Source organism: Achromobacter sp. Bel (assembly GCF_012928505.1).
Taxonomy (GTDB): domain Bacteria; phylum Pseudomonadota; class Gammaproteobacteria; order Burkholderiales; family Burkholderiaceae_B; genus Achromobacter.
The window spans coordinates 1-55812 of sequence record NZ_JABBJN010000022.1 but is presented as its reverse complement, the minus strand read 5'-3'; the positions used below and the strand labels follow the sequence as shown (position 1 = coordinate 55812).

General features: G+C 64.9%; 57 protein-coding genes, 1 tRNA gene and 1 pseudogene (1 of these 59 only partly in view). 36 read left to right on the top strand and 23 right to left on the bottom strand.

What is annotated here, in order from left to right; genetic code table 11:
- From HG262_RS15505 to yjgA, 6 genes are all read right to left on the bottom strand, one after another.
- A protein-coding gene (locus tag HG262_RS15505) for an isochorismatase family cysteine hydrolase (RefSeq protein ID WP_169271854.1) crosses the window boundary here: on the bottom strand, nucleotides 1-85 show its start. Its footprint begins 608 nt before the window's first position; the window shows 85 of its 693 coding nt (coding positions 1-85); the start codon lies at nucleotides 83-85; its stop codon lies beyond the left edge, outside the window.
- Nucleotides 86-94: 9 nt separating this feature from the next.
- Nucleotides 95-931 (bottom strand): ABC transporter permease, encoded by an 837-nt coding sequence (locus HG262_RS15500; protein WP_169271853.1) that lies wholly within the window; start codon nucleotides 929-931, stop codon nucleotides 95-97.
- 3 nt (nucleotides 932-934) lie between these two features.
- Nucleotides 935-1747: an ABC transporter ATP-binding protein gene (locus HG262_RS15495; protein WP_105559318.1), complete on the bottom strand. Its 813-nt coding sequence runs from the start codon at nucleotides 1745-1747 to the stop codon at nucleotides 935-937.
- The gene (locus HG262_RS15490; RefSeq protein ID WP_169271852.1) at nucleotides 1747-2751 is read right to left on the bottom strand and encodes an ABC transporter substrate-binding protein; all 1005 of its coding nucleotides are present in this window, start codon (nucleotides 2749-2751) and stop codon (nucleotides 1747-1749) included. Before HG262_RS15490 ends, HG262_RS15495 begins: the two co-directional genes overlap by 1 nt.
- 285 nt (nucleotides 2752-3036) lie before the next feature.
- Entirely contained in the window at nucleotides 3037-3714 is a 678-nt protein-coding gene (locus HG262_RS15485; RefSeq protein ID WP_169271851.1) for an alpha/beta hydrolase, read from the bottom strand.
- 33 nt (nucleotides 3715-3747) lie between these two features.
- Nucleotides 3748-4299 carry a ribosome biogenesis factor YjgA gene (gene yjgA / locus HG262_RS15480; RefSeq protein ID WP_169271850.1) on the bottom strand — a complete coding sequence of 184 codons (552 nt, stop codon included), beginning with the start codon at nucleotides 4297-4299 and terminating at the stop codon, nucleotides 3748-3750.
- Between the two features lie 58 nt (nucleotides 4300-4357).
- Here yjgA and pmbA point away from each other — a divergent pair, with 58 nt between their 5' ends.
- From pmbA to erpA, 12 genes are all read left to right on the top strand, one after another.
- Nucleotides 4358-5722, top strand: coding sequence for a metalloprotease PmbA (gene pmbA, locus HG262_RS15475; RefSeq protein ID WP_169271849.1), 1365 nt, complete (start codon nucleotides 4358-4360; stop codon nucleotides 5720-5722).
- A 170-nt stretch (nucleotides 5723-5892) separates the two neighbouring features.
- Entirely contained in the window at nucleotides 5893-6987 is a 1095-nt protein-coding gene (locus HG262_RS15470; protein ID WP_169271848.1) for a twin-arginine translocation signal domain-containing protein, read from the top strand.
- Between the two features lie 261 nt (nucleotides 6988-7248).
- Entirely contained in the window at nucleotides 7249-8403 is a 1155-nt protein-coding gene (locus tag HG262_RS15465) for an ABC transporter substrate-binding protein (protein ID WP_169271847.1), read from the top strand.
- 165 nt (nucleotides 8404-8568) lie between these two features.
- Entirely contained in the window at nucleotides 8569-9450 is an 882-nt protein-coding gene (locus HG262_RS15460; protein WP_169271846.1) for a branched-chain amino acid ABC transporter permease, read from the top strand.
- Nucleotides 9451-9453: 3 nt separating this feature from the next.
- Entirely contained in the window at nucleotides 9454-10335 is an 882-nt protein-coding gene (locus tag HG262_RS15455) for a branched-chain amino acid ABC transporter permease (RefSeq protein ID WP_169271845.1), read from the top strand.
- Nucleotides 10328-11116 (top strand): ABC transporter ATP-binding protein, encoded by a 789-nt coding sequence (locus tag HG262_RS15450; protein WP_169271844.1) that lies wholly within the window; start codon nucleotides 10328-10330, stop codon nucleotides 11114-11116. Before HG262_RS15455 ends, HG262_RS15450 begins: the two co-directional genes overlap by 8 nt.
- Complete coding sequence (locus tag HG262_RS15445; protein WP_169271843.1) at nucleotides 11113-11823, top strand: ABC transporter ATP-binding protein; 711 nt, start codon at nucleotides 11113-11115, stop codon at nucleotides 11821-11823. Before HG262_RS15450 ends, HG262_RS15445 begins: the two co-directional genes overlap by 4 nt.
- Nucleotides 11824-12146: 323 nt before the next feature.
- The gene (gene rplM, locus HG262_RS15440) at nucleotides 12147-12575 is read left to right on the top strand and encodes a 50S ribosomal protein L13 (RefSeq protein WP_169271842.1); all 429 of its coding nucleotides are present in this window, start codon (nucleotides 12147-12149) and stop codon (nucleotides 12573-12575) included.
- Nucleotides 12576-12584: 9 nt separating this feature from the next.
- Nucleotides 12585-12977, top strand: a complete 393-nt coding sequence (gene rpsI, locus HG262_RS15435) for a 30S ribosomal protein S9 (RefSeq protein ID WP_006217310.1) — start codon at nucleotides 12585-12587, stop codon at nucleotides 12975-12977.
- 199 nt (nucleotides 12978-13176) lie between these two features.
- Nucleotides 13177-14241 (top strand): N-acetyl-gamma-glutamyl-phosphate reductase, encoded by a 1065-nt coding sequence (argC, locus tag HG262_RS15430; RefSeq protein ID WP_169271841.1) that lies wholly within the window; start codon nucleotides 13177-13179, stop codon nucleotides 14239-14241.
- A gap of 48 nt (nucleotides 14242-14289) precedes the next feature.
- On the top strand, nucleotides 14290-15036 hold the full coding sequence (locus HG262_RS15425; RefSeq protein WP_169271840.1) for a DUF6776 family protein: 747 nt from the start codon (nucleotides 14290-14292) through the stop codon (nucleotides 15034-15036).
- A gap of 86 nt (nucleotides 15037-15122) precedes the next feature.
- The gene (gene erpA / locus HG262_RS15420) at nucleotides 15123-15494 is read left to right on the top strand and encodes an iron-sulfur cluster insertion protein ErpA (protein WP_006226695.1); all 372 of its coding nucleotides are present in this window, start codon (nucleotides 15123-15125) and stop codon (nucleotides 15492-15494) included.
- Between the two features lie 106 nt (nucleotides 15495-15600).
- Here erpA and HG262_RS15415 read toward each other — a convergent pair whose 3' ends face one another.
- Both HG262_RS15415 and HG262_RS15410 read right to left on the bottom strand, forming a co-directional pair.
- Nucleotides 15601-16734 carry an anhydro-N-acetylmuramic acid kinase gene (locus tag HG262_RS15415; protein ID WP_169271839.1) on the bottom strand — a complete coding sequence of 378 codons (1134 nt, stop codon included), beginning with the start codon at nucleotides 16732-16734 and terminating at the stop codon, nucleotides 15601-15603.
- Nucleotides 16735-16814: 80 nt separating this feature from the next.
- Nucleotides 16815-18224: a M23 family metallopeptidase gene (locus HG262_RS15410; protein WP_169271838.1), complete on the bottom strand. Its 1410-nt coding sequence runs from the start codon at nucleotides 18222-18224 to the stop codon at nucleotides 16815-16817.
- Nucleotides 18225-18490: 266 nt separating this feature from the next.
- On the opposite strand from HG262_RS15410, the gene tyrS reads away from it, so the two are divergent.
- The 6 genes from tyrS (at nucleotide 18491) to nrdR (ending at nucleotide 23676) form a co-directional block, all read left to right on the top strand.
- Nucleotides 18491-19720, top strand: coding sequence for a tyrosine--tRNA ligase (gene tyrS / locus HG262_RS15405; RefSeq protein WP_169271837.1), 1230 nt, complete (start codon nucleotides 18491-18493; stop codon nucleotides 19718-19720).
- 71 nt (nucleotides 19721-19791) lie between these two features.
- A complete protein-coding gene (locus HG262_RS15400; protein ID WP_169271836.1) occupies nucleotides 19792-20445 on the top strand; it encodes a YbhB/YbcL family Raf kinase inhibitor-like protein in 654 nt (217 codons plus the stop codon).
- Nucleotides 20446-20694: 249 nt separating this feature from the next.
- Nucleotides 20695-21039: a type II toxin-antitoxin system RelE/ParE family toxin gene (locus tag HG262_RS15395; protein WP_169271885.1), complete on the top strand. Its 345-nt coding sequence runs from the start codon at nucleotides 20695-20697 to the stop codon at nucleotides 21037-21039.
- Complete coding sequence (locus tag HG262_RS15390; protein ID WP_169271835.1) at nucleotides 21036-21380, top strand: XRE family transcriptional regulator; 345 nt, start codon at nucleotides 21036-21038, stop codon at nucleotides 21378-21380. Before HG262_RS15395 ends, HG262_RS15390 begins: the two co-directional genes overlap by 4 nt.
- Before the next feature lie 348 nt (nucleotides 21381-21728).
- Complete coding sequence (gene glyA, locus HG262_RS15385) at nucleotides 21729-22979, top strand: serine hydroxymethyltransferase (protein WP_169271834.1); 1251 nt, start codon at nucleotides 21729-21731, stop codon at nucleotides 22977-22979.
- 217 nt (nucleotides 22980-23196) lie between these two features.
- Nucleotides 23197-23676 carry a transcriptional regulator NrdR gene (nrdR, locus tag HG262_RS15380; protein WP_105559298.1) on the top strand — a complete coding sequence of 160 codons (480 nt, stop codon included), beginning with the start codon at nucleotides 23197-23199 and terminating at the stop codon, nucleotides 23674-23676.
- A gap of 49 nt (nucleotides 23677-23725) precedes the next feature.
- Here the strand turns inward: nrdR and HG262_RS15375 are convergent, their stop codons facing one another.
- Together HG262_RS15375 and HG262_RS15370 are read right to left on the bottom strand one after the other, a co-directional pair.
- Nucleotides 23726-24688 carry a helix-turn-helix domain-containing protein gene (locus tag HG262_RS15375; RefSeq protein WP_169271833.1) on the bottom strand — a complete coding sequence of 321 codons (963 nt, stop codon included), beginning with the start codon at nucleotides 24686-24688 and terminating at the stop codon, nucleotides 23726-23728.
- Nucleotides 24689-24707: 19 nt separating this feature from the next.
- Entirely contained in the window at nucleotides 24708-25271 is a 564-nt protein-coding gene (locus HG262_RS15370) for an isochorismatase family protein (protein ID WP_169271832.1), read from the bottom strand.
- A gap of 215 nt (nucleotides 25272-25486) precedes the next feature.
- Between HG262_RS15370 and ribD the strand changes: the two genes are divergently transcribed.
- Nucleotides 25487-26602 (top strand): bifunctional diaminohydroxyphosphoribosylaminopyrimidine deaminase/5-amino-6-(5-phosphoribosylamino)uracil reductase RibD, encoded by a 1116-nt coding sequence (gene ribD / locus HG262_RS15365; protein ID WP_169271884.1) that lies wholly within the window; start codon nucleotides 25487-25489, stop codon nucleotides 26600-26602.
- Nucleotides 26603-26629: 27 nt separating this feature from the next.
- Here the strand turns inward: ribD and HG262_RS15360 are convergent, their stop codons facing one another.
- Together HG262_RS15360 and HG262_RS15355 are read right to left on the bottom strand one after the other, a co-directional pair.
- Nucleotides 26630-29194 (bottom strand): hypothetical protein, encoded by a 2565-nt coding sequence (locus tag HG262_RS15360; protein WP_169271831.1) that lies wholly within the window; start codon nucleotides 29192-29194, stop codon nucleotides 26630-26632.
- The gene (locus HG262_RS15355; RefSeq protein ID WP_248293369.1) at nucleotides 29181-30302 is read right to left on the bottom strand and encodes a DUF3142 domain-containing protein; all 1122 of its coding nucleotides are present in this window, start codon (nucleotides 30300-30302) and stop codon (nucleotides 29181-29183) included. The genes HG262_RS15360 and HG262_RS15355 overlap by 14 nt, the downstream gene beginning before the upstream one ends.
- Nucleotides 30303-31308: 1006 nt before the next feature.
- Here HG262_RS15355 and HG262_RS15350 point away from each other — a divergent pair.
- From HG262_RS15350 to HG262_RS15335, 4 genes are all read left to right on the top strand, one after another.
- Complete coding sequence (locus tag HG262_RS15350; protein ID WP_006226709.1) at nucleotides 31309-33234, top strand: PrkA family serine protein kinase; 1926 nt, start codon at nucleotides 31309-31311, stop codon at nucleotides 33232-33234.
- 12 nt (nucleotides 33235-33246) lie between these two features.
- Nucleotides 33247-34506 carry a YeaH/YhbH family protein gene (locus HG262_RS15345; protein WP_169271830.1) on the top strand — a complete coding sequence of 420 codons (1260 nt, stop codon included), beginning with the start codon at nucleotides 33247-33249 and terminating at the stop codon, nucleotides 34504-34506.
- Nucleotides 34503-36056: a SpoVR family protein gene (locus tag HG262_RS15340; protein ID WP_169271829.1), complete on the top strand. Its 1554-nt coding sequence runs from the start codon at nucleotides 34503-34505 to the stop codon at nucleotides 36054-36056. The genes HG262_RS15345 and HG262_RS15340 overlap by 4 nt, the downstream gene beginning before the upstream one ends.
- 138 nt (nucleotides 36057-36194) lie before the next feature.
- A tRNA-Ser gene (locus HG262_RS15335) sits at nucleotides 36195-36285 on the top strand.
- Between the two features lie 97 nt (nucleotides 36286-36382).
- On the opposite strand, the gene HG262_RS15330 is transcribed toward HG262_RS15335, so the two are convergent.
- A complete protein-coding gene (locus HG262_RS15330; RefSeq protein WP_169271828.1) occupies nucleotides 36383-36715 on the bottom strand; it encodes a hypothetical protein in 333 nt (110 codons plus the stop codon).
- Between the two features lie 230 nt (nucleotides 36716-36945).
- On the opposite strand from HG262_RS15330, the gene HG262_RS15325 reads away from it, so the two are divergent.
- Nucleotides 36946-38808: a PhoX family phosphatase gene (locus tag HG262_RS15325; protein ID WP_169271827.1), complete on the top strand. Its 1863-nt coding sequence runs from the start codon at nucleotides 36946-36948 to the stop codon at nucleotides 38806-38808.
- 93 nt (nucleotides 38809-38901) lie between these two features.
- Here HG262_RS15325 and HG262_RS15320 read toward each other — a convergent pair whose 3' ends face one another.
- Entirely contained in the window at nucleotides 38902-39870 is a 969-nt protein-coding gene (locus tag HG262_RS15320; protein WP_169271826.1) for a tripartite tricarboxylate transporter substrate-binding protein, read from the bottom strand.
- Nucleotides 39871-39920: 50 nt separating this feature from the next.
- A complete protein-coding gene (locus tag HG262_RS15315) occupies nucleotides 39921-41252 on the bottom strand; it encodes an arylsulfatase (RefSeq protein WP_169271825.1) in 1332 nt (443 codons plus the stop codon).
- 98 nt (nucleotides 41253-41350) lie between these two features.
- Between HG262_RS15315 and HG262_RS15310 the strand changes: the two genes are divergently transcribed.
- The 3 genes from HG262_RS15310 (at nucleotide 41351) to HG262_RS15300 (ending at nucleotide 44343) form a co-directional block, all read left to right on the top strand.
- A complete protein-coding gene (locus HG262_RS15310) occupies nucleotides 41351-42244 on the top strand; it encodes a LysR family transcriptional regulator (protein ID WP_169271824.1) in 894 nt (297 codons plus the stop codon).
- Nucleotides 42245-42276: 32 nt separating this feature from the next.
- On the top strand, nucleotides 42277-43770 hold the full coding sequence (locus HG262_RS15305) for a glutamate-cysteine ligase family protein (RefSeq protein WP_169271823.1): 1494 nt from the start codon (nucleotides 42277-42279) through the stop codon (nucleotides 43768-43770).
- A gap of 129 nt (nucleotides 43771-43899) precedes the next feature.
- A complete protein-coding gene (locus tag HG262_RS15300) occupies nucleotides 43900-44343 on the top strand; it encodes a type III secretion system chaperone (protein ID WP_348984395.1) in 444 nt (147 codons plus the stop codon).
- Nucleotides 44344-44363: 20 nt separating this feature from the next.
- Here HG262_RS15300 and HG262_RS15295 read toward each other — a convergent pair whose 3' ends face one another.
- From HG262_RS15295 to sctW, 8 genes are read right to left on the bottom strand one after another with little or no spacing between them, the layout of a single operon-like run.
- Nucleotides 44364-44630, bottom strand: a complete 267-nt coding sequence (locus HG262_RS15295) for an EscF/YscF/HrpA family type III secretion system needle major subunit (protein WP_169271821.1) — start codon at nucleotides 44628-44630, stop codon at nucleotides 44364-44366.
- 11 nt (nucleotides 44631-44641) lie between these two features.
- Nucleotides 44642-44914, bottom strand: a complete 273-nt coding sequence (locus HG262_RS15290) for an EscE/YscE/SsaE family type III secretion system needle protein co-chaperone (protein WP_169271820.1) — start codon at nucleotides 44912-44914, stop codon at nucleotides 44642-44644.
- 58 nt (nucleotides 44915-44972) lie between these two features.
- A complete protein-coding gene (gene sctD, locus HG262_RS15285; protein ID WP_169271819.1) occupies nucleotides 44973-46316 on the bottom strand; it encodes a type III secretion system inner membrane ring subunit SctD in 1344 nt (447 codons plus the stop codon).
- 25 nt (nucleotides 46317-46341) lie between these two features.
- Nucleotides 46342-48435 carry a type III secretion system export apparatus subunit SctV gene (gene sctV / locus HG262_RS15280; protein ID WP_169271818.1) on the bottom strand — a complete coding sequence of 698 codons (2094 nt, stop codon included), beginning with the start codon at nucleotides 48433-48435 and terminating at the stop codon, nucleotides 46342-46344.
- Nucleotides 48436-48443: 8 nt separating this feature from the next.
- Nucleotides 48444-48803: a hypothetical protein gene (locus HG262_RS15275; RefSeq protein WP_211187354.1), complete on the bottom strand. Its 360-nt coding sequence runs from the start codon at nucleotides 48801-48803 to the stop codon at nucleotides 48444-48446.
- 2 nt (nucleotides 48804-48805) lie between these two features.
- Complete coding sequence (locus HG262_RS15270; protein ID WP_169271817.1) at nucleotides 48806-49213, bottom strand: hypothetical protein; 408 nt, start codon at nucleotides 49211-49213, stop codon at nucleotides 48806-48808.
- A gap of 22 nt (nucleotides 49214-49235) precedes the next feature.
- Nucleotides 49236-49616, bottom strand: coding sequence for a hypothetical protein (locus HG262_RS15265; protein WP_169271816.1), 381 nt, complete (start codon nucleotides 49614-49616; stop codon nucleotides 49236-49238).
- The gene (sctW, locus tag HG262_RS15260) at nucleotides 49613-50713 is read right to left on the bottom strand and encodes a type III secretion system gatekeeper subunit SctW (RefSeq protein ID WP_169271815.1); all 1101 of its coding nucleotides are present in this window, start codon (nucleotides 50711-50713) and stop codon (nucleotides 49613-49615) included. The genes HG262_RS15265 and sctW overlap by 4 nt, the downstream gene beginning before the upstream one ends.
- A gap of 272 nt (nucleotides 50714-50985) precedes the next feature.
- Here sctW and HG262_RS15255 point away from each other — a divergent pair, with 272 nt between their 5' ends.
- The 9 genes and pseudogenes from HG262_RS15255 to HG262_RS15215 all read left to right on the top strand — a co-directional run.
- On the top strand, nucleotides 50986-51465 hold the full coding sequence (locus tag HG262_RS15255; RefSeq protein ID WP_169271814.1) for a hypothetical protein: 480 nt from the start codon (nucleotides 50986-50988) through the stop codon (nucleotides 51463-51465).
- Nucleotides 51466-51632: 167 nt separating this feature from the next.
- The gene (locus HG262_RS15250; protein ID WP_169271807.1) at nucleotides 51633-52211 is read left to right on the top strand and encodes a hypothetical protein; all 579 of its coding nucleotides are present in this window, start codon (nucleotides 51633-51635) and stop codon (nucleotides 52209-52211) included.
- Between the two features lie 52 nt (nucleotides 52212-52263).
- The gene (locus tag HG262_RS15245; RefSeq protein ID WP_169271813.1) at nucleotides 52264-52575 is read left to right on the top strand and encodes a hypothetical protein; all 312 of its coding nucleotides are present in this window, start codon (nucleotides 52264-52266) and stop codon (nucleotides 52573-52575) included.
- 34 nt (nucleotides 52576-52609) lie between these two features.
- Nucleotides 52610-53332 carry a hypothetical protein gene (locus HG262_RS15240; protein ID WP_169271812.1) on the top strand — a complete coding sequence of 241 codons (723 nt, stop codon included), beginning with the start codon at nucleotides 52610-52612 and terminating at the stop codon, nucleotides 53330-53332.
- A gap of 20 nt (nucleotides 53333-53352) precedes the next feature.
- Entirely contained in the window at nucleotides 53353-53826 is a 474-nt protein-coding gene (locus HG262_RS15235) for a SycD/LcrH family type III secretion system chaperone (protein WP_169271811.1), read from the top strand.
- 12 nt (nucleotides 53827-53838) lie between these two features.
- Nucleotides 53839-54270: a hypothetical protein gene (locus HG262_RS15230; RefSeq protein ID WP_169271810.1), complete on the top strand. Its 432-nt coding sequence runs from the start codon at nucleotides 53839-53841 to the stop codon at nucleotides 54268-54270.
- A 45-nt stretch (nucleotides 54271-54315) separates the two neighbouring features.
- Nucleotides 54316-54729, top strand: a complete 414-nt coding sequence (gene sctI, locus HG262_RS15225) for a type III secretion system inner rod subunit SctI (protein ID WP_169271809.1) — start codon at nucleotides 54316-54318, stop codon at nucleotides 54727-54729.
- The gene (gene sctJ, locus HG262_RS15220; RefSeq protein WP_169271808.1) at nucleotides 54729-55565 is read left to right on the top strand and encodes a type III secretion inner membrane ring lipoprotein SctJ; all 837 of its coding nucleotides are present in this window, start codon (nucleotides 54729-54731) and stop codon (nucleotides 55563-55565) included. The genes sctI and sctJ overlap by 1 nt, the downstream gene beginning before the upstream one ends.
- A 2-nt stretch (nucleotides 55566-55567) precedes the next feature.
- Nucleotides 55568-55812, top strand: a pseudogene (locus HG262_RS15215) (hypothetical protein); the annotation flags it as partial.

Here is a 55812-nt window from a genome sequence, read left to right as displayed (position 1 = left end):
TGCGGGCGGCGGGCAGTTCGTCGTACGGATGCAGGCAGCCCTGCCGGGCCACGACGCGGTCCTGTACCCATTGCGGGAATTCCATGGTCGTTCCTTATCCGTAGCGCCGCGCCACGGCGGCTTCGACGCGGTAGATGATCAGATACATCACGCTGGAGATCAGCGCCAACATGGCGATGGCGGTCATGACGATGTTCAGCTTGAACACCTGGCTGCCGTTCATGATGAGGAAGCCCAGGCCGGAATCCGCTGACTGGAATTCGCCCACGATGACGCCCACCAGCGCCAGGCCGATGTTCATCTTCACCGCCGCGATCAGGGTGGGCACGCTGCCGGGCAGCACCACCTTGGTCAGCACCTGCCAGCGGCTGGCGCCGAACGTGTGGGCCAGCTTGACCTTGTTCAGGTCGATGCCGCGAAAGCCCGCATACACCACCATGATGGTGACGAACACCGCAATGGCCACGGCCATGCCGTACACGGCGTAATCCGACCCCAGCCACAGGTAGAAGATCGGCACGAAGGCGATCTTGGGCATGGCGTTGGCCACCACCAGGAACGGGTCGAGTACCTTGTACAGGAACTCCGACCACCACAGCGCGGCGGCCACCACGATGCCGATCGCCATGCTCAGGGTGAAGCCGACCAGCGTGGCCGATAGCGTGGTCATGATGTGTTTGCCCAGGTGGCCGTTGTTCCACAGTTCGATGAAGGTGGGCCACAGCGCGCTGGGGTAGCTGGTCAGCAGCGGATTCAGGACGTGCATGCGCGGCAGGATCTCCCACGCGCACAGGAAGACCACCAGCAGCAGCGCCTGCGTCAGGCGAATGTTACGTTTGCGGGCGCGGTCGCGGCGCAGGTAGTCCAGGTATCTGGCGCTGGGCGCGGGCACGGCGCGCAGCGGGACGGTATTGGTGATGGGTGCATTCATGGGTCAACCCTCCACGTGGACGTCCAGCTCATCCCAGAGCTGTTTGAAGTAAGTGTTGAATTCCGGCCGCGAGCGCGCCTGGAAGGGCGTGGGACGCGCGCCGTCACCGTAGTGGATGCGGTATTGGCTTTTCAGGCGACCGGGCCGGCGCGACAGCACGATCACGCGGTCCGTCATCGCGATGGCCTCGCCGATGTCGTGCGTGACCAGCACCACGGTCTTGCCTTCGCGCCGCAGGATGTCCACGACTTCGTCCGAGATTGCCAGCCGCGTCTGCGAATCCAGCGCCGAGAACGGCTCGTCCAGCAGGATCACGTCCGGCTCGGTCACCAGCGTGCGCGCCAACGCGGCGCGCTGCCGCATGCCGCCCGACAATTGCCGAGGCGTGTGCGACAGGAAGGCGCCCAGCCCGCACTTTTCCAGCAGATGCACGGCGCGCGCCTCGCTGCGCGCGTCGCGCCGGCCCTGGATCTCGGCGCCCAGCATCACGTTGTCCAGGATGGTGCGCCATTCGAACAGGTAGTCCTGCTGCAGCATGTAGCCGATGCGCGGATTGGGCTTGGTCACGCCCTGGCCATCGATCATCACGGCGCCCGAAGTCGGCGGAATCAGCCCGGCGATCAGAGACAGCAGGGTGCTTTTGCCGCACCCGCTTTGCCCGATCAGGCTGACGAATTCGCCCGGCGCCAGCGTGAACGACACGTTAGATAGCGCCTCGGTTTCGCCCTCGGTCGTGAAGTACGACAGGCAGACGTCGCGCAGCTCGATCTTCGCCGTGGCGGCGGCGGGCTTCAGGTTATGGACGGCGGCTCCCATCACGGCGCCTTTTTGGCGAAGTCGGCCACCACCACGTCTTCATACTTCACGCGGGCGGTGTCCTTCATGACGGCGCTGGCGATCAGCATGTCCTGCAGTTTCGCCATGGCCTCGGCCGTCACCAGCGGCGACGTCTTCCAGATCTGGTATTGCTTGTAGCGTTCGATCGCTTCGGTCACCGCGCCCGGGTCCATGCCGGGGAAAAACGTCATGATCTGCGGGGTCAGTGTGGCGGCGGGCGTGTCCTTCACGTACTTCTCGGCGCGCGCGACGACGTCGGTCCAGGCCTGGATGACCTTGGGGTTGTCACGAATGTACTTGTCGGTGGCGGTGAAGACGGTGTAGTCCACCTGGCCCACTTCATGGCCGACGGAAGCCACGATATAACCCTTGCCGTTACGCACGAGTTCCCCGGCCTCGGGCTCCAGGAAGATGCCGTATTCGCCCTGGCCCGCCATCCACGCCCCGGCGCGCGCCGGGATGCCGATGTTGTTCAGCAGTTTCACGTCTTTCTGAGGGTCCAGGCCGTGCTTGCGCAACGCGGTTTCCAGAAACACGATGGGGTTGGACCCGGGGCGAAAGCCGATGATGTCCTTGCCCTTGAGCATCGACCAGTCGAACTTGTCGATGGGTTTGCGCGCCAGCAGGAAAAAGCCGTCGGTGGCCGTCAATCCGGCGAAGATCTTCGGCTTGACGGGCGATTCGCTGTTTTGCACATAGATGGACGCCTCGGGTCCGATCAGCACGATGTCGGCGCTGCCCGACAACAGGGCCGTCATGCCCTTGTCCGTGCCCTGGGAGGTTTTCATGGACACGTCCAGCCCGGCGTCCTTGAAGTAGCCCTGCGACAGGGCCACGTACTTGGGCACGTAGAGGATGGAGCGCACCACCTCTTCGTAGCGGACCTTCACGGGGGGATTCAGGGCTTCGGCCTGGGCGGCCAGCGGGGCAAGCAGCGCAAGCAGCGCCGCGCCCGTCAGGCGGGGCAATGGCAAGGATTTCACGGGACTTTCTCCTGCGTCTTGTATGGCACGCCGCAACCCGGCGCAACACGGCCAATGGGATGGAATCGACAACAACAACAGGGAAGCCCGAACGATCGCTGCCCGGGCCGTAAGGCATGGATCGGATACTATATTCAATACAAGTGGGCGACAAGTATTTTGGGATTGGCGTTTTTCTCTATGGACGAGCGCCAGCCCAGCCCGGAAAATTCAGGGCTGGAATACCGCTTGGTATACAAGATTGGATTTTTCGGGGCGGGCAGGGCGCGCCGCCCGAAACCCGCTTCAGGCCAGGACGTCGTTTAGGAAGCGCGAGATGTCGGCCACTTCTTCGGCGCAGACAGAATGCGGCATCGGGTACGTGTGCCAGCGCACGTCGTAGCCCAGCCGTTTCAGTTCGGCCAGCGACGCCTCGGCGCGCGCCAGCGACACGACCGGGTCGTACTGGCCGTGGGCCATGAAGATGGGCGTGGCGTTGTTGGCGCTGTTGCGTTCGGTTTGCGCCGTGTCCACCAGCGGCAGGTAACCCGACAACGCCATCATGCCCGCGAGCTTTTCAGGCAGGCGCAGGCCCGTGTGCAGCGTCATGGCGCTGCCTTGCGAAAACCCGGCCAGCACGATGTTCGACGTGGGGATGCCTCTGGCGTTTTCCCGCGCGATCAGCTTGTGGATGGCGGCTTCGGACGCCCGAATGCCCTTGGCGTCTTCCACGCGCACCAGGTCCATCACAAGGATGTCGTACCACGACCGCATCGCCATGCCGTTGTTGATCGTTACGCGCTGCACCGGCGCGTTGGGGAACACGAAGCGCACCCCCAGGCCCGCGGGCAGGTCCAGTTCCGGGACGATGGGCGCGAAGTCATTGCCGTCGGCGCCCAAGCCGTGCAGCCAGATCACGGCGTGCGTGGGATGGGGGGCGGTTTCGATCTCGATGCAATCGAGCAGGTCAGTAGATGCGTTCATGGACGGCCGGCGGCAAAAAAACAGGGAAGGGGATCAGAGCGTCAGGGTCTTTAACGCCTGGAACAGCGCGCGATAGTGCTTCTTCTGCGGCTCCTGCCCCTGCAGCAGCGCGGCGTTGCCCAGCTTTTCCTTGCGCGCGGCGCGGATCAGCGTGCGCAATTGCTGCGCATCGGCCTGGGGGTTGTTCGCCAGCAGCTTGGTCAGCAGGTCGTCGTCGTCCAGCAGGCGGTCGCGCAGCGTTTCCAGCCGGTGCATCGCGGCGGTTTCTTCACGCGAGCCGTTTTCCCAGACGTCAAGCTGGGCGCGGATCTCGTCCGCGGGGGCGTCGCGCATCAGCTTGCCCACGAAATGGACTTGCCGGCGGCGGCCTTCGCGGCCGGTCGTGCGCTGCGCCATGCGGATCGCTTCATAGAGGCGTTCGGCCAGCGGCAGTTGCTTGAGGCGTTCGGGGGACAGTTCGATCAGCTGTTTGCCCAGGTCCAGCAAGGCGTGCATTTCACGCTTGACCTGGGACTTGCTGGGACGGTCGTAGCCGTTTTCATCGTAACCGTCGTCGACGGATTCTTCTTCAGTATGGGAATTCATGGAAAACTGCGCGTTGACAGACTTGGCTATGATAACCGTCTCTGCAAATTGGACAGCAATGGTTAAATCCTCCTCATCCTTGCCGCTGGCGGCGAATCACGCGCGTTTTTCCGAACTCGTCGAACAAACCCTCGCCTACGCGCGCCAGATCGGCGCCTCGGACGCCGCGGCGGAAGTCTCGGAAAGCCTGGGCCTGTCGGTCTCGGTCCGAAAGAACGACATCGAAACCGTTGAGCAGACGCGCGACCGCTCGCTGGACCTGACGGTCTACGCCGGGCAGAGCCGCGGGTCCGCCTCGACCTCCGACTTCTCCGAAGCGGCCTTGCGCCAGACGGTCGAAGCCGCGTGGCACATCGCGCGCCATACCGCCGCCGATCCGGCCGCCGGCCTGCCTGACGCCGACCAGCTGGCCACCGAATTCCCCGATCTGGATCTGCACCGCGCCTGGAGCGTGTCCACCGAAGAGGCCGCCGAACTCGCCTTGCGCGCCGAGCGCGCCGCGCGCGACGTCGATCCGCGCATCACCAATACCGATGGCGCCACCGTGGGCACCTACGAAGGCCAGTTCGTGATGGGCAACACCCGGGGCTTCCTGGGCGGCTACCCATATTCGCGCCACAGCCTGTCCGTGGCCCCCATCGCGGGCCGCGGCAACGGCATGCAGCGCGACTACTGGTACACCTCCGAACGCGATCCGGCCAAACTGGCGTCGCCCGAGGCCATCGGACGCTACGCCGCCGAGCGCACGCTGAGCCGCTTGTCGGCCCGCCGCATCCGCACCGGCAAGTTCCCCGTCTTGTTCGAAGCGCCGCTGGCGCTGGGGCTGGTCGGCGCGCTGACCCAGGCCGTCAATGGCGGTGCGCTCTACCGCAAGGCCAGCTTCCTGGTGGACTCGCTGGGCAAGCCGATCTTCCCCAAGCACATCAACCTGACCGAAGACCCCCACATCCCGGGCGGCATGGGCAGCTCGCCGTTTGACGACGAAGGCGTGCGCACGCGCCGCCGCAACGTGGTGTCGGCTGGCGTGCTGGAAGGCTATTTCCTGTCTTCCTACACGGCCCGCAAACTGGGCATGGCCACCACCGGCAACGCCGGCGGCTCGCACAACCTGGTGTTCAGCTCCACGCTGACCAAGCGCGGCGACAACTTCGAAGCCATGCTGAAGAAGCTGGGCACGGGATTCCTCGTCACCGAACTGATCGGGCAGGGCGTCAACTACGTTACCGGCGATTATTCGCGCGGCGCGTTCGGCTACTGGGTGGAAAACGGCAAGATCCAGCATGCCGTCCAGGAAATCACCATCGCCGGCAACCTTGCCGACATGTTCCAGCAGATCGTCGCCGTGGGCGCTGACACCATTTCGCGCGGCACCAAGACCACGGGTTCGATCCTGATCGAGCAAATGGCTATCGCGGGGACTTGATCCCGCCCGACGCGCGGGCGGCCGCCGCCGCCGCGCGTCTTCGCATTTCCCCGTCTTTGCATTCCCTTACCGGCTCGGGAATTCCTCTAGCGATCCCAACCCCCGCCAGCGTGTAATATCCGGCGGGTATTGCTCGAAGTCCCAGGAGTTGCTGTAAGGAGCAAAGAGAGATGCAACGACGTTCATTCTTGAAGCACGCCGGACTCGGCGCCGTCGCCACGGGAGCCGCCGTCAGCACGCCTGCGTTCGCGCAGGACATGCCGTCCGTGAGCTGGCGCCTGTCGTCTGCCTTTCCTGCCGCCCTGGACTTGCGCATTGGCGCCGGCGAGCATTTCTGCAAATTCGTCTCGGAAGCCACGGGCGGCAAGTTCAACATCCGCCATTTCCCCGAAGGCGAGATCGCGCCGGCATCCGACCTGCTTGAAACCGTCTCCACCGGCAAGGTGGAATGCGGCCATGGCTCGTCCCGTTTCCTCTTCGCCAAGAATCCCGCCTTTTGCTTCGACGCCGCCGTGCCCTTCGGCTTGAACGCGCGCCAGATGAATGCCTGGATGAGCGAAGGCGACGGCTTGCGCCTGACCCGCGAACTCTTCAAGCCGGAAAAGATCATCAACTTCCCGCTGGGCAACACCGGCGCGCAGATGGGCGGCTGGTACACCCGGGAAATCAAGCGGCTGGCTGACTTGAAAGACCTGAAGATGCGGGTGAGCGGGCTGGCCGCCGACGTGCTTGGACGCATGGGCGTGTCCCCGCAGGCCGATCCGGCCAAGCCGCTGGCCGAGGCTTTCGAGAAAGACGGCCTGCAAGCGGTCGCCGGCGCAGGCGCCTATGACGACGAGAAGCTGGGCCTGAATAAGGTAGCTAAGTATTACTACGCACCCGGCTGGTGGGCAGGCGGCGAACAGTTGTCGCTCTATATCAATGATGAGGCCTGGAACAAGCTGCCCAAGCATTACCAGGCGGTGGTTCAGGCCGCTTCGCTGGCCGCGCATGTGTCCTTGACCGCGCGCTACGACGCCCGCAACCCGGCCGCGCTGGCGCAATTGACGGCAAGCGGCGCGCAAGTGCGCACCTTTCCGCGCGCGATCCTGGACGTGGCGTTCGAAACGACGCAGCAGGCGTATCAGGACTTGGCCGCCAAAGACCCGAAGTTCAAGGTCATACACGACAGTTACATGGGCTTTCGCGACAGCGAGATGCCGTGGTTCCGCCTGACCGAAAGCGCTTACGGCCAGTACCTGGGCGTGGCGCTGTCGGGCAGGTAGCAGGGAGGTTCGCTGCAGGCTGAACGGCATTCAGCCCAGCGTAGGGTTTTTGCTAGTAATACCGCGTTTTTTACAAAAAAATGGGCGGTTTTCGGGCTTTTCTCGAACCACATTCGAGTTTCGGCCTGATACAAAGGAGTAATATCCCGGGTCTTGACGCGCAATCATGACGCCTTTAGGCGGCATAAGACGTCAATCCGGCGGGATTACACCAGCCCGGATTACCAATATTCCGAGACAGACTTTAAGGTGGTATCAACCATGCAATCCAAGACCAAGAAGCTGCTGGCCGCGCTGATCGCCGCCGGTATCGTCCCGGCTGCGAACGCGGCTGACATCAAGCTGGGTGTGGCGGAAGCCCTGTCCGGCGGCGCCGCGCAGTACGGCGTGTCGATCCGCAACGGTTTCCAGCTTGCCGCTGATGAAATCAACGCTGCGGGCGGTATCAACGGCAACAAGCTCGTGCTGGTGGTCGAGGACGAACAAGGCAAGAAAGAAGAAGCCATCAACGTCTTCAAGAAACTGATCTTCAAGGACAACGTCCTGATGGTCTTCGGCCCGACGCTGTCGAACTCGGCCCAAGCCGCCGACCCGATCGCCCAAGCCGCCAAGACGGTCGCCTTCGGCACGTCCAACACCGCCGACGGCATCACCTCCATCGGCAACTACGTGTTCCGCAACTCGGTCACCGAAGCCGACGTGCTGCCGGCCACCATCTCCACCGTCAAGGCCAAGACCGGCCTGAAGAACGTGGCGGTGCTCTACGGCAACGACGACGTCTTCACCAAGAGCGGCTACGACAACTTCAAGAAGGCCCTGGAAGACCAGAAGATCCCGGTCACCACGACCGAAACGTTCGCCAAGGGCGACGTGGACTTCAAGGCCCAGCTGACCAAGATCAAGGGCACCAACCCCGACGCCATCGTGCTGTCCGCACTGCTGGCAGAAGGCGCCCCGATCATGGTGCAAGCCCGCCAACTGGGCCTGAATGTGCCCGTCATCGGCGGCAACGGCATGAACTCGGTCAAGATTTTCGACCTGGCCCCTGGCGGCGCATCGAACAATCTGTGGATCGGCAGCCCGTGGTCGATCGAGAACAAGGCTCCCGAGAACGTCAAGTTCATCGACGCCTACAAGGCCAAGTTCAACGGTTCGCCCGACCAGTTCGCCGCCCAGTCGTATGACGCCATGTACATCGTGGCCCAGGCGCTGAAGAACACCAAGATCACCGGCGAACTGCCCAAGGACCGCGCTGCCCTGCGCGATGCCCTGCCTTCCGTGACCTGGACCGGCGCCACCGGCCCGTTCAAGTTCCGTCAAGCCAACGACCGCGCCGGCAAGCCCGCCGGCTACGACGCCGACCAGGCGCCGATCGTCAGCGTGACCAAGGACGGCAAGTACGTCATCGAGAAGTAAGCAGTACGCATCCCCGCGCGGGGGGATGCGCCTTGCGGACGGCCCCGGCTGTCCGCAAGGCGCTTTTTATCGTAGGGCCGTCCCAAGACAAAAATGGCCTCCCTCGGGAGAGCCAGACCACGCAGCGGGCGCGTGGAGGCCCTCATAAATCTGGAAAGTCCCATCATGTTCGAACAACAATTCGTCAATGCCTTGTCGCTGGGCTGTGTGTATGCACTGTTCGCGCTGGGCTTCACTCTGATCTTCGGCGTGCTCGGGGTGATCAACCTGGCGCACGGCGCCGTCTTCATGGTTGGCGCCTACGCGGCACTGTTCGTCGTCCAGCAATTCGGCTTGCCCCTGTGGGGTGCGCTGATGGTCGCGTTCTTCGTGGCCGGCTTCACCGGCGTCATCATCGACTACCTGGTGCTCAAGCCCCTGCGCAAGCGCAACGCGCCGCACTTGATCCCCATGATCGCCACGATTGGCGTGGGCATCATCCTGAACAACGGCGCCCAAAGCATTTTCGGCGCCAGCAACCTGCGCTTCCCGCACGGCACCGTGCCCGAGGAAGTGATCGAGGTCGCCGGTCTGCACCTGACCGTCATCGAGTTGGGCATCATCTTCCTGTCGTTCGCGCTGATGGCCGTGCTGATGTACGTCATGCGCCGCACGCAGTTCGGCCGCGCGCTGCGCGCCATCGCCGAATCGCCCAAGGCCGCCTGGCTGCTGGGCATCAACGTCGAGCGCCTGTTCGTCACCACCTCGTTCGCCGCGGCCGCCCTGGGCGGCGTGGCAGGCGTGCTGATCGGACTGTATTCCAACGCGCTGTTCCCGCTGATGGGCCAGCCGATGCTGCACAAGGGCATCGCGGTCATCATCCTGGGCGGCATGGGCGACATCCGCGGCGCCATGCTGGGCGGGCTGTTCCTGGGCTTCGCCGAGGTGCTGTCGGTCGCGTACGTCGGTTCCACCATGCGCGATGCGGTGGCTTTCGGCCTGCTGTTCCTGATCCTGCTGGTGCGCCCGCAAGGTCTGTTCGGCAAAGTGGTTCAACGCAAGGCTTAAAGAATGAGCGGATTCGAAAACTTCTGGGCCATCTACGGCAACCTGGTGCTCACGCTGGGCACCAACGCCTTGCTGGCCCTCTCCATCTGGCTGACCCTGGCCTGCGGCATGCTGGCCATGGCCAACGCCGCTTTCATGGGCATCGGGGCGTATACCGCCGCGCTGCTCACCATGAACTACGACGCCCCGTTCACGGTCGCCCTGGCCGGCGGCATGGCGGCGCCCGCCCTCGTGGCGGCGCTGATCGGCTTGCCGACCTTGCGCCTGTCAGGGGTCTATCTGGCCATGGCCACGCTGGGCTTCGGCGAAGTCGTCCGCGTGACCATCCTGAACACCGAGTCCCTCACCGGCGGCGCGCTGGGCCTGAACGGCATCCCGCAGCTGACGCAGTGGTGGCATGTGGTGTTGTCGGTCGTCATCGTCCTGTTCGTGCTGTGGCGCGTGCGCGCGTCCAAGATCGGCCGCTCGTTCGACGCCATTCGCGGCGACGAAACGGCCGCGGGCCTGATGGGCATCGACGTGCGCGCCAACAAGATGCTGGCCTTCGTGGCTGGCGCCATGATCGCCGGCCTGGCCGGCGCGCTGAACGCGCACCTGACGTTCTTCATCGGCCCTAACGAATACGGTTTCGACCGTGGCGTTGAAATCCTGACCATGGCCATCCTGGGCGGCATCGGCGGCCTGGCCGGTCCGGTGCTGGGCAGCTTCATCATTACGGTGCTGCCCGAGCTGCTGCGCGGCTTCGCGGATTTGCGCCTGATCGCGAACGGAGTGATTCTGGTGGTGATTGTGTTGTTCCTGCCGCAAGGCATCTGGGATCCGGCGCGCTTCAAGCGCTGGATGCGTCAAGGCCGGGGCGGCCAGGGAGGCAAGCGCCATGCTTGAGCTTTCCTCCGTCTCCAAGAGCTTTGGCGGCCTGCATGTGCTGCATGACGTCAGCCTGTCCGTGCCCGAAGGCGCGATCTTCGGCCTGATCGGCCCCAACGGCGCGGGCAAGACCACGGTGTTCAACCTGATCACCGGCCTGTTGCCGCCCAGCGGCGGCACGATCACGTTCAACGGCGAAAGCGTCCTGGCCAAGAAGCCGCACAGCATCACGCGCATGGGCATCGCCCGCACCTTCCAGAACATCCGTCTCTTTAAAGAGATGACGCTGCTGGAAAACGTGGTGGTCGGCGCCTACCGTCACATGAACTACGGCTTCCCCAGCCTGCTGCTGGGCCTGCCGGGCTATCGCGAGCACGAAAGGCGCGCCCGCGAGCGTGCGCACGAACTGCTGACGTGGATGCGCCTGGACCACAAGGCCAATGACCTGGCCGACAACCTGTCCTACGGCGAACAGCGCCGCCTGGAGCTGGCGCGCGCGCTGGCCACCGAGCCGAAACTGCTGCTGCTGGACGAGCCGGTCGCCGGCATGAACACCGGTGAGCGCGCCGAACTCATGCGCGAGATCCTGGCGATCCGCGACCGCGGCTACACCATCCTGATGATCGAACACGACATGCGCTTCGTCATGGGCCTGTGCGAACGCATCGCGGTGCTGAACTTCGGCAAGATCATCGCTTGCGGCGGTCCTGAAGAGATCCGCAACAACGAGCAGGTCATCGAGGCCTACCTGGGCCGCGAAGACGACGAAGACACCGAACAAGCGGAGGCCGCCAAATGAGCGCGATGCTGGAAGTCCGCGGACTCGAGGTCAACTACGGCCACATCGAAGCCGTCCGCGGCATCGACCTGGACCTGAACGCCAACGAAATCACCGCCCTGGTCGGCGCCAACGGCGCGGGCAAATCGACCACGCTGCTTGCGCTGTCGGGCCTGCTGCCCAAGGCGCGTGGCCGCATCCTGTTCGAGGGTGAAGACGTCACCAACCTGGCTCCGCACCAACTCGTGGCGCGCGGCATCGTGCAGGTGCCGGAAGGCCGGGCCATCCTCACCACCATGACGGTGCTGGAAAACCTGGAACTGGGCGCCTATCGCCGCGGCCTGAAGAACGTGGATTCCGACCTGGAATACGTGTTCAACCTGTTCCCGCGCCTGAAAGAACGGATCACCGGCATTGCCGGCAACCTGTCGGGTGGCGAACAGCAGATGTTGGCTATCGGCCGGGCCTTGATGGCCAAGCCGCGCCTGTTGCTGCTGGACGAGCCGTCGATGGGTCTGGCGCCCATCGTCGTGCAGGAGATCTTCCGTTCGTTGCGCGCCATCAACGCCGACGGCCTGACCCTGTTCCTGGTGGAGCAGAACGTGCGCCAGGCGTTGAAGATCGCGCAAAACGGCTACGTGCTGGAAAACGGCGCCATGGCGCTGACCGGCACCGGTCGCGAACTGCTGGGCCACCCGCGGGTGCTGGAAGCCTATCTGGGCGCCTGACCCGGGCGGACAGGGGATTCGTCCCCGAATCGCATGTGTGCTGGCTGCGCCTGTAGGTGTGGCCGGTCGCTTCCTTATTTCTCTTCGCTTGCCCATTTTTTGAGCAACCGTGTTAGAATTTCAGGCTTTCCCTCATTTTGACCATTGCACGGGCGGGTAATAACGCTTAGGCGGGGATCAATAAGGGCATGAATCCAAACGAATTTCAGGCAGCTTGGCTTTTTGAAGCGGGCTTTTTGGGCGGTTGGAATTTTGTCTAGTTGGGGAAAGAACACTGGCTAGACGTTCTAGTCAGCAAGAACTTTTTATTCTTAGGAACCATCATGAAGACCTTTGTGGCCAAGCCGCATGAAGTCCAACGTGACTGGTTTGTGATCGACGCCAAGGGCAAAGTCCTCGGTCGTGTGGCCAGCGAAGTCGCACGTCGTCTGCGTGGCAAGCACAAACCTGAATTCACGCCGCACGTTGATACGGGCGATTACATCGTCATCATCAACGCATCCGATATCGTCGTTACCGGTACCAAGGCGAAGGACAAGAAGTACTTCCGCCACACCACGTACCCGGGCGGTATCCGCGAAACGAACTTCGAGAAAATGCAAGAGCGTTTTCCCGGTCGCGCCATTCAGAAGGCCGTCAAGGGCATGCTGCCCAAGGGTCCTCTGGGCTACGCCATGATCAAGAAGCTGAAGGTCTATGCCGGTGCCGAGCACCCGCACACCGCCCAACAGCCCAAGACGCTGGATCTCTAAGGAAACGCCATGATCGGTAACTGGAATTACGGAACCGGCCGTCGCAAAACTTCGGTGGCTCGCGTTTTCATCAAGAAGGGCACGGGTAAGATCGTTGTCAACGGCAAGCCCGTCGACGATTTCTTCGCCCGCGAAACTGGCCGCATGATCGTGCGCCAACCGCTGGAACTGACCGGCCACCTGGAATCGTTCGACATCAAAGTCAACGTCCACGGCGGCGGTGAAACCGGCCAGGCCGGCGCAGTCCGTCACGGCATCACGCGTGCCCTGATCGACTACGACGCGACCCTGAAGCCCGCACTGTCGCAAGCTGGCTTTGTGACCCGCGATGCCCGTGAAGTCGAACGTAAGAAGGTCGGCTTCCGCAAGGCACGTCGTCGCAAGCAGTTCAGCAAGCGTTAATGTTGCTGCAAAAAACCCGCTTCGGCGGGTTTTTTGTTTTTGGGCGCAAACGGGGCAACGGCTCCGGCCGCCCCGCGCGGAACTCCGCGCATCCCGTCCGGTCGGACGAAAGGGGTAGTGCACCAATTTCGGCACGGTGCCGCAAGACCCGTTTCCCGAGCGATACAATCTAGCCTCGTTCTACGAAGAGCACACCATCATGGCCCAAGCATCGAACACCCGTATCAAGGTTGGTATCGTCGGCGGCACCGGTTATACCGGCGTCGAGCTGCTGCGCTTGCTGTCGCAGCATCCCAATGTGGAATTGACCGCCATCACGTCCCGCAAGGAAGACGGGCTGCCGGTGGCTGACATGTATCCGAACCTGCGCGGCCGCGTGAACCTGGCGTTTTCCGCGCCGGAAAAAGCGTCGCTGACGGATTGCGACGTGGTGTTCTTCGCGACGCCGCACGGCGTGGCGATGGCCCAGGCCCAGGAACTGATTTCCGCGGGTACCCGCGTCATCGACCTGGCCGCGGACTTCCGCCTGCAAGATATCCCCACGTTCGAGCGCTGGTACAAGATTCCCCACACCTGCCCGGATATCCTGGCCGAATCCCAGTACGGCCTGGTGGAACTGAACCGCGAAGCCATCTCCCGCGCGCGCGTCATTGGCAACCCCGGCTGCTATCCCACCACCGTGCTGCTGGGCCTGGCCCCGTTGCTGGAAGGCGGCAAGGCGCTGGTTGATGCGCAGACCCTGATCGCCGACTGCAAGTCGGGCGTGTCGGGCGCCGGCCGCAAGGCGGAAGTGGGCTCGCTGTTCTCGGAAGCCTCGGACAACTTCAAGGCCTACGGCGTGGCTGGCCACCGCCACCATCCGGAAATCGTCGCCCAGCTGGAAAAGATCTCCGGCGGCACAGTCGGCCTGACTTTCGTGCCGCACCTGGTGCCGATGATCCGCGGCATGTTCTCCACGATCTACGCCCGCATCCTGCCGGAAGCCCGCGATACCGACTTCCAGGCCTTGTTCGAGCAGCGCTACGCCGACGAGCCTTTCGTGGACGTGATGCCGGCCGGCAGCCTGCCGGAAACCCGTTCGGTGCGCGCGTCGAACAACCTGCGCATCGCGCTGAGCCGTCCGGGCAACGGCGACCAATTGATTGTCCTGGTCGTGCAGGACAACCTGGTCAAAGGTGCCGCCGGGCAGGCCGTGCAAAACATGAACCTGATGTTCGGCGTGCCGGAAACGACCGGCCTGGATCAGGTCGCGATCCTGCCCTGATGCCTGGATCGGGCAGCTGGCCCCGGCCGCTGCCCGTCTACGCGCTTTATGTCAGCTGACTTTCCCGACACCCCGCAGCCCCGTCCCGCCGGCGGGCTGCTGCGCGTGGCTGCGGGGTTGCTGGTCGGCCTGCTGTTGGGCGGCGTCGCCGGGTATTTCCATGCCCAACGGCAAGCCCAGCCGCAGGATGCCGTCGTGATCAGCGCGGCGCAAGCCGAGGCCCAGCAAGAGGCCATGCGCCAGCAGGCCACGCAGTTGCGCTACACGCAGGGCCAGCTGGATACCGCGGACGGAGAGCTCGTCATCGAGCGCTCGGCCCGCCAGGAGCTTGAAGCGCAGCTGCGCGCCGTGCAGGCCGAGGTGGGCCGCGTGCGCGACCAGTTGGCGTTCTATGAGCAATTGCTGCCTCCCGGCCCGGAAGGTTCGGTGGATATCCGGGGAGTGCAGATCGACCGCGAAGGCGGCGGCTTGCGCTACAAGGTGCTGCTGATGCGCAGCGGGCGCAATGGCGGGGCGTCGTTCGCAGGCGCGCTGCGGTTCCAGGCCACGGGCATCCTCAAAGGCGAAACCGTGACGGTCGACCTGGCACCTATGCAAGTCAAGGCCGAAACCGGCCCGGTGACTGCCACGGGTGAATCCACCACCGCGGCTTCGCTGGCCCTGCAGTTCGACCAATATCAGCGCAGCCAGGGCCTGTTGGCCGTGCCCGATGGCTTTGTCCCCGAAAGCGTCACCGTCAGCGTGCTGGAAGGCGATACCGTCCGGGCTTCCCGCAGTATCAAACTGGAACTTTGAGTCTAGTCAAGCCCTGCGCTATAGTGACACTATGCGAGCGCCGTTGCCGCTCACCGAAATATGGCCTATCCGGCCAGGAGTGAACCATGAATGCAGTAACCGAAACCGTCGACCTCCAGGCCGCCCCGCCTGTTCCTTTGGTATTTACTGACTCGGCTGCCGCCAAAGTGAAGGACCTGTTGGCCGAAGAAGGCAACCCCGAGCTGAAGCTGCGCGTGTTTGTCCAGGGTGGCGGCTGTTCGGGCTTCCAGTACGGCTTCACGTTCGACGAAGTCGTGAACGAAGACGATACCGTGCTGGACAAGGCCGGCGTACAACTGCTGGTTGACCCGATGAGCTTCCAGTATCTGGTCGGCGCCGAGATCGACTACAAAGAAGACCTGGAAGGCGCGCAGTTCGTCATCCGCAATCCCAACGCCAGCACTACCTGCGGCTGCGGTTCCTCGTTCTCGGTGTAATCGCCGAAGCAGGACAAGAAAAGCCCTTCGGTATGCCGAAGGGCTTTTTGCTTTTTGCCTTTTATTTTGGGCCACGCCCGGGTGGCGCCTGGGGCCCCTTTGCGCTTCAGGCGGGGTATAGCGCGCCCAGGATCCGGGCGCCGCGGGCGCCGGTGACGGCCGGCAAGCCAGCGGGCCGGCGTTCCACGAAGGCTTGCGCCAGCCAGGCGAAAGCCAGCGCCTCGACCTGCTGCGCGGGCACGCCCAGCGCGTCGGTCGGCTGCACCGGGCGCTGCAGGCAGTACGCCAGTTCCCGCATCAGGCCGGCGTTGCGGGCGCCGCCACCGCACACGAACACCTCTTGCGTGCCCGCAGCGGCCGCGTCGATGGCGTTCGCGACCGTCCGGGCGGTCAGGCGCTGCAGCGTCGCCTGCACGTCCTGAGGGGCAGGCTTGGGGCCGTCGAACGCCGCCAGCCGGTCATCCAGCCATTGCAGGTTGAAGAGGTCACGGCCGGTGGACTTGGGCGGCGGCAGCGCGAACCAGGGTTCGCTGGCAATCAGTTGCTCCAGCAGCGGCGCCACCACCTGGCCCGTGGCGGCCCAGCGGCCGTCGGCGTCGTAGGGCTGCCCCAGATGGCGCTGGCACCACGCGTCCAGGAACACGTTGGCCGGCCCGGTATCGAAGCCGCGGGCCGGCTGGCTGGGGGCTAGCAGCGTGACATTCGCGATGCCGCCCAGATTGAGCACCGCGCGGCCATGCGCGGCGCCGAAGATCGCCGCATGGAACGGAGGCACCAGTGGCGCGCCCTGGCCGCCGGCGGCCACGTCGCGGCTGCGGAAGTCCGCCACGACGTCGATGCCGGTCAGTTCCGCCAGCAGGGCGGGGGCGTTGAGCTGCACGGTATAGCCGCTGTCCGGCCGGTGGCGCACGGTCTGGCCGTGCGCGCCGATGGCGGTCACGGCGCCGGCGGAGACGCCGGCGTCCCGCAGCAGGGCGGCGACGGCTTGGGCGTACAGCCGCGCCAGCGCATTCGCCGCCAGGGCGGCGCGCGCCAACTCGTCGTCGCCAGACAGGTTCAGCGCCAGCAGTTCGCGGCGCAGGTTCTCGGGCATGGGCAGGCTGGCGCTGGCCAGCACGTGCGGCGCCTGGCCGGCGTCCAGGCGCACGAGTACCCCGTCGACGCCGTCGACGCTGGTGCCGGACATCAAGCCGATGTAGAGCGCTGGGTTGCCCTGCGGGCGGGGTGCGGAGGAATTCACGGGCGCCTCGGAAAGAAGAAAGGCGGCCGGCAAAATTTGCGCGGGCCGCCTTTTTGGGACGTTTTGCTGCGGCGGGCCAGTTAGCGGCTGGCCACGTTGGTCAGGGCGTCAGGCAACGTCTGCTGGAACTCGGTCAGCAGCTGGATCTGTTGCTTGTACGGCGCCACGGCCTGGTTGAACGCGCGGACTTCCGCAGGTTCCAGGGCGCGGGCGACGGGCAGGTCCACCGACAGCGGGTCGATCGGCTGATTGTCCACGCGGAACTCGTAGTGCAGGTGCGGGCCGGTGGCCCAGCCGGTGGCGCCGACATAGCCCAGCAACTGGCCTTGCGAGATCTTCGAGCCCTTGGTGATGCCTTCGGCGATGCGGCTCTGGTGGGCATACAGCGTCGAATACTTGCCGTGATGCTTCACGATGACCACGTTGCCGTAGCCGTTCTGCCAGCCCGAGAACTCGACCGTGCCGTCTGCCGTGGCGTGGATCGGCGTGCCCGAAGGCGCGGCGTAGTCCACACCTTTGTGGCCGGTCCACGTTTTGTGGATGGGATGCATGCGCATGCCGAACGTCGAGCTGATGCGGCTGAACTTCAAGGCGGTGCGCAGGAACGCGCCACGCAGGCTGGTGCCGTCGAAGTCGTAGTAAGAACCGCTCTTTTCGTCGGGGCTGAACCAGACGGCGCTGTAGGTCTTGCCACCGTTGATGAATTCCAGGGCCAGCACGCGGCCGGCGCCGGCGTAGCGGCCGTCGTGCGAACGCACTTCGTAGACCACGCGGAACTGATCGCCCTGGCGCAGGTCGCGCAGGAAGTCAATCTTGGCGCTGAGGATGTCGGCCATCTGCATGGTGACCGAATCCGGGATGCCGGCGGCGTCCGTGGCGCCGAACAGCGACGACTTGATCGTGCCCACGGCGACGCGGGTCTGGCGGTCGGTGCTTTCGGTGACTTCCTCGGCCTTGTAGCTGTCGCCGGACGGTGCGACGTGCAGCATGCGCGTCACGACCTGGCCGTCGGTCTCATTGCCGGGGGTGTGGATGTAGCGCAGCCAGATCAGGTTGCCCTGGTCGTCGGTCGCGGCCTGGACGGAGCGGCCCGGGTACAGCTTGTAGATGCTGCGGGCGCTGGCTTCATGCGTCAGGAAGGTCTGCAGGTTCGGGGCGTCGAGTTCCAGGCGCTGCAGCACGGCAGCCAGCGTGTCGCCGGCACGGATGCGGGTTTCGCTGATGTACGGCGCGGCGCTGGGGCTGCTGACCTCGACTTGTTCGGGGGTCAGCGGCAGGACGCTTTGAATGATGCGGGACGGGGGGAGTTCGGTGCGGTCGGGTTGCTGCACCATGCCGAGGGCGGCGGCGCCAGCAAACAGACCGATAGCGGAGACGAGAAGAGTGCGACGGAAAAGTCCCGAGCGATGGGGCTTGGGCTCAACGGGCGCAAACAGGGCAGCAACTTTGCGCTTGATGCTACTCGCCAGTTCGTGGAGGCCACGATTCATCGTGAAGATACCCTCTCAGGTGGCATGAGCTCGCAGGGTGCGTAACACGAACAGCCCTTGCGCGCCGCGAAATCGGGGGCAGGGGCTGCTGACGCGGGCGCATCTTGTGAACAACGGGTGGTAGGCCGAACCGCAACTGCGAACTGCGTATAGATAGCAGTTGCGTATGATTGGGCGGTATCCTAGCTGATTCGGCTAGAATTTTCGATAGTTTTCGTCACTTTTTACACCTTTTTGTCGGCTGAAGCCGCGTTGGTCCCCCTGCCATGTCATCCTCCGAAGCCCCTATCACTCCCGAAGTCGAAGCCGATCTGCGTATAGCCAAGCGCGGCTGCGACGAGCTGTTGGTCGAGTCCGAGTTCGCCCGCAAGCTGGCCAAGAGCCGCGCGACCGGCGTGCCCCTGCGCATCAAGCTGGGGCTGGACCCCACTGCGCCGGACATCCATCTGGGCCACACCGTGGTGCTGAACAAGATGCGCCAGTTGCAGGACCTGGGCCATAACGTCATCTTCCTGATCGGCGATTTCACCTCGACCATCGGCGATCCCAGCGGCCGCAACAGCACCCGCCCGCCGCTGACGCGCGAGCAGATCGAGTCCAACGCCAAGACCTACTACGCGCAGGCCAGCCTGGTGCTGGATCCGGCCCGCACCGAGATCCGTTACAACTCCGAGTGGTGCGATCCGCTGGGCGCCCGCGGCATGATCCAGCTGGCGTCGCGCTACACGGTCGCCCGCATGATGGAACGCGAAGACTTCACCAAGCGCTTCAAGGGCGGTATCCCGATTTCGGTGCACGAATTCCTGTATCCGCTGATGCAGGGCTATGACTCGGTGGCGCTGAAGTCCGATCTGGAGCTGGGGGGCACCGATCAGAAGTTCAACCTGCTGGTTGGGCGCGAGCTGCAAAAGGAATATGGCCAAGAGCCCCAGTGCATCCTGACGATGCCGCTGCTGGTGGGCACGGACGGCGTAGAGAAGATGTCCAAGTCGAAGGGCAACTACATCGGCATTTCAGAGTCGCCCGATTCGATGTTCGGCAAGCTCATGTCGATTTCGGACACGCTGATGTGGCGCTACTTCGAACTGCTGTCGTTCCGTTCGCTGGAAGACATCGCCGCCCTCAAGCAAGAGACGGATGGCGGGCGCAACCCGCGCGATGCCAAAGTCATGCTGGCTCAGGAAATCATCACGCGCTTCCATTCCGCGCGCGCGGCCGACGAAGCGCTGGCGTCCTTTGAAGCGCGCTTTCGCGACGGCGCCATTCCGGAAGATATGCCGGAGGTCAATATCGGCGGCGCGCCCGTGGGCATCCTGAAGCTGCTGCGCGAAGCGGGTCTGGTCGCATCGGGGTCCGAGGCGCAGCGCAATGTGGAGCAGGGTGGCGTGCGGGTCAACGGCGATCGGGTTGAAGATAAATCGTTGCAATTGCCGGCCGGGACTTACGTCGTCCAGGTGGGCAAGCGCAAGTTCGCGCGTGTTAACTTGAACCCATAATTGCGAAGTTTTGATACGCTGAGGGTACAGGCAGGGGCGGGACGCCTTTGCGGCACTTCAAGGAGCACGACATGGAACTTTCGAGTTTGTCTTTTTCCGATCACGAGTCGATTCCCGAACGCTACGCCTTCGGCAAGATCGATGCGCAATCGCACGTCGCGCTGGCAGACAACTACAACCCGCAGTTTTCGTGGGACGACGTCCCGCCGGGAACGCAGTCGTTTGCGTTGATCTGCCATGACCCGGACGTGCCGTCGCGGCCTGACGACGTCAACCAGGAAGGCCGCGAAGTTCCGGCCGACCTGCCCCGCGTGGATTTCTTCCACTGGGTGCTGGTGGACCTGGCCGCCGACATGCGCGAAATCGACGAAGGGGCCTTCTCCAACGGCATCACGCCGCGCGGCAAGGGCGGCCCCTTGGCGCCCATGGACGCACGCCAGGGCATCAACTCGTATTCCTCGTGGTTCGCCAACGACCACGACATGAGCGGCGACTATTTCGGCTATGACGGCCCGTGCCCGCCCTGGAACGATTCGATCGTGCACCGCTACGTCTTCACGCTATATGCGCTGGACGTGCACAGCCTGAACCTGAACGGCTCCTTCACCGGCGAGGACGCGCTGCGCGCCATGCAGAAGCACGTGCTGGCCCAGGCTTCGGTGACGGGCACCTACACGCTCAATCCCAAACTGGCGCCCAAGCAGATCGGGGCGACCGAGGCGTAGCGCCGGCCGCTGACGCCGCATAGAAGGGCCGCGAAATTTGCGGCCCTTTTTTTCGGCCGTGCAGGGCGGCCCCTTCAAGATCTGCGGTAAGCCGCATTGCCATTGGTCCGCGATTCGCGGCCGAATCGAGCGCAGAGCGCCGCGATTTGCTGGAATAGGACTAGCGCCATTTGGAGAGTCGAGCTGTCGCCTGGACGGCGGCTGTGCTTCGTTCCATTTTGGTATAAAATTTTATACGCATGGATGATAGTGACGTTGGGAAAGGATATCCGCTGGATCGGTTCTGCGTATGCGGACTTGTTGAGATTTCCCGATGAGAGTCGGCGGCAGGCCGGATTCCAACTCGGCAAGATTCAGGCTGGCCTTGAGCCAGATGATTGGAAGTCGCTAGATAACCTGGGTAGCGGCGTTCGCGAACTCCGCATCTGGGAGCGGGCGGGTTCGTTTCGAGTGATGTATGTCGCTAAGTTCGACGAGGCGCTTTATGTCCTGCACGCATTTCAGAAGACGACGCGTGCGACGAGTCAGCGGGACCGCAACATCGTCAGCGCCCGATATCGGGCGGTCATCAACACAAGGAGTAGCGGCAAATGACGATCGACACCCAAGTTCGGCATGTGACCCCGTTTGGCGAAAACCTATTCCTGGAATTGGGCTTTGCGCCCGCCGAAGCCAGGCGTTTGCAAGCCATTTCAGCGAAACAGATCGATGACGCCAAATTCCTCAAAGAGCAGCTCATGAGCGAATTGGCGTCATGGATCGCTCTGCATCATCTGAAGCAGTCGGATGCCGCAAGGATCCTGATGGTTTCACGGCCACGTGTGTCAGATGTGGTGAACAAGAAAATTGCCAAATTCACAATCGATGCGCTGGTGGAAATGCTGGGTCGGACGGGCAAGTCGGTGACGCTGTCAGTGGTGACTCCTGCATCATGAAAAGGGGCCGCGGCCCTTTTTTTGCGTTCCTCACCCGCCGTCTGTCATGCGGTCGAACGCTTCAGGCGCAGCAGCGCCAGGTCCCGGACTGATGATGCTGGCAGAAGCTACTATTTAGTAGGTTGTGAGGGTGGTGCTTTGCATGAAAGTTTCTCAAGTCGGGTTGAGAGCGGTTTCCCGGCCCAACGTGTTAGCGTGGTTTTCGTGCCCGTCGCCGGTATTTTGCGCCGCTTGCCCGCATGTTGGCGGCAATTGAATCCGCCTGACGCGGTAAACTATTCAGCATTCTTCGGGTTTACCCACCCGACACGGCTTTCTCCTCTCTTACCGCCTCAGGAATCCCCCGTCATGTTTGACCGCAACCTCACCTTGTCCAAGGCTGACCCGGACGTTTGGGCCGCCATCCAGAAGGAAGACGTTCGCCAAGAGCAGCACATCGAGCTGATCGCTTCGGAGAACTACGCCAGCCCGGCCGTCATGGAAGCCCAGGGCACGCAGCTCACGAACAAGTACGCCGAAGGCTATCCGGGCAAGCGCTACTACGGCGGTTGCGAGTACGTGGACGTGGTCGAGCAACTGGCCATCGACCGCCTGAAGCAGATTTTCGGCGCAGAAGCCGCCAACGTGCAGCCCAACTCGGGTTCGCAGGCCAACCAGGGCGTGTACATGGCCGTGCTGAAGCCGGGCGACACCGTGCTGGGCATGAGCCTGGCCGAAGGCGGCCACCTGACGCACGGCGCGTCGGTCAACGCATCGGGCAAGCTGTACAACTTCATCTCGTACGGCCTGGACGAAAACGAAGTCCTGAACTACGCGCAAGTCGAGCAACTGGCCCGCGAACACAAGCCCAAGCTGATCGTCGCGGGGGCTTCGGCCTACGCCCTGCACATCGATTTCGAGCGCATGGCCCGCATCGCCCGTGAAAACGGCGCGCTGTTCATGGTCGACATCGCCCACTACGCAGGCCTGGTCGCCGGCGGCGCCTACCCCAACCCGGTCCCGCACGCCGACTTCGTCACGTCGACGACGCACAAGTCGCTGCGCGGTCCGCGCGGCGGCGTCATCATGATGAAGGCCGAACACGAGAAGATCATCAACTCGGCGATCTTCCCCGGCATCCAGGGCGGTCCGCTGATGCACGTCATCGCCGGCAAGGCCGTGGCGTTCAAGGAAGCGCTGGAACCCGGCTTCAAGGACTACGCGCAGCAAGTGGTCAAGAACGCGAAGGTGCTGGCCGACACGCTGGTCAAGCGTGGCCTGCGCATCGTGTCCGGTCGCACCGAAAGCCATGTCATGCTGGTGGACCTGCGCGCCAAGGGCATCACGGGCAAGGAAGCGGAAGCCGTGCTGGGCCAGGCCCACATCACGGTCAACAAGAACGCCATCCCGAACGACCCGGAAAAGCCTTTCGTGACCAGCGGCATCCGCCTGGGCACGCCGGCCATGACCACCCGCGGTTTCACGGAAGCCGACGCCGAGCTGACCGCCAACCTGATCGCCGACGTGCTGGACAATCCGCGTGACGAAGCCAACATCGCCGCCGTGCGCACCCGCGTCAACGAACTGACGTCGCGCCTGCCGGTCTACGGCAAGAAGTAACGCAGCATCTCCCGGGCCCCGAGGCTATCCGCCGTTGGGGCCAGACCAAAGGGACGGCCCCGCAAGGCGCCGTCCCTTTGCTTTCCGGGCGGCAGGCGCTATCCTCGACCGGGCCTGTCCATGATATCGGGGACGAATTAGCCGTATTGGCGCCTCACAAGGGGCGCATCGTTACAATATGCTCAATTATTGCTATCCGTGCCTTTAGGGAACACACATGCGGTGTCCATTTTGCGGCAATGCCGAAACACAGGTCGTCGACAGCCGGGTCTCGGAAGAGGGCGACGCCATCCGCCGCCGCCGCCGCTGCCTGTCCTGTGACAAGCGGTTCACCACCTATGAGCGGGTGGAGCTTGCCTTGCCTTCCGTGGTGAAGCGCAACGGCAGCCGCAGCGAGTACGATCCCGCCAAGTTGCGGGCAAGCCTGAGCCTGGCGCTGCGCAAGCGGCCCGTCAGCACCGAGGACGTGGATGCCGCCGTGGCGCGCATCGAAGAACAGCTGCTGGCTAGCGGACTGCGGGAAGTGCCCAGCGAACATATCGGCGAACTGGTCATGACCGAGCTGCGCAAGCTGGACAAGGTGGCCTACGTGCGCTTTGCGTCCGTCTACAAGAGCTTCGAGGATATCGGTGAATTCGTCGAAGCCATCCGGGAGATGCAGGGGCCCCTGCTGCCCGGCAAGCTGCGCAAGGAATAGCGCCGGCTGGACTCGGCTTGGCAGGAAAGACGGCGGCGCTTCGGCGCCGTCATTGCATGGGCGAGGATCGCGCCAGGCTGGGCGTTTGCGGCTGGAACTTGCGCCAGACGCGGCGCATGTGCTGTGCGGAGCCGAACCCGGATTTTTCCGCCACGCGCTCCAGGTCCAGCCGGGTTTCGCGCAGCAGGTCGCGCGCCAGCGCGACCCGAATCTGATACAGGTAGTCCATGGGCGTGCAGCCCGCATGTTCCCGGAACAGGCGCGTCAGGTGGCGCGCGCTGGTGTGCGCCTGGTCCGCCAGGGACTGCGCGGACCAAGGCGCGGCGGGGTTGCGCACGACGGCGTCCTGCACGCGGTGCACGCCCGGATGCATATGGCTGCGATGCTCCAGCCAGGGCGACAGCGTGGAGTCCGTGCCGGCCCGGCGCTGGTAGACGACCATGTCGCGCGCCACCTCGCTGGCGATGCGCGGCCCGCAGTGGCGCGACACCATGTGCAGCGCCAGGTCGATGCCCGCCGTGATGCCGGCGCTGCTGACCAGGTTGCCATCTTCGACGAAGATCCGGTTGTCGTGCACGCGCGCGGTCGGGTCGAGGTCCGCCAATTGCGCCAGGCAGGAGTGGTGCGTGGTGCACTCGCGTTGCCGGGTCAGTCCGGCCGCGGCGGCGAACAGCGCGCCAGCGCACACGGTCATCAGCGTGAAGGCGTCTGCCGGATGGCGGACGGCCAGCCAGTCGACGATGGCATGGGCGTCCGGGCCTTCCAGCCGGGTGGGCTGGCCCACCACCCCGGAAATGATGACAAGCGCATGAGCGGGCAACGTGGCCGGCAGTGGCTGGATATGGGCCAGGTGCAGTCCGGGGATCCCGCTTTCCACGGCCTGGGACGGGCCGCAGAAGTGCTGCTCGAACGTGCCGGGACACAGCTTGTTGGCCACGCGGAAGGCTTCTGCCGGACCCGCCAGGTCCAGCAGGACGATGCCCCGCGACAGCACGAAGTACACGGGGATCATGGCGCCTTCCTTATTCGGCTCAGGCCGCCAGCGCGTCGGCGGCGCGGGTGACGCGGGCGAAGCGGCCTTGCAGCACCAGTTCGGTGTGGTCGCGGATCTCGGCCGGCGTGTAGTGCTTGCCGGACGGGCTTTGCATGGCGAACGTCAGCGTCGCGTCGGTCGGGAAGACGACTTTGAAGCCCGCGTCGCTGGCATGGCGCGACGTCGTCTCGCAGCATTGCTCGGTTCGGATGCCGCTGACGATGATGCCTTCGATGCCGTTTTCCCACAGCCAGTCATGCAGCGAGCGGCCATCCGCGCTCTCGGCGTACAGCGAGGAATGCACGGTCTTGTGGAAGACGGCGGTGGGCGCGATGCGCAATTCCTCCAGCGTCTTGACGTGGCCGGAGGCCAGTGAGAACGGGTTGGCAGGGTCGACGGACTTGCTGATGTGGAACACCTGCAGGACGGGAATGCCCTGGGCGGACGCCGAATCGACAAGGCCCTGGATCTGCGCCAGGAACGCCGGATACTCGGTTTCATCCCAAAACGGACGGTGCCGGAAGGACTCTTGTACGTCGATGACGATCAGTGCTTGTTTCATGTTCCGGGCTCCAGGCCAAGGATTTCAAGGGGTATGGCGCTATTCTGAAGCGGATTCCAGCCTGGCGCGAGATCGTCGAAAGACGCCGAACAGCCCAAAACGGACATGCAAAGAGCATACCCCTCCCGGCAGAGCCGGGTTGCGCCCGGCGGCGCGCCGCCGGACATACAATTCCTGCCATGATGACCGTAAGCCACCCCGACGATATCTTCTGGATGCGACGCGCCCTGGCGCTGGCCGAGAGCGTGCTGTTCACGACCGCGCCCAACCCAAGGGTCGGATGCGTCATCGTGCGCGACGGGCGCGTGCTGGGCGAGGGCGCGACCCAGCCGCCCGGCGGCCCGCACGCCGAAATCCGTGCGCTGCGCGACGCCCAGGCGCGGCACGAGCCCGTGGAAGGCGCGACGATGTACGTCACGCTGGAGCCCTGCAGCCATTTCGGCCGCACGCCGCCTTGCGTGGACGCCGTCCTGGCCGCAAAGCCGGCGCGGGTAGTCGTGGCCATCGGCGACCCTAATCCGCTGGTCAACGGGCAGGGCCTGGCGCGCCTGCGCGCGGCCGGCATCCAGGTCGTGACCGGCGTCTGCGCCGAGGAAGCGCTGGCGATCAATGCGGGGTTCATCTCGCGGATGAGCCGGGGGCTGCCCTGGGCGTGGATGAAGATGGCGGCGTCGCTGGACGGCCGCAGCGCGCTGCATAACGGTATGTCGCAATGGATCACTGGCCCAGAGGCGCGTGCCGACGGCCACCATTGGCGCGCGCGCAGCTGCGTGGTGCTGACCGGCATGGGCACTGTGCTGAAGGACAATCCGCAACTCAATGTGCGTGGCGTGGATTCGCCGCGCCAGCCGCGCAAGGCGGTGGTGGACGGCCGTTTCGACATCCCGGAGGACGCCCGTTTGTTCGATGGCGCGGAAGTGATCGTCTTTACCGCCCGTGAAGATGCGGCGAAGGCCGCACGCCTGGCGGACAAGCATGCGCGCGTCGTGGTGCTGCCCGGGCAGGCGCCGGACCGCGTCGACCTGCCGGCCATGATGCACTGGTTTGCCCAGGAACAGTTCAATGAAGTCCACATCGAGGCGGGGGCGGGCTTGTCAGGCGCGCTGGTCGCCGCGGGCTGCGTGGACGAACTGCTGCTGTATCTGGCGCCGGTGCTGCTGGGCGATGCGGCGGGCATGGTGCGCCTGCCCATGCTTGAGCACCTGGATGCCGCCCAGCGCTACGAATTCATCGAGGCCACGCGGCTGGGCGTTGACATGCGCTTGCGCGCCAGGATGCCCGGCCCCTGGCGGCAATTGTCGCAGCGCGTGGCTTTGCCCGCCCAGGCCTGAGCCCGTCCGCTTTCGAGTCTGCCGCGGTTAAGCCTGCTCGTTCCTGAGCCTCCGTTCCGAAATCCGCCCCTGCGCCTTTGGGCGGCGCGGTGCCGCGCCACGGCGCCATGCGAAGACGCACGCGCCGCCTGCGAACAGCATCAACAGCCCCGCTGCCCACAGCAGGCCGCCATGGTCGCGGCGCAAGCGCTCCCCTGCTTTCCAGGCCTGCGTGTAATGGAACCAGGCCGCTGCCTGGAAGTCGGGCGGCGGGCATTCGCGCCCGAACGTGGCGCTGAAGGGCACCTGGGCGCCGTGCTCCACGTAGCGCTGATATACCGCCTGGGCCCGTTCGGGCGAATCGTCGATGATGTAGCGGGTGCCTTGGCACAGCACGGCCGCGAACGCCTGCGATCGGTTTGGCAGCAACGCGGCCGATTGCAGCGTGTGGTCGGTCGCGACCTGTCGATAATGGAAGCGCGAATAGGGCCTGGCCTCGCTGGCGGCGAAGCGCAAGCGTTCTTCCGGCATGACAAACGGGCCCGGGAGGGCGGCGTCGGCGCGCTGCGCCGACGTGTCCTGCGGCGGGTCGTTGCCGTCGGCGTCCTGGCGCCAGGGCGCCGGGCTGCGGCCCGCGCCATAGGTGTAATTGCCGTCATACACCGCAAAGTCGGGGTCTTGCTCGTAGCCCATGATTTCCAGGCCGTTGCGGCGGGCCAATTGCGCGGCCTTGAACCAGGCTTCCGCGCGCGCCGTGCGGCCCCAGGCGCTGCCAGCCTGTTGCAGGGCCGCCGTGTATTCGACGGCATGTCGATGGCTGCTGGATGGCGCGACGCGCCATGAACCGTCGTCATACGCCATGGTGGCGAAGCGGGCGTCGTCGTCTTGCGGGAAGTAGGCCAAGGCCTGGTCCATGCGGCCTTCGCGCATCAGGCGGCGGGCCAACAGGGCACGCAGGCGGTCGCCATCGGGGATCGGATGCTTCACCATCCAGTCGTAGAAGGGCTGATAGTCGAACTGCGCAAAGCCGGCCGGCGCAGGCAGCACGGCGGATGCCGGCACCTGCTGGTCCACGTAGGCCTTCAGTTCGTCCGCCGTCAAGACGCGTTCGGCCACATAGGCCGCGTCGTTCCAGTACGGGGAAATGGGCCAGCCTTCATCCTGCACGGCGTCGTCCGAAACGGGAAGGGACGCGTGCAGCAGCATGTCCAGTGCTTCCACATATTGACCGCGGGACAGCGCCAGCACGCCTTGCTCGGCCTTCAGCCGGGCCATGCTGGAGCGTTCCAGGCCCGTGGACGCCGTCGTCGGGAAGGCGCGGGCGGCGTGCGCATACGCCTGCGCCGCAGCCGTCATGTCGCCCTGGCGGATCGCGAGTTTGGCGCGCACCCACCAGGCAAGCGGCGTGTCCAGCCGGCCGGCCAGGCCTTGCGCCAGGTCGTAGCGGCCGACGCGGTAAGCCAGGGCGGCGACCCGGTCCGCATCCTGGATGCGGCTTACGTCCTGTCCGGCCAGCGCCGTCGCCAACGCTTGCAGCGCCGGATTGGGCGTGACGTTGCGCACGCCCGCCCCGGCATCGGCATAGCCGCGTTGTCCGTTCAGATCGAACGTGGCGAACATGTCGAACGCGCTTTCCGGGTTGCCGTCCACGATATCGCCCACTCTTGCCAGCGCGTAGGCCACCAGCAGCCGCTGCGCGACGGGATCGTCGATCAGGCGACTGGCGCGCGCAGGTGCGCCCAACGCCCAATCCGCGATCAGCCTCAAGGACGACTGGCCGCTGCGCGAACCGCGCGCCGCCTGTTCGGCGTACAGGCGGATCGCCTGTTTCAGCGCGGGGGCGGGGATGGCGTCGGGGCAGGCCGTCGCGGCCAGGAAGTCTTGGGCGGTGCAAGACCCGTGGGAACCGTTCAGCAGCAGCAGGGCTTCTTGCCCATAGCTGGCGACCGCCAAGCCCAAAGGATCCGGCGCGCCGGCTTGCGCCAATCGGCGGACGCGGGCATAGGCGGCGGATGCGTCGCCCGTGGCCATGCCTGCCGCGTCCCCGGTTTCGTTCTGCCCGAGTCCGGTGGCCCCGACTTCAGTCGGCCCGATTTCAGCCAACATATAAGCGGCCCAGACGCTGCGTGCCGCCGCGACGCGTTCCGGCAGCGCCAGAATGTCCAGCAAGCGCGCACGGGCCCGCAGCAGCGCCGCATCGGAATGGGCTTGCGCGGCGGACCGGATGTCGACGGCCGCGGCGGTGTAAAGCCGCGCGGCTTCGGGCAGGGCGCCGCCTGCCGCATACGCCTGGTCTCCGTCCGGCAGCGTCCGCATCGCGCGCGCTGCGGCACGTTGCGCGGGGTTGAGCGCGGGATCGTAGTCTTCGGGAATGGTGTCTTGCCGGTCGCTGCCGTCGGGCAGCGCAGCGGATTCCTCGGCCCGCAGCGCGTCGGCCGGCGCAATCAGCCGCGAGGCCTCGAAGGTGAAGGCGTTCGCGGGCGTGCTCTTCAGGGTGCCGGCGCGGTCGTCGAGCAACTGCGCCGGGAAGTCCGGGCCGCAGGCCACGGCAATGCCTGCGCCGACGGCGCAGGCCAGCAACGTCAGCCGGATGATCGTTCTACGGTTGTACATGGAAGGTCGTGGGTGGGGTTTCACAGCGTATCCAGCCGATATGGCGTTGGCTGCCGGCGTGCAGCAAGCCGTCTTGCGCGCGTCGCAGGTAGCGTCCTTCGCCGTCGCGTTCCAGGGTATAGCCGTTGATGCCGTCCGCGCCGCGGCAGACGCCGTTCCAGCGAATGATGAACGGCAGCGCGCCATCGGCGTTGCCGGCGTTGGACAGCACCAGATCCTGCGTGCCGCCGTCGGCGACCGCGCGCGCGGTGACATGCAGCGCCGGTTGCAGCGGTTGCCGCATCAACACCGCGCGCCAGGTCGGCAGGCTCCAGGCGCGCTCGTCGCGTGCGGTGGGCAGCCGGAACCAGACGATGCCGGCCAGGCCGCGCGGCCGGGACTGGTGGATCCGGTCGACAAAGGCCGCCATGGCGGCGGGGGCGACAACAAGCTCGCTGGCGCGGCCGCCCGGCTGCAGCGCGGGCCGCTCGCTTTCGATGGCGGCGACGTTCCCGGCGTCATCCCAGGCCACCCGGCTGCCATAGGCGGGCAACGCCACGCGCCATGGCTTTTGCGTGCGGTCCGCAAAGGCATCCAGCCACGTTTGCGCGCGATTGGCGTCGAACAGGCCTTGCGTGGGGTTCATCACCGCATGCACCTGCAACACGGCTTCGTCGGGCACCTTGAGCAACGCGTCAAGCTCGGGACTGTTCAGCCAGGTGGGCAGGGCGGTGATCGACAAAGCGCTGTCCGGGCCCAGGCGGCTTTTCAACGCGGCCAGGAAATGGCGGTAGGCGGGCAGCTTCGACGTGGCGCAGTCGTAATCGATTTCAACGCCAGCCAGCGTGATGCCTGCATTGCGCCAGGCTTGGCTGGCCGCTGCGATGCGCGCGGATGTGGCCTGCGCGTCCAGCGTGTCGACGCGGCCATCCATCCGCCACACCATGACGACCGGGCGCCGGGCCGCGGTCAGCGCGGCCACGTCGGGCGCGGTGTTGATCCATCGGCCGTCCGCGCCGATTTCGGCGACCAGCACGCGCCATGCCCGCACGGCGTCCGCGCCGGCGGACAAGGCTTCCAGCACGGGCGGTGTCCACCGGCGCTGCCACACATAGGCGTCGTTGGGCAAAGCCGGTTCGGGTTTTCCGCAAGCGCTCAACATCAGCAGCAAGGCCGCGAAACACGCGGCGGCTCCGCGTTGACCCGCCGGTGACGCACGGTTCAGGGTCAGGCAAAAAACTTGCCGCAAGCGGAGCAACATGACGCAGTGCCGGAAAAATCGCGTGTTCGAAAAAACGCGGAGCGCGTTCAGATGCGTGATTCTATCGTTGACGGCGCGTCTTGGTTTTTTGCCCGCGGCAACCCTTGCAGGAAGTATCCGTGTTCGCGCCATGGGTACTAGCACTCGTCATGCGCGGCTGCCAATTGTGCGATTGAAACCGCGCGAAATGCCTTTCGTAGCGACTCCGCGCCCACATGCGGCACAGGGATCGCATCAAGTTTGCGAGCGATTCGCGCATGCGGTTTTTCATGGCGAAAACCCTCATCACTATTTTGGGCGATGCGTCAAATGAATTGCCACAAAACAGTCAATTGGCTTTAGCATAGGCACATGACTTGGCGCTACGTGCTAACGGCCTTCACCGCACAGTGCTACACGCCCTCGTCACCACGGATTCCCGTGCCGCGATATCGGCGCTTTTCACGACCGAACCGGCGCGCTGCTGAACAAGGACGCCAAGGCGCTGTTCAGACCGTCCGCTGCCATCGCATAGCGGGCGCATCGGGTTTACGCCCGAATCATAAGAATCCACCGGGATATCGCTCATCCCTTCAAATGATTGCTGACCATTTCATGTGCGGCCGCATCATGCGTGCCGGCCATAGCAATATGCTGAAGGCGTGCGAGATAACTTATTCACGTAAGTTGCATTCCCTGACGGAACTTGTATCCGCGGGATGCAGCCTAACTGGAAAGGGCCCCGATCGTGCTTCATGGTTGATGTGTGGCGAAAGCAACATAACACCAGGCCGACAATGCTTATCGCTGGTTTGTCTAGTAAAGCGCAGGCACTGAGGCACAATGGGGACACGTAGGGACGTGCTGAATTTTTCGCGTGTTGTCGGAGGTTTCTGTGCAAAACATCGTCGAAGGCTTCAAGTCGCAGTATGCAAAAGAGCAGGAATCAGAACTCTCGCTTGAGGAGTATCTGAACCTCGCTAAACGCGATCCCATGGCGTACGCCAGCCCCGCTGAGCGCATGCTGGCGGCGATCGGCGAACCCGAAATCGTGGATACGCGCAACGACCCACGTCTTTCCCGTTTGTTTTCCAACCGGACCATCCGGCGCTACCCTGCGTTCCAGGAGTTCTACGGCATGGAGGACGTGATCGGACAGATCGTCGCGTTCTTCAAGCACGCCGCTCAGGGGCTGGAAGAGCGCAAGCAAATCCTTTATCTGCTGGGACCGGTGGGCGGCGGCAAGTCGTCCATCGCGGAACGGCTCAAGGCCTTGATGGAAAGCTATCCCATCTATGCCTTGAAGGGTTCGCCCGTTAATGAAACGCCGTTGGGCCTGTTCCATCCGGAACGCTTCGGTGACACGCTTGAAAAGGAATACGGCATTCCGCGGCGCTACCTGAGCGGCATCATGTCGCCCTGGGCGGTCAAGCGCTTGAAGGAATTCGACGGCGACATTTCGCAGTTCCGTGTCGTGCGCCTGAATCCGTCGGTGCTGCGCCAGGTCGCCATCGCCAAGACCGAGCCGGGCGACGAGAACAACCAGGACATTTCGTCGCTGGTCGGCAAGGTGGACATCCGCAAGCTGGACCGCCATTCGCAGGACGATCCGGACGCCTACAGCTACTCCGGCGGGCTGTGCCTGGCCAACCAGGGGCTGCTTGAGTTCGTGGAAATGTTCAAGGCCCCGATCAAGATGTTGCACCCGCTGTTGACGGCGACCCAGGAAGGCAACTTCAAGGGCACGGAGGGCTTTTCCGCGATTCCGTTCAACGGCGCGATCCTGGCCCACTCGAACGAGTCCGAATGGCAGACCTTCCGCAACAACAAGCACAACGAGGCGTTCCTTGACCGTATCTATATTGTCAAGGTGCCTTACTGCCTGCAGGTGTCCGAAGAAGTCCGCATCTACGAAAAGTTGCTGCATCACAGCTCGCTGTCGGCCGCCCCGTGCGCGCCGGGAACACTGGACATGATGGCGCAGTTCTCGGTGCTGACCCGTCTGAAGGAACCCGAGAACTCCAGCATCTATTCGAAGCTGCGCGTCTATGACGGTGAAAGCCTGAAGGACGTGGACCCGAAGGCCAAGGCCTTGCAGGAATACAAGGACTACGCCGGCACGGACGAAGGCATGAACGGGGTGTCCACGCGTTTCGCGTACAAGATCCTGTCCAGCGTCTTCAACTACGACCAGACGGAAGTGGCGGCCAACCCGGTGCACCTGATGTATGTGCTTGAGCAACGGATCGGCCGCGAGGACTATCCCGAGGAAATCCGCCGGCGCTACCTGGAGTTCATCAAGGGCTTCCTGGCGCCGCGTTATGCGGAGTTCATCGGCAAGGAAATCCAGACCGCATACCTGGAGTCGTACTCCGAGTATGGCCAGAACATCTTCGACCGCTACGTGACGTTTGCCGACTGCTGGATCCAGGACGAGGAATTCCGCGATCCTGAAACCGGCGAGAGCTTCGACCGCAGCGCCTTGAACGACGAACTGGAGAAGATCGAAAAGCCGGCGGGTATTGCCAACCCGAAGGACTTCCGCAACGAGATCGTGAACTTCGTGCTGCGGGCGCGCGCCAACAACAATGGCCGCAACCCGACGTGGACCAGCTATGAAAAGCTGCGCGAAGTGATCGAGAAGAAGATGTTCTCGAACACGGAAGATCTGCTGCCGGTGATTTCGTTCAACGCCAAGGCCTCGGCCGAGGACAAGTCGAAGCACCAGAGTTTCGTGGATCGCATGGTTGAAAAGGGGTACACGGAAAAGCAAGTCCGTCTGCTGTGCGAATGGTATCTCCGTGTGAGGAAGTCTTCCTGAGCGAGGTGAATCATGAATTCACTGATCGATCGCCGTCTTAACGGGCGCAATAAAAGCGCCGTCAACCGTGAGCGCTTCTTGCGGCGCTACAAGGACCAGATCCGCAAGGCGGTTCACGGGATGATCCGTGACCGCTCGATTCAGGATATGGATCAAGGCGGAGAGATCAACCTGCCCGCCCGGGATATTTCCGAGCCGACGTTCCGGCACGGATCGGGCGGCGACCGCGAGATGGTGCACCCTGGCAATCGTGAATTCGCCAAGGGCGACACCATCGACCGGCCGCAGGGCGGGCAAGGCGAGGGCGGGTCCGAACCCGGCGAAGGCGAATCGGTAGACCAATTCACCTTCAGCCTGTCGCGGGCCGAATTCCTGAACCTGTTCTTCGAGGATCTGGAACTGCCGCACCTGGCGCGCAACCAGTTGGGCGAAGTCAGCCAGAAGAAATGGCAGCGCGCCGGCTACACCACGACCGGCTCGCCCAGCATGCTGAGCATCAGCCGTACGCTCAAGTCGTCCTTGGCGCGGCGGGTGGCGCTGAACGTGAAGGCGCGCGCCGATCTTGAAGACGCCGAGGCCGCCCTGGCCAAGGCCCTTGCGGCGGGTGCGCCCGCCGCCGAGATCCGCACGCTGGAGCAGGACGTCGAGGACTGCCGCGAGCGCCTTGCCCGCGTGCCGTTCCTGGACGACCTGGACCTGCGCTACCGCAACCGGGTGTCGGTCGCCATTCCGATGGCGCGCGCGGTCATGTTCTGCCTGATGGACGTGTCCGGGTCCATGGACGAAGGCAAGAAGGACCTGGCCAAGCGCTTCTTCACGCTGCTGTATCTGTTCCTGTCGCGCAAGTACGAACACGTGGATCTGGTCTTCATTCGCCACACCGACAACGCTGAGGAAGTGGACGAGCAGACGTTCTTCTACGACCCCAAGAGCGGCGGCACCATCGTGCTGTCCGCGCTGGAGCTGATGCGCGAGATCCTGGAAAAGCGCTATCCGCCGGCAGCCTGGAACGTCTATGCAGCGCAGGCCAGCGACGGCGATTCGTTCGGCGCCGACGCCGGCAAGAGCGCGCGCTTCCTGGCGGAGCACCTGCTGCCGTCGACACGCTATTTCGCCTACATAGAAATCCCCGACTCGCAAGAGGCTCGCAAGAGCAGCCTGTGGGCGGAGTATGAACAGAAGCTGGAGCCGCATTTCGTCATGCGGCGCATCTGCGACCGCGGCGAAATCTTCCCCGTGTTCCATGACCTGTTCAAGAAGGAAACCGCATGAATGCCATCGTGGGTGCTCTCGTGGAGCCGGCATCGGCCAGCGGCGCGCGGCCGATTTCCCAAGGTTCCGAATGGACGTTCGAACTGATCCAGTCCTATGACGAAGCGATCTCCAAGGTCGCGGCGGAATTCGGACTGGACACCTATCCGAACCAGATCGAGGTCATCACCTCGGAACAGATGCTGGACGCCTATGCGTCGGCAGGCCTGCCCATCGGCTATCCGCACTGGTCGTACGGCAAGGAATTCATCCGCAACGAGCAATACTACCGCCGCGGCATGCAGGGGCTGGCGTACGAGATCGTCATCAACTCCAACCCTTGCATCTCGTACCTCATGGAAGAGAATTCCATGACGATGCAGGCGCTGGTGATTGCGCATGCCTGCTACGGGCACAATTCGTTCTTCAAGGGCAACTACCTGTTCCGGCAGTGGACCGACGCGGACGGCGTGCTGGACTACCTGGTGTTCGCGCGCAAGTACGTGATGTCTTGCGAAGACCGCTACGGCATCGATGCGGTGGAAGCGCTGCTGGATTCCTGCCACGCGCTGTCGCACCACGGCGTCGACCGCTACAAGCGTCCGACGCCCATGTCGTTCAAGGGCGAGGCCGCGCGCCAGGCCGAGCGCGAAGAACACGCCCGGCTGCAATACAACGATTTGTGGCGCACGCTGCCGCGCCTGGAAACCGACAAGGACACGCGCGCCGAGGCCTCGGTGTTCCCGCCCGAACCCGAAGAGAACCTGCTTTACTTCATCGAGAAGTATTCGCCCAAGCTTGCGCCGTGGCAGAAGGAGCTGGTGCGCATCGTGCGCAAGGTCGCCCAGTACTTCTATCCGCAGTCGCAGACCAAGGTCATGAACGAAGGCTGGGCCACGTTCTGGCACTACACCATCCTGAACCGCTTGCACGAGAAAGGCTTGGTGGACGACGGTTTCATGATGGAGTTCCTGCAAAGCCATACCAACGTGGTCAGCCAGCGCGGCTTCGACGAGCGCGGCTACGGCGGCATCAATCCGTATGCGCTGGGCTTCGCCATGATGTCGGACATCCGCCGCATCTGCGAGGCGCCCACGCCCGAGGACCGCAAGTGGTTCCCGGACATCGCCGGCGGCGATTGGGGCAAGACGCTGGACTTCGCCATGCGCAACTTCAAGGACGAATCTTTCATTTCGCAGTACCTGTCGCCGCGCCTGATCCGCGAATTCCGCTTCTTCGCGATTTCGGACCATCAGGCTAACCCGAAACTGGAAGTGGCCGCCATCCACAATGACGAGGGCTACCGCGACATCCGCCGCCTGCTGGCCGCCCAGCACAATCGCGACAACCAGGTGCCGGACATCCAGGTCGTGCGCTTTAACCGTGATTCCGACCGTTCGCTGGTGCTGCGTCATCTGAAGAGCCGCGGCCGGCCGCTGGCAGGCGATGATGCCGAGCAGGTGATGAAGCACTTGGCCCGCCTGTGGGGCTTCAAGGTGCGGCTGGAAGAAACCGAGCCGGACGGCACGGTCAGCTCGTGCCGGGAGCAGGAAGCGCCAGCCTCCACGTGAAGGCGAGGCAAGGCAAAGGGGACGCTCAGTGCGTCCCCTTTTCTTTGTCGACTTGTGGTGGTCTGCAAGATTCTGCTAGAATCGCGGATTCGCAAATTTCGTAGTGGTGTTTCTGACCCGCTTCGACGTGAGCAATTAGGACAGGTGGCCGAGCGGTTGAAGGCGCACGCCTGGAAAGCGTGTATACGTCAAAAGCGTATCGGGGGTTCGAATCCCCCTCTGTCCGCCAAGAATGAAAAAAGCCCCTGACTTCGAAAGAAGTCAGGGGCTTTTTGTTTTGCCCTCGTGCAAAACGGGCCGCGTCCAACGTAAGGCGCACTCGCCAATCAGGCGCCCCGGGGGTTGCGCGAAAAGATCACGCTTACGGATTGCTCGGCCGTTTGCTTGAGGGTGACATCCGCGCTTGGGCGGCCAAGCTGGATTGCGGCGAGCCCCAGCACCCACAGCGGGCCGATGAGCGGGATCGCGCTGATGACGCCGTGGCGCAAATTCACGAACGGGTTGGCGGGCTCGCGCACGAATCGGCTGCTTAGCCCGGCAGCGGCGATCATCGCCTGCACACGCTGCAGGGTGCGATCGCTCTCAATGACGTTCTCAAGAAAGAAGTCTTCGCGTTTGCGGAGCAATGACTGTAGTTCGTCGTCGCTCAGCGTGTTCATGAAGTACGTGCGCGCAAAGGGCATGGAAGGTCCGGTAGCGGAGATGTCCTCGGCACATTAGACGATAGGCGAGCCGTGCGTAACGGCCGATCATCAACCCGCGCTGAATGATTCATCAGAACGTCTCCAGTCTGTCACATCGGTCTCGTAATCTCTCAGCCTTTCGTCAGCCAACTTTCAATCGGCTGACAAATTGCTTGCCCGATCCTCCGTCAAACCAAGAGACTCCGATGTCCTACCTAACTGACAAATTGCGTGCGCCCTACCGTGAAGCCCGGGGGGAAGTGACTGTTCCTGGCCAGATGTTCGACGAGATCGTCGCCGCCAATCCCACCCGCCGGACGCTGTTGAAGAACAGTTTCGGGCTGTCCGTCCTGTCGGTGTTCGGCGTGACGGCACTGGCCGGCTGTAGCAGCGACGACGATGACGACGATTCGGCGCCGACGCCCGAACAGCCCACGCCCGAGACGCCTGTCCCGACGCCCGAGCCGGGCCCCGACTATTCCGTCACGTTCAAGCCGCTGGGCGACAAGATCGTGGCCGACACGGTCACGGTTCCAGAAGGCTATGTGGCCGAAGTGCTGTATTCGGCTGGCGACAAGTGCGTGATCGGTTCGGCCGGTTATCTGGGCGTGCCGCAGTCGTACCCGGCCACCGAGACCCAGGCCGGCGGCCAGCATGACGGCATGCATTTCTATGCGCTGGAAGGCGTGGATCCCAACCAGGGCGGCCTGTTGGTGCTGAACCACGAGAGCCTCGACAACAGCACGCTGGACGTTACCGTCGAAGGGGTGAAGACCCGTCTGTCCAACGTGGGCGTGTCGGTCGTTGAAATCGCGCGCGACAAAGATGGGAAGTGGGCCGTCAAGGCCGATTCCCGCTACAACAAGCGCTATACCGGCAACACCGTCTACAACGTGGGCGGCCCGGCCGCGTCGGTCGTGGGCGCGACGGTCGTGGGCACGCTGAACAACTGCGCCAGCGGCAATACGCCGTGGGGCACCTACCTGACCTGCGAAGAGACGACCGACAATTACCTGGATCCCACGCAGCCCGAAACCGGCTACGGCTGGGTGGTCGAGATCGACCCCAGCACCCCGGGCTCGACGGCCGTCAAGCGTACGGCGATGGGCCGGTTCGACCACGAGAACACCGCCTTCATGGCCGACGAGAACAACCGCGTCGCGTTCTACATGGGCGACGACGGCACGCCGGGCTGCATCTACAAGTTCGTGCCCAGCAAGCCCTATGACGCGGCCAACCGCGCCAACAACAGCAAGCTGCTCGACGAAGGCACGCTGTATGCGGCGCGATTCAACGATGACGGCAGCGGCAACTGGGTCGAACTGACGGTGGGCAAGAACAACCTGATCGTGGGCGCCATCGATCCGGGCAACTACACGCAGGTGCGTCCGACCGACGTCCCCACCAACACGCTGATCGATTTCAACAGCCAGGCCGACGTGTTGATCAACACCAAGGCGGCTGCCCGAGTGGCGGGCGCGACGCTGATGGATCGTCCCGAGTGGATCACGGTGGGTGTGGACAAGACGGTCTATTGCACGCTGACCAACAACAGCAGCCGCCGCCGCACCAGCGCCGCCAATCCTCGCGTGACCAACCGCCACGGCCACATCGTGCGCTGGAAAGAGCGCGGCGACTCGCCGCTTGCCACCACGTTCGAATGGGAGCTGCTGCTCTTGGCTGGCCAGGATGCCGCCGACGGCGCGGCTTCGAACATCACGGGCAACATCAAGGGCGACGAGTTCTCCAGCCCCGACGGCATCCGCGTGGACCCGCAGGGGCGCCTGTGGGTGCAGACCGATGCCGGCACCGGGACCGACGTCACCAACATCTTCGGCAATAATTCGATGTACTACATCGACCAGAAGACGGGCGAGTCCAAGCGCTTCCTGGTGGGGCCGCTGGGTTGCGAGATTACCGGCATTGCGTATACGCCGGACCTGACGACGTTCTTCATCAACATCCAGCATCCCAACCGGGATTGGAACACGCTGCGGGCGGGCGGCGGCGACGCACGTTCGGCGACCGTGGTGGTGCGCCGCCAGGACGGCAAGCCCGTCGGCGCGTGACGCGCTGAACGCACCCGATGCGCGCGACGCATCGGACGCGTGACGGCCTGGAACAGGAGGGGGCTTCCCCTGCCGTTCCAGGCCGTCAACGTTTCAGTTCTCGAGTTTGACCGCGCCGCTGTCCAGCAGCTTTTTCCATTTGGCGCTGTCCGCCTGGATGAACTGCAGCAGGTCTTCGCGCGAGCCGCCGCCCGCGACCATGCCTGCGTTGTCCAACGCGGCGCGGAATTCCGGCGTGTCCAGCGCGCCGCGCAAGGCCGCGTTCACCTGATCCAGCTGGGCAGCGGGCAGGGTGCTGCCGGCCGCCACCGAGAACCATTGGCTGGCCTCGTATCCGTTGAAGCCCGACTCGGCCACGGTCGGCACATCGGACAGGCTGTCCAGCCGGTAGGCGGTGGTGACGGCATAGGCTTTCAGGACGCCGGCCTTGATCTGCGGCATGACGGGCGCGGAGCCCAGGATCGCCAACGGGATCTGGCCGCCCGCCACGTCCGCGACGGCTTGGCCGCCGCCCTTGTAGGGAACGTGCACGATGCGGGTGCCTGCATATTGGTTCAACAGTTCGCCGGCCAGGTTTTGCGAGGTGCCGTTGCCTGAACTGCCGTAGCTCCACGCATCGGGATGGGCGCGGGCGTCGTCCAGCACGGCTTGGAGCGACGGCTTGGCCTGCTTGGCGGGGCCGACGATCACCATGGGCCCTTGCGCCATCAGGATCACTGGCGCCAGTTCGCGGCCGACTTCGGGTTGGGGCGACGGATAGATCAAGGGCCCGGGCACGGTCAGCAGATAGCCGTCGCCGGGTTTGCTGCGGGCCACCAGCTGCAGCGCGATGGCGCCGGCGGCGCCCGGCCGGTTTTCAACGATGACGTTCAGGCCCGTGCGGCGCGCCAGCTCTTGCGCGGCGATACGGGTCAGGACGTCGGCGGTGCCGCCCGGCACGAAGCCGATCACCCATGTGATCTGCTTGGCGGGCCAGTCCAGCGGTTTATCGGCCGCGCGGACGGCGACGGCGGGCAACGCGGCGCCAAGCAGCAGCGCGGCGAATCGGATAGCGAACTTCATATTTTCCCCTTGTATGGTTCTGGTCTGCTATCGGTTGGAACGCCGGGCCTTCAAGCGGGATCCGGCTTTCCCGGCGGCGTATTCGGATGCGCGGCGCAGGACGCATTGAACGCCTGCACCATTTTCAGGATCGGACCGAGCACCCAGGTGTTGTAGATCAGGATGTCGCTTTCTTCCTTGGGGTCCTGCTTCAGATTGAAGAGATAGGGGGATTCCAGTTTTCCCTTGCCTTCGTTGACCTCGGGCTCCCAATAGAAGTGCAGCTTCCAGTCGCGCCATTTGACCGCCCGCAGGTCGTTCTTGATGTAGAACAGGAAGCCCTCGCGCTGTGACGCGGCGGAGGCGCCGGTGAAGAAATCGGTCTGGTCGACACCGTCGATGGGGCGGTCTTGCGGAATCTCCGCGCCGCCGATGCGGCACAGCGTGCTGTAGAGGTCGGTGACGTGGACGATGTCGTTGGACACCCGGCCGGCCTGCACGTGGCCGGGCCAGCGGATGATGAAGGGCACGCGCAGGCTGCCTTCCATGGCGGTGTGGTACGTGCCTGTCCAGGGGCCGGCGGTGCCGCGGTAGGGTTTGCGGAATTCCGGGCCGTTGTCGCTGCAGAAGATAAAGACGGTGGAGTCGCGCAGGTCCAGGTCATCGACGGCTTGAACGATCTGGCCGACGCGGTGGTCCATCTCCACCATGGAATCCGCGAAGTCGCCGGCACCCGTGCGCCCCGCGAACTCGGGATGCGGCAAGGTGGGGAAATGCAGGTGCACCAGGGGCAGGTAAAGGAAGAAAGGACGTTGTGCTTCGGCGTGTTGACGCATGAAGCCGACGGAACGGTCCACCAGTTCCTCGTCGATATGGCGGCGGGTGTCCAGATCGTAGAGCTTGACGTTTTCGGACGGCTGGCCGGCCTGGCCTTGCATGATGTAGGGCAGATCGGCTACGGACGGGTCGAAGCCGATCGATGAGGTGAATTGGCTTTCGTCGGTGGTCCGCGGGATGCCGTACCACTCGTCGAATCCGCGGTCGGAGGGATAGCGGCCCGGCACGTCGCCCAGGTGCCATTTGCCGTAGTGGGCGGTGGCGTAGCCCTGTCCCGACAATTGCTGCGCCAGCGTGATCTCGTCGCGTGCCAGCCCTTGCGGCAGGCCGGGCGGCACGGATTGCAGGCAGCCGGTGCGGATGGGGTGGCGGCCGCTCATCAGCGCGGACCGCGTGGGCACGCAATCGCTTTCGACGTTGAAGTTCTGCAGCAGAAGCCCTTCGGCGGCCAGGCGGTCGATATGGGGCGTGGGGGCGCCGCGCAGGGCGCCGCCGCCATAGCAGCCCAGCTCGCCCCATCCCAGGTTGTCTGCCACGATCAATACGATATTGGGTCTGTGTTCCATTGTGCCGCCTAGGTGGTCTTCGGGTTGTTCCCAGGCATTCTAGAAGCGCAGGTGCGTCGTAATATTCCAAAAGGTGCTTGAACACATAACCGTCATTTATGAATCTGTCGTTGCGGGACATCGAATATTTCCTGGCCTGCGTCGAGCACGGCAATCTGGACCGCGCCGCTGCCGCTTGCGGGGTCAGCCAGCCGGCCTTGTCCAAATCATTGCAGCGGCTGGAGGCCGATACGGGCCTGGCGCTGCTGGACCGTGGCGGCCGCGGGCTGCGCCTGACGTCGGCGGGGCTTGCTTTCAAGGGGCACGCGGAAAAGCTCCAGGCCGAATATCGCGACGCCGTGCGGCACGCGATGGAGTTGCGGGTGGGCGAAGCGGGGTTGCTGCGCATCGGCGCAACCGGCGCGACGGTGGACAGCGTGGTGACGCCCGCGTTGCAGCGCCTGCTGCCGCAGCGCCCGGCGCTGCGGGTTCAACTGACGCAGGGCCTGTCCGACGATCTCAACGACCAGGTCGCCAGCGGCAAACTGGACTTGGCGGTAACACCGATCTACGCCGACGTGCCGGCGACGCTGCATCAGGAATTGATCAAGGAAGACACGTTGTGCGTGGCGGCCGCGCGAGGGCATCCGCTGGCGGGCCGCCGCAAGCTGGCCCTGCGCGATCTGGCGGGCCAGCGCTGGATCCTGCCGCGGCCGACATCCATCGCGCGCAAGGCGCTGGATGCGCTGTATGCCGAAGCCGGGTTGGACCTGCCCGTGGCCGCGCTGGAGGTGCAGCATTTTTCACGGGGCACCCTGGCACTGCTGGCCGAATCGGATCTTCTGGCCGTGCTGCCGCAGAGCGCGCTGGGCGCAGGCATGGACATCGCGGTGCTGCCCGTCGCGCTGGGCAAGCCATTGCGGCGCAGCATCGCGCTGATCACCCGGCGTGCGACGACCTGGTCGCCGCTGATGAAGGAGTTTCGCGCGGTGGTGATGGGCGGCGTGCGCTAGCATATCGACCTTCATTCCTAGAGCGCAAAGCCATGTCCCCATCGATTGCCCATGCCCGTGCCGGCCAGACCTTGGGGCTGGAAATGGAAATGGCCGTGGCCCGCCTGGACACGGGCGAGAGCCATCCGGTGGACGGCTACTTTGAGCGTCTGGCGGGCCTGAAAGCCGCGCGAGGCGAGGCCCCGGCGCTGTCGCGCATCGGCGAGGCGGCGGTGGGTGTTTCGGTGGCCGCGGGAGAAAGCGGCCTGGACAACGGGTTCAATCTGCTTGAGACGGCGTTCGCGCCCGTGGCGCATGCGCAAGGCGGGCTGGCGGAACTGGCTCGCCGCGTCACGCGCGAACTGGAAGATGCGGCGCAGGCGCTGGACGCCGAAGGCGCGGCGGTGCTGAACGTGTCGGAGCATCCGGCATGCACGCTGGACCCCGGCTGGTATGCGGCCGTGCAGGTGCCTCGGCCGATCTATCGCGAACTGGTCGGGCACCGCGAATGGCTGCACCGCGCCGGCATCGACGCCAAGGCGCAGAACAGCCCCTGCACGTCGGTTGATATCCGCGAGGCGGCCCGCGCCTTGAATGTGGTGCTGGGGCTGGCGCCGGCAAGCATCGCGCTGTTTGCCAACAGCCCCTTGGAGTGCGGGCGCATCACCGGCTTCAAAGAGAACCGCATGACGCTCTGGGACCGGATGTTTCGCCATTCCCGCTATGCCGGCGACCACTTTCTGCAACGCCTGCCCGAACGGCCCTTCGCCGACCTGGGCGACCATTTCCGTTGGATGTTCGGCCCCGAAACCGCCAGCCGTTGCCTGCCGCTGACCGTCGAAGACGGCTACAAGTCGGCGGCGGGCGTCTACCTGCAAGGCGGTCCGTCGCTGACGCGCTTTCTGGCGTCTGGCGGCTGGCCCGGCCGGCGCACCGATACGGGCGAAGCCATCACGCTGACGCCGCAAGGCGGGCACTTCGAGTATTCGCAATTCGCGCATTTCCTGGATGCGCGCTGGCGGTATCGCCTGGACTCGCATCCGGACCTGGATGCGTTGCGCGATGCCTGGCGCCGGCCGGGCGGCATTGAAGCGCTGTATGAGGGCCTGGGCGTCGTCGGCTATATCGAGGGGCGCGCGCCGGGGGCCGGGTTCGCCGATGCGCAATTGCTGCAGGACGCGGGCCGTCCGGTGGCGGCTACGACGGTCATGGCGCCGTCCGCGCTGCAACTGGGCCTGATGCGCAACCTGGCGCAGGCCGAGGACCTGCTGCGGTCATGGGGCTGGCTGCGCCTGCGCGCCATGCGGGCCGATGCGATGCGCCACGCGCTGGACGACGACGCCGTGCATGCGCTGGTTCGCGATGTGCTGGCCGTGGCCGAAGGCGGGCTGGACGGCGACGAGCGCCACTGGCTGGACTATGCCCGCTATGTGGCCGATACGCGTTGTACTGGCGCGGATCGGCTGTTGCGCTTGTGGCGCGGACTGGACGGCAATTCGGACCAGTTGGCGGCGGTCTGTCGCGCCCGTGCCGTGGTGCCGCTCTAGGCGCCAGCGTTCGTGGGGGAAGGGCTTGGGGGATGAAGTAAACGTAGGTAATATGGCGCCTCGTTCATCCCTATGCTTACAGGGCCCCATCCGCGCGGCGGAGCGCCGGGCCCGGCAGAACCCAAGATCGTGTCAGAACCCCAATTCGCCCGGATACTCTCCGACCTTGGCCGGTCGTTGGGCATTCCCGCTCTGGCGCCGTCAGAAGCGGGGCTGTGCCAATTGGCGTTCGACGGCAGGCACCTGGTGCAATTGATGGAGCAGGGCGCGCGCGCGCAGATCCTGCTGTCGTGCGCCGTGGGCGCAGGCAAGATGGATGGAGCGCAGGCGTTGCTGGCCGCGCAAAGCAATTTCCTGCAAGCGGGCGCAGGCGCCGTCGCGTGCGCGGCGCCCGACGGCAGCATGCACCTGCAGCTGGGCGTGCCGCGTGCGGATTGCGCCGCGGACACGCTGCTGGCCGCGATCGACGCGCTGCTCAATCAGGTGGAAACTTGGGAAAAGCGCCTGGCGCGCGCCGAACCCGACGTGGATGCGCTGCGGCGAGACCCCGCTTTCATGATGCAGTCGGTCTAGGCCGACACCGGCCAGGCCGGTCAGCTTGCCTTCTGGATCACGCCCTTGAGCGAATCCGCGATCTGCTTGGTAATCGTGCTTTGAATTTCGATCAGCATCGTCCATTGCTGGATCTGCTGCTGCATCTGCAGCATGTCCGCCTGCGACACGCTACCGTCGGCGTTCGTGCGCATGTTGGACAGCGTGGTCTGCAGATTGCTTTCCTGCGAGCGGATGCTGTCGTAGAGGGTGCTGTTGACGCTATTGAAATTCAGGCCGGACGAGCCGGTGAGTCCGTTCAGTGCCATGGGGAGTCTCCTTAGCGGTTCAAAGGGGGAAACGGCGCGGACGCAAAGGCGCCAGCGGGGGAAGTCGGATCGGGGACGCTGGCCAGCACGGCGCGGGCGGCTTGCGCGGCATCCGCGATGGCTTGGCAATGCTGGAATGTGGCGGGCGGCAGCCCCCGGCCCAGACGGGTGCGGGCGTCGTCTTCCAGCACTGCCAGACGCGCTGCCAGCGTATCGCGCAGCGCGGCGCCGCCGGGGGCGGCCAGGCGTTGTTCCAATTCGGTCAAGTCGGCAGGGTTGTTCATGCGTCGCTTGGGAAAGGTCGGAAAATGGATGGGCAGGCCGTAAGGCGTCATCGGCGCGTCAGCGCGTCACGATGGCGGTGCGCGGCCCTTCAAAAATGATGCGGGTGTTCTCCACGGCAACCAGCCGATACTTGCGGTAGACACCGCCGACCAGCAGCTTGCTGCCGTCTTCCAGCACCACGAACGGCTGCGCGCCGCCCACGACGCTGCGGATCACGAACGGCACGCTGTCGGCGGCGGGGGCGACGCCCGCGGCGGCGAGCCGGGCGACATTCAGGTAGCTTTTATTGAAGTCGGCGACCAGTTCCTGCAGGCGCGCCTGCTGGTCATCATCCAGCGCGCCGGGCTCCACTTGCAGGTGATCGGGCTTCCACGCCAGCAGCACGCCCGACAGTCCGGCATCCACCAACTGGCTGGAAAACGTGTCGCTCAGCTGCTGCGTCAGGACGATGTCGTTGCCCAGCACCGTCAGGCCGGGCAATTGCGCACGCAGCGCGTCCATCGCCGATGCGCGCTCGCGCGCGCTGCTGGCGATGCCGGCGACGTTGAGCCTGCCTTCGCCTTGATACTGGGGATCGTACTTGACGTTGAAGCCGCGCAGCGCCGCGCGCGCCGTGCGCACGACCTCGTCTTCGTTGCTGATGCGCATCGCCGGCATGGGCCAGATCTGCGACATCGCGGACGCCACGGCATCCTGCTCCGCCGCGTTGCGCACCCATCCCGAGACGGTGACCGTGCCATCGCGCGACAACGAAATATGCAGGCGCGACGCCAGCCCCATGCGTTCGAATACCGCCGAGATCTGGCCGACCGATTTTTCGGCGGCGGCCAGCCTCGGGTCGGGCGTGGGCGCGCGCTTGGCGGTGGATTCCGGGATGAGCGCCAGCACGATGGCGACCAGGATGGTCAAGGCCACTGCGGCCAGCCCCAGCACCATCGGCCAGGAATCGCGCTTGCGCCGGCGTTGCGCGGGCGGCATCGGCAAGCGGCGTTCCAGTTCCTGGCTTTCGTCGTGGGCGGGCGCGGCCGACGGCGCCGGCGTACCGGCGGGCGGCGCCTGCACGGCGTGCGCCACGGCGGCCGCGCCGCCCTGGGCGTCGTTGGCGGCGTCCGGCGCGTTCGCCCATGGATCGTTGCGGCGCGCCACGGTAATCCATACCGGACCCAGGGGGACAGGACGGTTGAAAGGCGTGACCGGCGGTTTGCCGGGCGGGAGATCGTCTACGGCCAAGTCCCAGCCGTCAGTGCCGATGCGCACGCGCGCCGCGCGCGGCCCCATGCCATCGTCGGCTAGCACGATGTCGCAGGCCGGGTCGGCGCCCAGCATCAAGCCGTCTTCCACCAGGCAGCGCGCATCGCGATGCAGGCCGCTCAGGACGCGCAGTTCCAGCGCTTCGCTCATGGTCGGGCTCCGGCGTGTTCCATGGTCACATGTCCACCCGAGCCAGGGGTTGCACGTTGATCTCCTGGGTCAGCTCCTGATAGCTCAGCACCGGCAGGTCGTAGAGGTCTTGCTCGATCATCTTGCGCAGATACCGGCGGATGTCCATCGACGTCAGCAGGACAGGCTTCTGGGCGGCGGCCGTGAGGTCGCCCGTGGCGCGCTTGATGTTCTCGACCAGCTTCTTGGAGGCGCCCGGGTCCAGCGCCAGGAAGCTGCCGGCCGACGTCTGGCGGATGGCGCCGCGCACGGTCTCTTCGACATTCGGCGCCAGCAGGTAGGCGGGCAGGATGTTCTGGCCGCTGGAATACTTGTAGCTGATGTGGCGCTTCAACGACACGCGCACGTATTCGGTCAGCAGCACGGAATCTTTTTCCTTCTGGCCCCACTCGATCAGCGCTTCCAGCACCGCGCGCAGGTTGCGCACCGAGATGTCTTCGGACACCAGCCGTTGCAGGATTTCCGCGATCTTCTGCACCGGCATCACGCGCAGCGCTTCCTTCACCAGATCAGGGAAGCGGTCTTCCATCGCGGTCAGCAGGAAGCGGGTTTCCTGGATACCGATGAAGTCCGACGAATACTTCTTCAGCACGAACGCCAGATGCCAGGTCAGCACCTGGTGCGGATCCAGGTAGGGAATGCCGGCGGCCGCCAGCTTGGGGGCGAATGCGGCGTCGACCCAGAGGGTGGGCACGTCCGGCAGGAAGCGCTTGTCCGCCTCGTAAGGCACTTGCAGCGCCTGCAGGTTCAGTTCGGTATCGCGGGCCAGCACCGCGCCGGGGCGCAGCTTGCCTTGCGACACCGGCACTTCAGACAACAGGATGTTGTAGCTGTCTTCCGGCAGCGCGTCGTTGAAGCGCAGTTGGATGCCGGGGAACGGCACGCCCAGGTCGAAATACAGGGCGCGGCGGATCTTCAGCAGTTCCTGGTTCAGTTCGTCGGCGTTGAAGCTGCGCTGCAGGGGCGCCGCCACGTCGATCATCAGCGGCAAGGTGGGCGCGAATTCCGCGCTGCCGTCGGTGCGCGGCTTGGCGGCGGGCCGCTGCCCGTCCGCGGCCAGGCCGGGGATGCCGGTGATCTCCCCGCCTTCCGAGTCTTCTTCTTTCCGCCCGCCGCGCAACAGCACGAAACCGATGGTGCCGACGACGGCGGCCAGTGCCAGGAAAGTCAGCGTGGGCATGCCGGGGATCAACCCCATGCCGACCGCGATGGCGGCGGCGATGAGCAGCGCGCGTGGCTGGGCCAGCACCTGGGCGCCGATGTCCTTGCCCACGTTGGAGGGGGCGTCGCCGGTCTGCACGCGAGTGACGATGATGCCGGCGCAGATGGCGATGAACAGCGCCGGGATCTGCGCGATCAGGCCGTCGCCGATGGTCAGGATGGAATACACCTGGACGGCTTCGCCGGCAGTCAGGTTGCGCTGCATGGTGCCGATCAGGATGCCGCCCAGAAGGTTCACCGCCACGATGATCAACCCGGCGATGGCGTCGCCTTTCACGAACTTCATCGCGCCGTCCATGGCGCCATAGAGCTGGCTTTCCTTTTCCACCGTGGAGCGGCGCTTGCGGGCCTCGTCCATGTCGATGGTGCCGGCGCGCAAGTCGGCGTCGATCGACATCTGCTTGCCCGGCATGGCGTCCAGCGAGAAGCGGGCGGCGACTTCGGCGACCCGTTCCGCGCCCTTGGTGATGACGACGAACTGCACGATGGTCAGGATCAGGAACACCACCAGGCCAACGATCAGGTTGCCGCCCACGACGAAGTTGCCGAAGGTCTCGATGATGTGGCCCGCGTCGCCCTGCAAGAGGATCAGGCGGGTGGTGGCGATCGAGATGCCCAGCCGGAACAGCGTGGTGACCAGCAGCACCGACGGGAACGACGAGAACGCCAGCGGCGACGGCAGGTACATGGCCACCATCAGCAGGATGGCCGACAGGGTCATGTTGGTGCCGATCAGCACATCGACCAGCGCCGTCGGCAGCGGCAGGATCATCATGAAGATGATCGACACGATCATTACCGCCAGGACGATGTCGTTGCGGCTGGTGGCGGCGGCGACGAGGCGGTTGAGGACTTGCATGGGGCGGCTCAAGTCGGTTCGCTTCGAGGTTGGGCGGCGGTGGGGCGCAGCGCGACATAGGCACGCATGGCGGCCGCGGCTTCATCGCCGCGCGCCAGGGCCTGCAGGGTCTGCGAGCGGATCAGGTGGAAGGGCGCATCGACGCCGCCTTGCATGGCCAGTTGGTCCAGCGTGGACAGCGCCGTGTCGGGTTTGCCGGCCCGCAATTGGGCCAGCGCCAGCGTGGCGAGTTGCCGCGCATCGGCCAGGCCGAGCGCCTGAAGCGCCTTCAGCAGCACCACGGTCTTTTCCGGGCGGTTGTTCTCAAGGTAGACGTAGGCCAGCAGCCCGAGCAGTTCTCGGGTCTCGTCGGCCAGGGGAATTGGCATGTTCATCCTTGATACAGCGCGCTTCGGTACATCGTGACCAGATCGCGCAACCCGGCTTCGTCTTTCAGCAGGCGCACGGCGCGGTTCAGCGCGCGGGCGTCCTCGGAGCCGTCGGCCTGCGCCTGGTCGGCCGCCGCGCCCAGCGTATCCAGCGCCGATTGCAGCGCCTGCTGGAACCGCCCCGGCATGAGCAGGTCGCGGTTGCCCGGTGCCGGGCGCAGGCAGTCGTCCAGGTAGCGGGCGGTCGTGGGCTTGTCCAGCAATTGCGCCAGTTGGGCGCGGATGCCGTCCGCGGGCGGGGGCAGGTCCTGGCGGTCGGGCAGTTGCTGGCCGCCGGCTTCGCGGCCGGCGTAGGAGATGCTGTCGATGCCTCGGTCGAACGCCAGGCCGCTGATGCGCATATCGGACATGTGGGTTCCCTGTCTCTCGTAGTCAGTCGTCGCGCGCGGCGTCCAGCCAGCGCGACAGGGTGTCGACGGTCTGCATCAGCGCGCGGGCGTCGGCGTTTGCGCCGGCCACGCGGGCAACCGCCAGCAAGCGGGGTACGCCTTCCTGCTCACGCAGCGCGGCTTGCACCGCCAGTCCGTCCAGCCGCGAATAGTGGGCGCGCCGCCAAGCCCGCAGCAACCGTTCGGTGGCGTCGTAAGGGGCGGGGTCCGACACGTAGACCAGGACCTCGTCGCCCGCAGGCTCGATCGCCACGCGGCGGCCGGATGCAAGCTCCAGCGCCACGTTGCCGCCCGCGCCGAGCGCCAGTCCGGGCATGCCGATGCCGGCGCCGAACTCGCGTAGCGTGTCGTCCAGGCCGTTCATTCGTATTCCTCGTCGATCGCCGCATCCAGCGCGTGCTGCGCCGCGTTCAAGACGCCATGCCGGGCATCGGCGTCCGTGTAAACCGGAAGCGGCAAGTCTTTCAGTACGGCGCGCACGCCGCCCAGGAAGGCGATCCGGCCCGCCACGGTGTCGACGCCATGTGACGAGGCGAGGGTCGTGAACCGGGATTCGGACACCCATTTCTCCTGGCTGATGCGCACCAGATCCTGCATCAAGCGGTCGGGGGCCACGTCGGCGCCATGTTCCTGGCGCAGCCTGACCGCCAGGTCCGCGGCGCCGTCCAGCACGGTGGCGGCGGTGCCCAGTTGGTACAAGTCCTGTATCAGCGCCTGCAGGCGGTCAGGGCTGGCCGACGGACGCGCCGCGGCCAGGTCGTGGCCTAGCGCCTGGATCAATTGCTTCAGGCCGCGCCCGATCTCTTTGCCGCCGAAGCGTTCCAGCGCCAGGGCCAGTGTCTTGGCCAGCGACGATTCGCCCAGTACGACGTCGCGGTAGGTCCGCTGGAATTCCGCCACGCCGCGCGGGTCGGACGCGAAACCGCCTGCGGCGTTCACGGTGTTCAGCCCCGCGCGGATCTGCGGGCCGCTGCCCAGCTCCATATCGGCCAACGCATCGCGCAGGCCCTCCAGGGTCGCTTCCGACGCGCCTTGCCGCTCGCCTTGGCGCAGCGCGTACTGCAAGCCCAGATACTGCTGCGTGGGATCGCCGAACGCCTGGCCGGCGGCTTGGCGGGGATCGGCATGGCCTTGCAGCAATTGCTGGGCAAGGCCGTCGAGCTTTTGCTGACCTTCGGTGTCGTGCGCGTCGGCCAAATAGGCCAGGACCGCTTCGGTGCCCAGTTGTTGCAAGGGGCTGTCGCGGCGCACCTTGCGCTGGGCATGGTGCTTGTCTTCGGCCTTGCCCGCCATGTGCAGGCTCATTTCCTCGGCCGCGTCCGCCAGCGACACCTCGCCCGGCGCCAGCACGGCGGTCTGGCCCAGCATCGTGCCGGCCTGCTGCTCTCCGTATTGGATGCCGGCATGCGAGGAAGACAGGGAATAGGCGGAAGAGGGCAGGCCGGCGTCGATACGGTTCATAGGGCAAGTCAGGCTGCGGGGCATAGGCCGCGCATCGTCAGTGGTAGTAACGGTTGGCTCGGGAAAGTTCCAACTATCTGGCTTGGGAACCAAGGGACGGACGTTTGTTACCTACCCGGTGGCGACGTCGCCGCGGCAAATTCGCCGCGGACAATCCTGTGGACTTCGGGTTTTCCCTCGGTGGTCGTCGGGAAAGGCGCTTGCAGCGCCACGCTTCAAGGAGAGGAAGGATGTCTACGATTTCTGGAATGGGTATCGGCGGGGTGGCGGGGATGGACCTGTCGGCGCCGGACCTGGAAAGCGCGCTGCTGATGCTTCAGAGTCAGCGCGCGCAGTTGCTGGGGGAAGCACTGCGCCAGCAAATGGACTCGGTCGCGGACTGCAACGCGCAGGTCGCTGGGCTGAATGGCGCCATGGCCGGCAAGCTTGCCGAAAACCAGGCCTTGTCGGACGCCAATGCGCAGATGCAGGGGCAGATCGAGAAAATGGCGGCGAATCCCGGCGGTGGGCAAGGCGCCGACATCCCGGCGTTGCAGGCAAAGATGGATGCCAACAGCAAGATGATCGACGCGAACACGCAGGCCCTCGCCGAGATGAAGAGTGACTTGAATGCGCTGGCCAGCCAACTGAAGGACGAGACACAGCGCTTGGAGAGCATGACCGCAAAGCGCGACGGCGTTGCCGACATGCTGGCCGATCTGCTCCAGAAGATGCAGGACAGCCGGTCGAAGATCCTTGCCAATATGCGGTGAAGAAAAGGGGACGTGTTAAGTCCGGCGCGGGAAGGGCGCTTGGAACTTCCTTCACGATTTACGAAAAAACGCGGAACCGAAGCCGCTGTCCCGTTACTTACCTTGCATCGCCGGTCACACCAACTTGAATGCCGGGGCAGCGCCCGGATGAGGAGAACATCTTGAACATGAACATCAATAGCGCCAGTGTCGGCGGAATCGCCTCGATGAACCTGGCCAGCATGGACATCGAGACTGCGCTCATGATGGTGCAGAGCGAGCGCACCAAGTTGCTGGACGCGCAATTGCAGACGCAGATCCAGGAAGTGCAGAACCGTAACGCGTTGATGGGCGAATTGAATACGCTGCTTTCCAGTCTGAACGCGCTGCTGGGGCAGTTTCCAAGCGACGCCAAGGGGACCGACAAGCTTGAATCGTCGGACAGGAACCAGGCGCTTGCCACCGACGCCGCGAAGCAGGCATTCAAACTCGGCCAAGACCCGTCGCCCATTTCGGCGATAGCGATCAAGGACGCCGCCGGTAATGTCACCGGGGCGACGGTGACCGGCTTGCCTACCCGCAGCGAGGTGGACGCTGCCATCACCAAGGTCAAAGGCCAGGTCGATGCTGCCGGCAACAGCCAGCAGATGGACATGCTGCGCCTGCAAAGCATGTCGAACAAGCGCAACGAGGCCTTCGATGTGATGACCAACTTCGTCAAGAAGATGCAGGATTCGCGCGCGTCGATCATCGGCAACATGCGCTGAACCGTCTATCTCAACCACCAAGAAAACACCGCTTTCGCGCTGGAGAACGGCAATGGCCGACACGCAAGACCAACATATCCAGGACCTGATCGGCCGCGCCGATGAAGCCATCCGTATCGCTCGCCGTTCCCTCGAGGAAGGCGACGACAAGTTGCGCGCCCTGGGCCTGGACCCGGAAAAGGTCCGCGCCACGCTGGACGCGCAGCCGATGACGGCCGAGCAGCGAGACGAGGCGCAAGCGCTGTTCCGCCAGGACATGCAAGCCATCCAGAGCCACGCCGAGCAGGAATCCGCTTATGCGCGCCAGCGCAGCGAGCCGCGCGCCTCGGCCGGCGCCGCCAAGCGTCCGCGCAACCTGGTCTGAATCCCGAACCCGATCCGAGCCAAGGAGTATCGAGATGATCAGCGTCAGCACCGGTGGCATCAACCCTGCGCTTCTGAATCCGTTGCCCGAGGCGTCGGCGCCTGTGGCCGGCTCGAGGATCCCGCAACTGGATACCGCGCAGCTCATGCAAAAGAAGATGGGCGCGCCGGACGAGATGACCAAGAAACTGGCCGCCATGGGACTGACGTCGCCGGCAAACGCCTCGGCGTCGGCGCCCGCCATGGAAGCCATGCTCAAGGCGCTGGGCGACTCGTCGGGGTTCGTCGGCACGGACATCCAGGGGGTGATGGAGCTGTTCGCGAAGCTGGCCAGCGAGCAGCGCACTGCGGCAATGGCCGCACGTTTGGAAGCGATGCAAGGTCAGGCGGATGCGCTGCAGGGTGCTGCCGACAAGATAAAGCAGGCGGCGCAAGATCGGATCGCCTCGGCGATCGCGCAAGGTGCCTTGCAGATCGCGAGTGGCGTTATCCAGATGGGATCGGCAGTGGCGGGGCGGATGAATGGCGATGCGATGTTGAAAGCGGCCCAGGCCGCCGACAGCCAGAGTCAGATTGAAGCCAATTCGAAGTTGCACGACCTGGCTATATCGGAAGCCGATGCGCGAGTGCGCGAGGCCTTTGCGCAAAGCGCCAATGACATGATGCCGCAGATGATGGATGTCATCAGAGACATCCGGGACAAACTGGCCTCCCTGTCGCAGATCGAGTCCTCGCGCGGCCTGATCCGTAACGTCTGAGCCTGAAGGAACCTATCGCCATGTCTTCGTCCCCTTCGCAGCGTTCGGCCTTCGGCGAGCAGCTTTTCGACGGCCTTGGGGCCTTGCCGGGAAGCCAGCGGTTCACCGCCGATCAGCTTGAAGTGATCTATGCGCTGGCCTACGCCCATGTGACGCAACGGCAGTATGCGCAGGCCCTGCCGATGTTCGCTTTCCTGTCGCAGTACGGCCCCACGCGCAAGCACTACCTGGCCGGCCTGGCGCTGTGCCTGCAGATGCAGGCCCGCTACGACGAGGCGATCCGCATCTATTCGCTGATCGGAACGCTGTTCCCGGTGACGCCCGAAGCGGTGTTGCGCGTCGCCGAATGCCAGTTGGCGCTGGCGGATGTGCCCGCCGCGCAGGCCAGCTTGCGGATGGTGGCGGAATACGCGCAGGCCGACGCGGCCCATGCGGCCCTGGGCGAGCGGGCGCGTTCGCTGTTGGCATTGACGGAAAAGGAGGCTCGTCCGTGACACGGGAACACCATGAACGATAGGGCAGGCAGCCTTCCCGCAACAGCCGTCTCGGATGAGACGGCTTTTGTACTTGTGGCGGACGACGCCCGGCTGCTTGCCGAAGTCGGCTTCCTGGCCAGCGGCCGGGGCGATGCCGCACGCGCCGAAATCATCTTTTCCGCCTTGCGCCGCCTGCGTCCCGGCCAGGCCTACCCCCTGGTCGGCTTGGCCGTGACCTGGATGAACGCCGGCCGCGCGCCCGATGCCGTGACGCTGCTGGAAGGTGCGTTCGTGGCCGATCCGGCCGAGCGCGCCTTGCTGGACGCCTGGCGCGGATTCGCGCTGCAACTGGCCGGCCGCAACGGCGAAAGCCGACGGCTGCTGGAGTCGGTCGCGCGCGGCGAGGGCGATGGCCCGCGGCTGGCGCGCGGCCTGCTCGGCCACCCCCCGGACGGCGCCTGATATGCGCACCGCCACCTCTCATCACCCCGAACGGAGTTAGGGACTATGGAAATCGCCGCCCTTTCGGCCGCGCTGACGACACCCGCAGCCCCTGCGGCAGCGCCGGCGCAACTGGCCATGGAACGGTTCAATGCGGTCATGAACGCGCCGGAAGCCGGCGCACCCGCATTGGCCGGCCTGCACTCGCCGCTGCCGACCATGGTGGCCGCGCCGCTGGATGGCGGGCCGCAAACGCTGGGCAACCAGATCCTGGCCAGCCTGCGCAGCACCACCACCGAATATTCCGAGAAATGGCAGGGCATCTCCGGCCGCCTGGACGCGTTGGGCGCCCAGCCGTCCGTGGCTGACATGATGCGGCTGCAGGCCGAGCTGCTGCAGGTTTCGGTCCACTATGAAATCGTGGGCAAGGCGGTATCGCGCACGACGCAGAACATCGATACGCTGGTCAGGATGTCCTAATGCAAGACGCTGCACTGTTTTCCCGCCGCCCGGCCGCCGCTTTCGGCGTGTTCGCCGCGCGGCTGCGCTTTCTGCTGCTGGGCCTGCTGCTGGTGTTGGCCGCCTGCGGTTCCCGGGTAGAACTGTTTTCCGCCGCCAACGAAAGCGAAGCCAACGAGGTGCTGTCGGTCTTGCTGGATGCGGGCATTTCCGCGCAGAAGGCCAGCACCAAGACGGGCGTCGCGGTGTCGGTCGATGCCCAGCAAGTGGCGCGCGCGCTGGACATCCTGCGCGCCCGCGGCCTGCCGCGCGAACGCTTCGACGGCATGGGGCAGATCTTCCGCAAGGAAGGCCTGGTGTCTTCGCCGCTGGAAGAGCGCGCCCGCTATATCTATGCGCTGTCGCAAGAGCTCACCAACACGCTGTCGCAGATGGACGGCGTGCTGGCCGCGCGCGTGCACGTGGTGCTGCCGGAGCGCGGCGGCGTGGGCGAGAACACCACGCCGTCGACCGCCGCCGTCTTCATCAAGCATCAGACCGGCTACAACCTGGACGCCTTGCAGCCCCAGATACGCAAGCTGGTCACGCACGCCATTCCGGGCCTGACCGAAGACCGCGTGTCCATCGCCCTGGTGTCGGCGCAACCGTCCGCCGCTTCGGGGACAAGCACCGCGACGCGACAGGTGCTGGGCATTGAGGTGGCCGAAGGCTCGTCGGGCGTGCTGGTTGCCTGGCTGTCGGTGCTGGCCTTGCTGGTGCTGGCGTTGGCGGCCGGCCTGGCCTATCTGCTATGGCGCTATGGCGCGCCGGCCAACCGGTCGCGCGTCCGTCGCGACCCCGTCGGCGAGGGTCGCTAGCGATGGCGCTGGCGGCTTTCGTGCTGGACCGTCGGCTGGTGGCGTTCAACCAGTTGCCCAGCCGCACCCTGCATCCCAGCCGCCTGGCGGCGTACGCGGCGCCGTCCCTGCGGGAAGCCGTCGCGCGCGCGCCAGCGCTGGAATCGGCGTGGCACCGGCATTGGTCCCGGGACATCCTGGCCACGCTCGGCTTGCAGGACCGGCCTGTGACGGATCCGGCCCGGCCCGAGCTGGCGCTGGCGCTGCT

Coding starts and splice junctions, on each gene's coding strand:
- HG262_RS15470 (WP_169271848.1), top strand. CDS start 5,893: ATGCAACGACGTTCATTCTTGAAGCACGCCGGACTCGGCGCCGTCGCC.
- HG262_RS15400 (WP_169271836.1), top strand. CDS start 19,792: ATGGAACTTTCGAGTTTGTCTTTTTCCGATCACGAGTCGATTCCCGAA.
- tyrS (WP_169271837.1), top strand. CDS start 18,491: ATGTCATCCTCCGAAGCCCCTATCACTCCCGAAGTCGAAGCCGATCTG.
- sctD (WP_169271819.1), bottom strand. CDS start 46,316: ATGAGCGAAGCGCTGGAACTGCGCGTCCTGAGCGGCCTGCATCGCGAT.
- ribD (WP_169271884.1), top strand. CDS start 25,487: ATGCGACGCGCCCTGGCGCTGGCCGAGAGCGTGCTGTTCACGACCGCG.
- sctI (WP_169271809.1), top strand. CDS start 54,316: ATGGAAATCGCCGCCCTTTCGGCCGCGCTGACGACACCCGCAGCCCCT.
- nrdR (WP_105559298.1), top strand. CDS start 23,197: ATGCGGTGTCCATTTTGCGGCAATGCCGAAACACAGGTCGTCGACAGC.
- HG262_RS15275 (WP_211187354.1), bottom strand. CDS start 48,803: ATGCCAATTCCCCTGGCCGACGAGACCCGAGAACTGCTCGGGCTGCTG.
- sctW (WP_169271815.1), bottom strand. CDS start 50,713: ATGAACCGTATCGACGCCGGCCTGCCCTCTTCCGCCTATTCCCTGTCT.
- HG262_RS15315 (WP_169271825.1), bottom strand. CDS start 41,252: ATGGAACACAGACCCAATATCGTATTGATCGTGGCAGACAACCTGGGA.
- HG262_RS15240 (WP_169271812.1), top strand. CDS start 52,610: ATGATCAGCGTCAGCACCGGTGGCATCAACCCTGCGCTTCTGAATCCG.
- HG262_RS15495 (WP_105559318.1), bottom strand. CDS start 1,747: ATGGGAGCCGCCGTCCATAACCTGAAGCCCGCCGCCGCCACGGCGAAG.
- HG262_RS15235 (WP_169271811.1), top strand. CDS start 53,353: ATGTCTTCGTCCCCTTCGCAGCGTTCGGCCTTCGGCGAGCAGCTTTTC.
- rpsI (WP_006217310.1), top strand. CDS start 12,585: ATGATCGGTAACTGGAATTACGGAACCGGCCGTCGCAAAACTTCGGTG.
- HG262_RS15485 (WP_169271851.1), bottom strand. CDS start 3,714: ATGAACGCATCTACTGACCTGCTCGATTGCATCGAGATCGAAACCGCC.
- glyA (WP_169271834.1), top strand. CDS start 21,729: ATGTTTGACCGCAACCTCACCTTGTCCAAGGCTGACCCGGACGTTTGG.
- HG262_RS15295 (WP_169271821.1), bottom strand. CDS start 44,630: ATGGCACTGAACGGACTCACCGGCTCGTCCGGCCTGAATTTCAATAGC.
- yjgA (WP_169271850.1), bottom strand. CDS start 4,299: ATGAATTCCCATACTGAAGAAGAATCCGTCGACGACGGTTACGATGAA.
- HG262_RS15270 (WP_169271817.1), bottom strand. CDS start 49,213: ATGTCCGATATGCGCATCAGCGGCCTGGCGTTCGACCGAGGCATCGAC.
- pmbA (WP_169271849.1), top strand. CDS start 4,358: ATGGTTAAATCCTCCTCATCCTTGCCGCTGGCGGCGAATCACGCGCGT.
- HG262_RS15340 (WP_169271829.1), top strand. CDS start 34,503: ATGAATGCCATCGTGGGTGCTCTCGTGGAGCCGGCATCGGCCAGCGGC.
- HG262_RS15375 (WP_169271833.1), bottom strand. CDS start 24,688: ATGATCCCCGTGTACTTCGTGCTGTCGCGGGGCATCGTCCTGCTGGAC.
- HG262_RS15245 (WP_169271813.1), top strand. CDS start 52,264: ATGGCCGACACGCAAGACCAACATATCCAGGACCTGATCGGCCGCGCC.
- sctV (WP_169271818.1), bottom strand. CDS start 48,435: ATGCAAGTCCTCAACCGCCTCGTCGCCGCCGCCACCAGCCGCAACGAC.
- HG262_RS15345 (WP_169271830.1), top strand. CDS start 33,247: ATGAATTCACTGATCGATCGCCGTCTTAACGGGCGCAATAAAAGCGCC.
- HG262_RS15290 (WP_169271820.1), bottom strand. CDS start 44,914: ATGAACAACCCTGCCGACTTGACCGAATTGGAACAACGCCTGGCCGCC.
- HG262_RS15265 (WP_169271816.1), bottom strand. CDS start 49,616: ATGAACGGCCTGGACGACACGCTACGCGAGTTCGGCGCCGGCATCGGC.
- HG262_RS15255 (WP_169271814.1), top strand. CDS start 50,986: ATGGACCTGTCGGCGCCGGACCTGGAAAGCGCGCTGCTGATGCTTCAG.
- HG262_RS15465 (WP_169271847.1), top strand. CDS start 7,249: ATGCAATCCAAGACCAAGAAGCTGCTGGCCGCGCTGATCGCCGCCGGT.
- HG262_RS15425 (WP_169271840.1), top strand. CDS start 14,290: ATGTCAGCTGACTTTCCCGACACCCCGCAGCCCCGTCCCGCCGGCGGG.
- HG262_RS15305 (WP_169271823.1), top strand. CDS start 42,277: ATGTCCCCATCGATTGCCCATGCCCGTGCCGGCCAGACCTTGGGGCTG.
- HG262_RS15250 (WP_169271807.1), top strand. CDS start 51,633: ATGAACATCAATAGCGCCAGTGTCGGCGGAATCGCCTCGATGAACCTG.
- argC (WP_169271841.1), top strand. CDS start 13,177: ATGGCCCAAGCATCGAACACCCGTATCAAGGTTGGTATCGTCGGCGGC.
- HG262_RS15450 (WP_169271844.1), top strand. CDS start 10,328: ATGCTTGAGCTTTCCTCCGTCTCCAAGAGCTTTGGCGGCCTGCATGTG.
- HG262_RS15500 (WP_169271853.1), bottom strand. CDS start 931: ATGAATGCACCCATCACCAATACCGTCCCGCTGCGCGCCGTGCCCGCG.
- rplM (WP_169271842.1), top strand. CDS start 12,147: ATGAAGACCTTTGTGGCCAAGCCGCATGAAGTCCAACGTGACTGGTTT.
- HG262_RS15320 (WP_169271826.1), bottom strand. CDS start 39,870: ATGAAGTTCGCTATCCGATTCGCCGCGCTGCTGCTTGGCGCCGCGTTG.
- HG262_RS15460 (WP_169271846.1), top strand. CDS start 8,569: ATGTTCGAACAACAATTCGTCAATGCCTTGTCGCTGGGCTGTGTGTAT.
- HG262_RS15310 (WP_169271824.1), top strand. CDS start 41,351: ATGAATCTGTCGTTGCGGGACATCGAATATTTCCTGGCCTGCGTCGAG.
- HG262_RS15445 (WP_169271843.1), top strand. CDS start 11,113: ATGAGCGCGATGCTGGAAGTCCGCGGACTCGAGGTCAACTACGGCCAC.
- HG262_RS15360 (WP_169271831.1), bottom strand. CDS start 29,194: ATGTACAACCGTAGAACGATCATCCGGCTGACGTTGCTGGCCTGCGCC.
- HG262_RS15370 (WP_169271832.1), bottom strand. CDS start 25,271: ATGAAACAAGCACTGATCGTCATCGACGTACAAGAGTCCTTCCGGCAC.
- HG262_RS15410 (WP_169271838.1), bottom strand. CDS start 18,224: ATGAATCGTGGCCTCCACGAACTGGCGAGTAGCATCAAGCGCAAAGTT.
- HG262_RS15390 (WP_169271835.1), top strand. CDS start 21,036: ATGACGATCGACACCCAAGTTCGGCATGTGACCCCGTTTGGCGAAAAC.
- HG262_RS15230 (WP_169271810.1), top strand. CDS start 53,839: ATGAACGATAGGGCAGGCAGCCTTCCCGCAACAGCCGTCTCGGATGAG.
- sctJ (WP_169271808.1), top strand. CDS start 54,729: ATGCAAGACGCTGCACTGTTTTCCCGCCGCCCGGCCGCCGCTTTCGGC.
- erpA (WP_006226695.1), top strand. CDS start 15,123: ATGAATGCAGTAACCGAAACCGTCGACCTCCAGGCCGCCCCGCCTGTT.
- HG262_RS15325 (WP_169271827.1), top strand. CDS start 36,946: ATGTCCTACCTAACTGACAAATTGCGTGCGCCCTACCGTGAAGCCCGG.
- HG262_RS15455 (WP_169271845.1), top strand. CDS start 9,454: ATGAGCGGATTCGAAAACTTCTGGGCCATCTACGGCAACCTGGTGCTC.
- HG262_RS15330 (WP_169271828.1), bottom strand. CDS start 36,715: ATGAACACGCTGAGCGACGACGAACTACAGTCATTGCTCCGCAAACGC.